We start from the raw sequence: 57,671 nt of genomic DNA on the forward strand, positions 1-57,671 counted from the left end.
GCAAGCACGTCCTCTATAAGCGGAATCAATTTGGCTAATGTTTTACTACTGCGAAAAATATCCCTGCACGCCAAACGGACTTCCCGGTCCGGCTCACCAGGGTTACGACGCGCTATCTCAAAAGCTTTCGGTACAACAGTGTCAAATTTAATGATGTCTGCAATATCGTAAACAAAGGAAAGAGGCTTTCCTGTATGCACAAACCCAATAGCTGGTGCATAACCAGCTGCAAGTATCGCTGCTTCAGTTACGCCGTATAAACAGGAAGTTGCAGCGCTAATGCATTGGTTGACCGTATCGCCCTTTTCCCAGTCTTTCGGATCGTAGCGACGTCCATTCCATGTCACGCCGTATTGCTTCGCCAGAAGTGCGTGGGTGCCCGCACGCGACTGCCTTCTATACCTCTGAGTTGCTCTACGGAGCGCCGGGCAGGCGCAGGTTCTCCAAACCGAAGTTCAAACATTTTACGTACGACCTTCAGACGCAAATCTTCATCCAGAGCAAGTTTTGCCTGATAGAGCAGCTTATCTGAACGCGCACCACCAGGCTGACCAGAAGCATAAACACGAATGCCCGCTTCCCCCACCCATACCAACAATGTTCCAACTTGCGCAGCCAAGCGAACAGCTGCATGCGAAACCCGTGTACCAGGTTCCAGCATGATGCAGGCAACCGAGCCAACAGGAATATGAGTGCGGATCCCTGTCTTGTCGATAAGTACAAACGCGCCATCTATTACATCGATCTGCCCATATTGCAGAAAGATCATGGAGACGCGATCTTTGAGTGGAATGGGGTTAAGGGGAAGCCAAGCCATTTTATTACACCTCAATCACAGTGGAGCCAAAGATAGCAAGCCACATCCCATCGATTTAGCTGGCCCAATACCTTGCTGTACAAGATCTATTAACGCTGGCGCGTCGTTGATGGTGAGCACACCTTCAAAGCAAACCGTTTGGATCTTTCCACTTTTACCATCACCAGAAAAATACTGTGGCCGTTCCGATATGGGATGCACATCTTCAACGCGCGCCGCATTGCCCAATTTACGTTGCAACCACGCGATTTGTTCTGCTTCTTTTATTAACGGAACCCGACAGCGTTTAATATTCCCTTTACTGTCCAGGCGCTTTTGATTGTCGAGAATAGTTTTGATCGGATTTGCCCGAAGCCGAAAATAGAGTGGAACACCAACCTGAAGTTGAAATTCAACCTGTTTAGTTTTAATGACTGTCGCAACGGCAGTTGAAACAGGCATTTGCGCTGACTGCAATAAAACATGACAGCCTTCTGGTGTGTTTCGCTTCTCAACATGAAAAAGAAAATCACGAGCAGCATCCGGTCTGTTTGGAAATAAATGCCATAATCCCTGGTGAAGTTGGTAAAGATCCCTGCTCCAGGCCCTGGCAATGATGACTTTACTGAGATACATCCATACCTCCTTTAATCACATACCATTCTCGGGAAGCAAATTGTCGAGGTAAGGTGATCATCGGTTCGTCGCGCGCCGTAAATTTTAAATGATGCCCTGTAACTGATTCCTCACTATATATATCGCCGCCAACGGGCTCATAATTTAATAGCGCCTTCTGAGGATCCGATGCCTGACATGTCCCCAAAAAAAGCGGGTGTGTTAGTGGGCAACTTCTCCGCCCCAGGTAGGGTGTATACCGAGGCTTTAATACTGCTTTTTCAAGTTCTGAGATAACCATCGTTGCATGGGGTGTTAACCAGAGAGCGACGGTAAAGGAGGCATCACATAAATATTCGCGCCATGTTTGAATCGTTTCATGACTTTTCAAACCACGGTAATCTTCTCGCGCTCCAAGGACTGTATGGTAATCACGCAACCCCGTTACAGACACACGACGATCGTCAAGAATGAGTTCATCGCAGCGCACTGCAAATTGCACACTCTCTGATAACGCCTGTAATGAAGAAGTATCATCACGTTGGATCCCAAGACAAGCCCCGAGTAGCCCTAATAACCCGCTTCGGGTCGGAAATCTTCCGGTAGGTCGCGTTCCTTCAAAGGTCGGCTGCCCCCAGGCTTGCATTGGCCCAGCAAGCCGCAAGATCAAATAAGATCTCATGTTCACGCCTCGCCATTATTACGAACCCAGGATTTTAACTGTTCTAAAGTAGGCATTTGTTTAACTTGAGCAGTAATTGGGTCTACATCAGATAAGCTGAATTGCGCAGCAGCTCCGTTCAGACCATATCCATTGGCAACGCGATCCCAATATTGATTAAACGCCTGTATAGACGGTTGCAAAAAGCCATCTTTCGCTTTAACCGCTTTTTCAAAAGCATTTGCCATAGAAAGTGGCATATCGGAGAAATTAACCATTACCATATCCGCAGGGTTAAAAGCGGCATAAGTACGCTGTTTTGCTCCAGGGACCTCTGTTGCCAGCATATGAACAACATGGGTTGCAATTTCCAGAGCCTGCTCCCTGGAGGCACCACCTAAATTTTCCTGAAGTTGAGCGAGGTTAATGTTGGCATAACGATAAAAAACACCCGATGAAAATTCCTGAGTTCCCAGATGTGCAGAACCTTGTTCCTGTAAATCATCTACAGCGGTGAACCAGTCAATATCAGAATCAACCTGATGAGTAGTGATCGCATGCGCAATGGACATTGCACCATCAACTTTTCCCAACTCACTCATCATGCCGCTGGTTGCCATTCTTCCACTAAGCGCAATATCAACACCCTGCTGTAAATTCACACGTATGGCGGCAATATCTTCCTTAAGAACTTTGAGCAGCTTTTTATCATCCAGATTATCAGCCTCTGCTTTTGCAACCTGCTCACAGAACCAGGCTATTTCTCCCACAACCCAGGGAGTAACCGCATCGGCAGAAATCTTTTCGGCTTCATCAACTGATTTACCGGAGAGCAGCGCTAATGTCTTATCGATGATTTTTTGGTCAAAACGTTCACCAAGTTTTTGCCGAAGAACATCACGTAATTGTGCAAGATGAATTGTTCTGAGACTGGATTCACCAATATTTTGTGCGTAATAATCACTTTTACGCATCGCACGTTTAAGGCTTTGACTTGAAATTCTTACTCGTCTTTTCCCGCCGAAAATAGCGTCTTTCTGCATGTTCATATCGTCGCGGTTCAGACATGAAGGGCTGTGAGAGATCAGAACATGAATATTGATAAAGTTAGACATAGAAAGGTTTCCTTACGCATTTTTGTTTGTGGTCAATACAAAATCTTCCAGAAGTTGCTGGCGTTCGCGCTTTCCCCACCAGGTCAACATCCTGGCCATTAATGGCCAGTCAAGTACGGGTTCGGCGTGAGTAAGTAATCGACGTAACTGGACCATATCGGCTGTTCTGTCAGCCCGAATTAATTGAAAGATACGGCGCTCGTTAATTCTTCCACTATTGGCTAAAGCTCTTCCCAACGAGATACCTGTTGTTTGCTCCGGTTTTTTGTCCTGATGTCGGATGACATTCTTTCCTGCGCTCAGGCAAAACACCATGCGCAAAAGAGCCTGCTGGTGACGTGGGTTTTCCCAACCAAAAGGTTGCACCAGCCTATAAAACGCAGGGATATCGCGTAATTCATCAGGTTCTGAAACACGTCTAATTTGCGCACATGCTCCATTATCCAGTTGTTGCCAGGCTCGATATAAAGCCATTGCATCAATTTCATCAGCCATTTGATGGCCCTCCTTGCGGTTTTAACTCCCGTAAATGTTTGTATAGCGTGGCGCGGGCAAGCGCTAATGTGTTTATTAATTTAGGATGATGTGCATAGGGAGCTACAGATTGATTAAATAGCATTTCACACAATTGATGAAGTTTGTCTCGTAAATCAGCTATTACCTCATCAGCCTGGGAAAAATTAATATTCGCCAGTACATCGGGAATTAATAATTCACTCTGTCGATAGAAATGCCTTTCTGCAGTCTCATGAACAGAAACTCCGGCCCCTTTGAAGTCTTTATTTTTAAACCCTTCTGCAAAGGTATATAACGCCTTGCGTAAGGCTGTTTTATATCCCAAACCAACAGTCACTATTTCGTTTATCACATTGCCGTATTGTTGCCACCCCTGATTAAACATCAACACATCATGACGCCGTTCAAGAATAGATGCTTGATTATTACGATATCCCCCCATAATCAATTCAAGAGGACTTTGCGGCGCAATATTTCTGAATTGATTCACAACCGCCGCCACGCGATTTCCATTTTCATTTTGAATAATCTTATCTACCACAACTCGGCTGATTTGTGTCCATGATGGTGCGGAGGTGGTGAAAGCAAGAAATTTTTCCTCAACCTCCCCTTTCTTGACTGTTACCAGACAAGGGGAATGCGGATGGGGCCATAGCCCATTAACTGTAAAGGTAAATTTTTCCTTAAGAAAACCGGTATAACGCAAATTGCTTTCCTGCCCACAGCAAGAACATTTTCCAATCCCAATGGGGTCGCATAATTCAATATGCGCTGGTTGCCAGAATAAGCCGCGGACAAAGCCAATTGACGAAGCTGGCACAGATTCATTGGGTTTGACAGGCTTAACCCAGGTAGGTTGGTTTTCCGTATGTGATTCATTGGGAAATTGTTTTTGAAGACGAGGTATTGTGAGGACATTGAGTAACACCGTCGAGCGAAGATCGATCCCACGTACGAAGGTGGTTATAGGTGTTCCTCCACGTAAACCACTTTTAAAGCCACCACCAAAACCAGGTGCCTGATTCGCCTGGTTGAATAACGCAATCGCAGTGCATCCACCACATAATGCTTCACCCTGACCCGGTTGATTGACAAAAGCACAATTCGTCGCGCCGCTTACCCCTGCCAACAGTTTTTCCATTGGAGTCACATCATTTGCTTTGACACCTTTGGTCTGCATAAAGGGATGTTCTGCGTGATTAAGGTAGAACATATCTATCCACGGCGCGATGAGTTGTTGAAACCCATCTTCAGTGAACGGATTCATTATGCGATGTCGAAATTCAACGTCATCTTTTGCCGGGTCGATAATTTGCCCAATGCAAACCAGCAGTGCTAAAGCGGCCAGTTCCATATCGTCACGGGGCAAACTTAATCGCCACTGATCTCTACTGCAGTATAGCGATTGCAGATTTATGATTTGGACTTTCCCCCCGTTTCGCGGGCGTACAGGGATCCAGTTATCAATAAGCAAATTCATTTGTTCTCCTTCATATGCTCCGACATTTCTCCTGCATTTCTATACGTCGGCACACTTCCGTTATCGGTAAAAACAAAGAAAAAATACGGCGTAATTAATTCAATAATCACATTCACTGCAAAAATATATTCATTGGTTTAATACAATTAACCTATACATATATTAAGATGTGTTGAATTGTTTAAAGACAATAATGCATGCATTTCAAATCTGCAAGTTATTCGTTTTATTATCAAAGAAACTTTTAGTTATAATAATTACCATAAATTTTATTACATAAAATATTCATACTGCGAATATAAAATCTCATACCGGGAAATTAAAAGAAGATGTACATTGTGCACCTTCCCTACTTAAGTAGGGATAAACCGTTATTGGTCTTGTTATCGTCATTGATACCAATCATTCCCGAAGTTATTTGGGATTTGCAGGGATGACTCTGGTCATCCCTTCATCCCGAGTGTAGGTAATAACAATACTGTTACCCTGCCAGATCCATCCATCCTGATTCTGCCTTCCTTCCAGCCAAAGTAACCCATCTTCATCGACTACTTCAGAAAAACTACGTTTCCAGGTAAATGGCACATTGACGCGATTAAGTGCTAAAGCCTCATACTGCTGTTCATGACTTAGGTCCTCGTAGACCTGGCCATCGAGCAGTTGTTTACCTGAAGACGTTTGTACATAAGGCAATAATGGCAGGCTCATTTCCCCATCCCTCGTTACCGCAAGAATGGTTTCATCGTTATCCTGCAAACTATATTCTTCAGCCCACTGCAGAACCTTGCGAGCCTTGAACCTCTTTTCACACTCAGCGCTTTCAAACTTATCCATGCCTTTGATGACCCATTCTGGCTCATCCATTTCAGCATCATCGTAAATGCTATCCAGCCATTGCCGGTAGGCATCAGGGAAAAATAAGGATGCTCCATTAAGTTCCTCAATATGTTGCTGCGTCCGCCACATGACTCTAACGTTGCTATAAATATGCTCATGTCGTCCGTAACCTTCGCCATCAGGCAGCAAAACGGTTGCCAGAGGAATCTCAAAACCGGCGGGACGATATTTACGATGATGGCGATGTAAACGGCCTAATCGTTGGAAAAGCAAATCAGCGGGACAATGCTGGGTAATTAACCAATCAAAATCTACATCGAGTGATTGTTCCACGACCTGGGTGGCGACAAGTATTCGTCCAACATTTCGCTCCCCATTTTTTCCGAAATTGCTAATGACACGATTCTCTTTTTCACGACGATCGTTCAGCGTAAAGCGCGCATGAAACAAATCTATATCTACTTGCGTGTCATTTAGTTCCTTTAGCCGTTGGAAGCATAGTTGTGCAACGTCAACCAAATTGCAAATGAGGCAGACTTGTGCACCCGCGTTTGCCGCTGCGATCATTCGCTCTAACATCGTAAGGTCAGGTAACATGTCAGCTAAATAAATAGGTTCTGGCTGAATCGAAAAGCGGGGCGGGAGTTGTTCTGGATGAGCTGGCAGATCAAAACGTTGCGCACCATTCACACCTCGCCAGTTAATAAGTGGATATGCGGAGTTATTTTCCACTGGATCTGTATGCAGACCATAAGTATCCAGAAGTTTCTGTTTTTGTTTCATTGGTAGGGTTGCGGAAAGAAGAATAACACTCCCTCCCACATCAGCCTGAGCCTTGAGCACTGCCTCCAGCAAGCCGTTCATATAGGTGTCGTAAGCATGAACTTCATCAACAATTAAAACACTTCGACCAATTCCCAAACCACGGATAAAGCGGTGTTTAACTGGCAATACCGATATCAACACCTGATCAATAGTGCAAACGCCGATTTGCCCAAGAAACACTTTCTTATTGCTTTGTGACAACCACTGACAACACTGAACCCACGCTTCTTCTTGCCCCTGCTCAGTAAATGCGCGTGATTTTATTGATTGAAAAAGGTGGTTAAAACGTGAATTACCATGAGCAAGAATAAGATTTGGGGAGGTAAATAAACGGCTCGCGTTCGCTTCCATTCTGCTGAGCATTGTATTTGCAGTAGCTTGTGTAGGGAGGGCAAAAATAACACTCTCCGCAAGTTGTTGGTCAATAAGTTTCCAGGCATAGGCCAGCGCTGTTTCGGTTTTACCTGATCCCGTAGGTGCCTCAATCACCGTCAGCCCGGGAGCTGTAGGAAGAGCATCGACCAACACCTGTAATTGTCTTGGTTGATAGCCATTGTCCAGTAAGGCATGTACACCGTCATAACGACGCTTATTTGATACAAGGCCACTCAGCGCCAGTACCCGACACGCATCCTGCTGTCTATCCTGAAAATATGTTCTTAGCGCTTGTATTCCTGAAGGTGCATCTTCTTTGAAAAGAAAGGTATCCGTTGTGGTCCAGGAACCTAACCAGTCAGCAAGCGAGCAAAAACCTGCTAACAGTGATGAACAATCAGGTGGTATATCGTTTATAGATAACCCGGCTGGCGTTAAAAATAATGCTTCGAGTACAGATATCCACTCCTCACGAGCCTGTTTATCTTGCGCAGCATAAGATGCCAGAGAAGCTGGCATTTCCCAACGCGACTTATCTTGATCCTGGGAATGTAATATAAAACCATGATGTCCTGTAACGGCCTCTACCCATGGAAACCAGGACTCATAAGGATGAGGAGCGGCATCAAAAAAACTGAAAAAATCCCCGGGAGATTGCTCTGAAAGTGAATCCTGGTTAAACCAATACAGACCGGCTGCACCATGATTAAATTTACGGCACATTTGTGTTGATGGACCATTAAGTGATGGCGTTGCAGGATTTAATTTCAGCCAACTTTCTGCTGATTTATATTGGAATCGTATATCAAACTTTCCAATATCATGAAGAGCAATGAAAAATAACAGCCAGGCCTTCACCCTCTGTTTTGATAGCATTTCATTTCGGCAAAAAGTATTTTGCAGTACGACTGATTGATCCCACCAGCAATCTGCAACAGCAGCAACATCAAGGCAATGATAAATTAACAGATGAATATCATTTCCTTTCGTCAGGCTTTTTGAGGATTTTCCCCAGTAATGGCATATATATTTAAAAGGTTCCATTAATAGCCTCCCTGTTTTTTTAGTATTATCGATGATATCAGCGGGCTATTTTTCGATGCTGCTCATAAATATCGAATTACAGTGATATACACATGTCTTGCCTCCCTGCAAAGAAGAGACTAACATCCGAATTGCTACGTTCGAACGCGAGCCTCAGGTTGATAGAAATATCGCCTGGGGCTTTTGTCCATCTGGAACCTCGCGAATGCTTAACGCCAGACAGCCTCAAGCACCCGACGCCATTCTATACCTGATAATTCTTCCAGCGGCGTTCACGTTTAAAATCAGGAATGCTGCTCGCAAAATAAAAACGCCCCCATCATTTCTGACAGAGGCGTTTAATTTATCCGGCAATATTTACCCTTCGTGTAACCCACATTCCCTTTTTAAGCCAAAGAAACGCGTTTCTTCTTCCGCCATGCCGGGTTCCCATTTACGGGTTGTATGGGTATCGCCCACCGATAAATATCCTTCGTCCCATAATGGGTGATATTTCAGGCCATGCTTTTGCAGATACTGATATATCGTTCGGTTATCCCAGTCGATAATCGGCAGCACTTTAAATACGCCACGCTGAATTGCCAGCACCGGTAAATTGGCGCGGCTGCCGGATTGTTCACGGCGCAGGCCAGCAAACCACGTTTGCGCGTTAAGTTCTTTCAGCGCCCGGTTCATCGGTTCGACTTTGTTGATGTCATTGTACTTTTCAATGCCTTCAACGCCCTGTTCCCACAGTTTTCCGTAGCGTGCTTCCTGCCAGGCTGCGCTTTCGGTAGCACGGTACACTTTCAGGTTGAGCTTGAGTTTGTCCGTTAACTCATCGATAAAGCGGTAGGTTTCCGGGAACAAGTAACCGGTATCGGTGAGGATCACTGGAATATCCGGGCGAATCTGATTCACCAGATGCAGGCTCACCGCCGCCTGAATGCCGAAGCTGGAAGAAAGCACATATTCACCGGGCAGATTATCCAGCGCCCAGGCTACGCGGCCTTCAGCGTCCAGTTTTTCCAGTTGGGCGTTAGTTTCCGCCAGCGCCAGAATGCGATCTACCTTCGGCAGTTCGTTCAGGGCGTTTAGATCGAGTTTGGACATAGATTCCTCACTGTTTGCCTTGCCTGATGCGACGCTCACGCGTCTTATCAGGCCTACAAGACCGGGCTGATGGTTAATCCCACAAATCGCGCGCCGGATCGAGCACCGGGCGAATGATGCCCGCACGCACCGTAAAGTCGCCGAAGCCTTCACCCGCTTCGCGCTCTTTCGCCCAGCGCCCTATCAGTTCATCAAGCGACGCCAGGATTTCCGGCTTGGTGATGTTTTCTTTATACATCCGTGGGATACGTGTCCCAATACGGTTGCCGCCAAGATGCAGGTTGTAGCGACCCGGCGCTTTACCCACCAGGCCCACTTCCGCCAGCATCGCGCGACCACAACCGTTCGGGCAGCCTGTTACACGCATCACGATATGCTCATCGCTGACACCATGTTTCGCCATTAAATTATCGATGTTGTCGATAAAAGACGGCAGGAAACGCTCCGCTTCCGCCATCGCCAGCGGGCAAGTCGGGAACGAGACGCAGGCCATTGAGTTTTCACGCTGCGGCGTGACGGCATTCATTAACCCGCTCTCTTTGGCGATCTTCTCGATCTTCGCTTTCTCGCTTTCCGGCACACCGGCGATGATCAGATTCTGGTTCGCCGTAATGCGGAAATCACCTTTGTGGATCTTCGCGATCTCCAGCAGGCCGGTTTTCAGCGGACGCCCCGGATAATCAAGGATGCGACCATTTTCGATAAACAGCGTCAGGTGCCAGTTATCATCAATGCCCTTAACCCAGCCAATACGATCTCCACGTCCGGTGAACTCATACGGACGGATCGGTTCAAATTTGATCCCCGCGCGACGCTCCACTTCCGCTTTAAACGTCTCAACTCCCACTCGCTCCAGCGTGTATTTGGTTTTGGCATTTTTACGATCGGTTCGGTTACCCCAGTCACGCTGAGTTGTCACGACGGCTTCCGCCACCGCTAGCGTATGCTCTAGCGGCAGATAGCCAAACTCACTCGCCGTGCGGGCGTAGGTTTTCTTGTTGCCGTGTTCGATAGAAAGCCCACCGCCCACCAACAGGTTAAAGCCCACCAGCTTGCCGTTTTCGGCGATCGCCACGAAGTTCATGTCGTTGGCGTGCAGATCGATATCGTTCTGTGGCGGGATCACTACCGTGGTTTTGAATTTACGCGGCAGGTAGGTCTGGCCGAGGATCGGTTCTTCATCAGTGGTGGCGACTTTTTCCTGATCGAGCCAGATCTCCGCATACGCGCGGGTACGAGGCAGCAGATGTTCAGAGATTTTCTTCGCCCACTCGTACGCTTCTGCGTGCAGCTGCGACTCGTAAGGGTTCGAGGTGCAGAGTACGTTACGGTTCATGTCGTTAGCGGTCGCCAGCGCATCAAGACCGACCGAGTGCAGCATCTGGTGCACCGGTTTGACGTTCTTTTTCAGAATGCCGTGGAACTGAAACGTCTGGCGGTTGGTCAGGCGAATGCTGCCATAGATGGTGTTTTCACCGGCAAATTTGTCGATCGCCTGCCACTGTTTAGTGGTAATCACTCCCCCCGGCAGACGACAGCGAAGCAGCATCGCGTGGCGCGGCTCCAGCTTCTGTTCAGCACGTTCGGCGCGGATGTCGCGGTCATCCTGCTGATACATGCCGTGGAAGCGGATCAGCAGGAAGTTATCGCCCTTAAAGCCGCCGGTCAGGCCGTCGTTTAAATCTTCCGCAATGGTGCCGCGCAGGTAGTTGCTTTCAAGCTTCATGCGCTCGGCGTCTGTCAGTTTTCCTTCAACCACTAAAGGCCCTGGATGTTTTTCGCTCATTAGTAGACATCTCGCTGATAACGGCGCTCTACGCGCAGCTCACTTAAAAATTCATCCGCCGCTTCGGTGTCCATGCCACCAAATTCGGCAATCACTTCCAGAAGTGCCTGCTCAACGTCTTTCGCCATGCGATTAGCGTCGCCGCAGACATAAATGTGGGCACCGTCATTGATCCAGCGCCACAGCTCCGCGCCCTGTTCGCGCAGTTTGTCTTGTACGTAAACTTTTTCTTTTTGATCGCGCGACCAGGCGAGATCGATCCGCGTCAGCACACCCTCTTTGACGTAGCGCTGCCACTCCACCTGGTAGAGGAAATCTTCCGTAAAATGCGGGTTGCCAAAGAACAGCCAGTTTTTACCCGGTGCTTCATCGGCAGCACGTTGCTGCATAAAGGCGCGGAACGGCGCGATACCGGTGCCTGGGCCAATCATAATCACCGGGGTTTCCGGGTTAGCGGGCAGGCGGAAGTTATCGTTATGTTCGATAAAGACGCGGACTTCACCCTCTTCTTCCACGCGGTCCGCGAGGAAGCTGGAGGCACCACCCGCACGGGCGCGGCCTTCAATGTCATAACGAACGACACCAACGGTGACGTGCACTTCACTTTCCACTTCAGCCTGCGATGAGGCGATGGAATAGAGGCGCGGCGTCAGCGGGCGCAGCAGGTTAATCAGCGCTTCAGCATCAAGCTGTGCCGGAGAGAAACGCACCATATCGACAATCGGCGTGGTCGCGGCGTAATGCTGCAACTTCGCTTTATCGCCCACCAGCGGCAGCAGCGTTTCACTGCGGGTAAGCGTGGCATAGTTCTCAACGATATTGGCGGTGTTAACCGTCAGTTCGAAGTGCCACTGTAGCGCTTCGCGCAGGGTCAGCGTTTTGCCGTCAACGGTGACAGTTTCATCGCCTTTCAGCCACAGCAGTTCGACAAGTTCTTTCACCAGTGCCGGATCGTTCTGATACCACACGCCCAGCGCGTCGCCCGGCTGATAGCGCAGGCCCGAGTCACCTAAGTCAATTTCGATATGGCGAACGTCTTTTTCAGAGTTACGCCCGGTAATTTTCTGGTTAACAGAGAGGCTAGCCACCAGCGGCGCGTCTTTGCTGTACGGGCTGGTGTGGATTTCATTTACCGCGCCAGTAGCGACGGATTGCGAAGGTGCCGCGACAGGCGCACGCGATTTAAGCGCATCAACCACGCGGGCGCGCCACTCGCTGGCAGCAGCCTGGTATTCAACGTCGGCGTCGACACGGTCGAGCAGGCGTTCACCGCCCAGTTCCGCCAGCTTGCTGTCGAAATCTTTCCCGGACTGGCAGAAAAATTCATAAGAACTATCGCCGAGGCTAAACACGGCAAAAGCGGTATTTTCCAGCTTCGGCGCTTTTTTGGAGAACAGGAACTTATGCAGCGCGACGGCTTCTTCCGGCGGTTCCCCTTCCCCTTGCGTTGACGTCACTACGATGAGCAGTTTTTCGCTGGCGATTTGTTTGAATTTATAGTCGCCCGCGTTCACCAGCTTAACGTTCAGTTTTTCTGCTAATAAATCATCGCGTAATGCTTCAGCAACCCGGCGCGCATTGCCGGTTTGCGAAGCAGAGATAATAGTTATACCCGGCATTTCTGCGGCTGGCGCTGGCGTCGCTGCAAGCGCAGCAGGCTGCTGATTGAGCACGCCCCAGAAATAGCCAGAAACCCAGGCAAGCTGGGTGGGAGTTAAATCGGTCGTGGCCGCCTGAAGGCGTGCCAGTTGCTCCGGGTTCAACGGAAGCAACGCGGAAGGTGGGACCTGTGTCGTCATGCGTCGTTATGTTCCAGTAAGCAAAGCTGTTTCTGCGCCCTGTCAGCGCCCATAAAACAGAAGAGAAGGTAAGGTTAACGGGGTGAACGGTGTGGATTAAAGACGGGATAGCGATAACTAATAACCAAATCGACTAACCTGTTTTAGCAATAGTCTTTAACAACAAAATAGATTAACCAACCTAATGAAAAACAAATGAATTTAGCCAATCATTAAGATAAATCAGCGATTTTGCGCAACAAAGTCGTTTTAGATAATGCGAAAAAACAGCCTTTCCGGTACTCTACGGCGGTTTTATCGTCCTGTAGAGAAATTATGATGTCCACCACGTTATTTAAAGATTTCACCTTCGAAGCCGCTCACCGCTTACCACACGTCCCGGAAGGGCATAAATGTGGTCGCCTGCACGGGCATTCCTTTATGGTGCGACTGGAAATTACCGGGGAAGTCGATCCGCATACGGGCTGGATTATCGATTTCGCTGAACTGAAAGCGGCGTTTAAGCCAACTTATGAGCGCCTCGATCACCATTATCTCAATGATATTCCAGGTCTGGAAAACCCGACCAGCGAAGTTTTAGCAAAATGGATTTGGGATCAGGTTAAACCCGTTGTGCCGCTGTTAAGTGCGGTGATGGTAAAAGAAACCTGCACCGCTGGTTGTATCTATCGCGGCGAATGATAAGAGTGTGTCGGCGGTCAATTTCCCTTAAGTAACGCTATGTTAGGGTGTTGTGTTCAGGATATCTGGGGCATGACATGGAAGACGACTGCGACATTATTATTATTGGTGCCGGTATTGCAGGCACCGCTTGCGCGTTACGCTGCGCGCGAGCGGGTTTATCCGTTTTGTTACTGGAACGCGCTGAAATCCCCGGCAGCAAAAATCTTTCCGGCGGGCGGTTATATACCCATGCACTCGCGGAACTCCTCCCTCAGTTTCATCTGACCGCGCCTCTTGAACGACGCATCACTCACGAAAGCCTTTCCCTGTTAACGCCGGATGGCGCAACGACGTTTTCCAGCTTACAGCCCGGCGGTGAATCCTGGAGTGTATTACGTGCACGGTTCGATCCGTGGCTGGTTGCCGAAGCCGAAAAAGAAGGTGTCGAATGTATCCCCGGAGCGACGGTGGATGCACTGTATGAAGAAAACGGCAGAGTGTGTGGTGTCATTTGTGGTGACGATATTCTCCGCGCCCGTTATGTGGTGCTGGCAGAAGGTGCCAACAGCGTCCTGGCTGAACGTCACGGATTAGTGACTCGTCCTGCTGGCGAAGCGATGGCGTTGGGGATCAAAGAAGTGCTGTCGCTGGAAACATCCGCTATTGAAGAACGTTTTCATCTGGAGAATAACGAAGGCGCAGCGTTGCTGTTCAGCGGCGGAATCTGTGATGACTTTCCCGGCGGCGCATTTCTTTATACTAATCAACAAACGCTCTCGTTAGGGATTGTTTGCCCGCTCTCTTCCCTTACGCAAAGTCGTGTTCCGGCAAGCGAGCTGCTGGCTCGCTTTAAAACGTATCCGGCAGTGCGCCCGCTTATCAAAAACACGGAATCACTGGAGTATGGTGCGCATCTGGTGCCAGAAGGTGGCTTGCACAGTATGCCAGTGCAATACGCCGGTAACGGCTGGCTGCTGGTGGGCGATGCGTTACGCAGTTGCGTCAATACCGGAATCTCCGTGCGCGGCATGGATATGGCGCTGACTGGCGCACAGGCGGCGGCACAAACGCTGATAAGCGCCTGCCAGCACTGCGAGCCGCAAAATCTGTTTCCGCTTTATCATCACAACGTCGAGCGCAGCCTGCTGTGGGATGTTCTACAGCGTTATCAGCATGTTCCGGCGCTTTTGCAACGCCCTGGCTGGTATTGGGCGTGGCCTGCGTTAATGCAGGATATTTCCCGCGATTTATGGGATCAGGGTGATAAACCTGTTCCACCGCTGCGCCAGTTATTCTGGCGTCATTTACGTCGTCACGGCCTGTGGCATCTGGCGGGCGACGTTATCAGGAGTCTGCGATGTCTGTAGCCCGTAATCTCTGGCGCGCTGCTGATGCGCCACATATTGTTCCGGCTGACTCCGTTGAGCGCCAGACGGCAGAACGGTTGATTAACGCCTGTCCGGCAGGTCTTTTTTCGCTCACACCGGAAGGTGACTTACGTATTGACTATCGCAGTTGCCTGGAGTGTGGCACCTGCCGTTTGCTGTGCGACGAATCAACACTACAACAGTGGCGCTATCCGCCTTCCGGATTCGGCATCACCTACCGTTTTGGATAAATAATAAGGATAATTTATGCCCCTCTTACACCTGCTCCGCCAGAATCCGGTGATTGCTGCCGTTAAAGATAATGCCAGCCTACAACTGGCAATCGACTCTGAATGCCAGTTTATTTCCGTGTTGTACGGCAATATCTGCACCATCAGTAATATCGTTAAAAAGATTAAGAACGCCGGGAAATATGCTTTTATTCATGTTGATTTGCTGGAAGGCGCGTCAAATAAAGAAGTCGTGATTCAGTTTTTGAAACTGGTGACCGAGGCGGACGGCATTATCAGTACCAAAGCCTCAATGTTGAAAGCGGCAAGAGCGGAAGGTTTTTTCTGTATTCATCGCCTGTTTATTGTTGATTCGATTTCGTTTCACAACATTGATAAGCAAGTTGCGCAATCGAATCCGGATTGTATTGAGATCCTGCCAGGCTGCATGCCCAAAGTGCTGGGCTGGGTGACGGAAAAAATCCGCCAACCGCTGATTGCTGGCGGGCTGGTATGCGATGAAGAAGATGCGCGTAATGCGATTAACGCGGGTGTCGTGGCGCTTTCCACCACGAATACCGGAGTCTGGACGTTAGCGAAAAAATTGCTTTGACGGGATAATCGTAACCAATTGAATTTGGTTTGATTTGTAGGCCGCACGCCACATCCGACATTCAGCGCCTGATGCGACGCTTAACGCGTCTTATCAGGCCTACAGGTCCCCAGTCCAGAACCGTAGGCAGGATCATCCGGCAACACGTTATTGGCAATCTGCGTCAATGTTTGTCACCAGTGCCTCCAGCACCACTTTCCAGTCATCAACCACGCCAACATCTGCCTGTGAAAATACCGCTGCGCTGGCGTCATGATTAATCGCCACCACAAACTTGCTATTGCGTACGCCCGCCATTAACGCTGCTGCGCCAGAAGCGCCAACAACAATACACACCTCAGGTGCCAGCAGATGTCCGGAAATACCAATCACTTTTTCAGCATCAACGCCACCGTTCATCACTCGCGCCCGACTGTAGCCCACTTCGGCTCCCAGCTTTTCTGCCAGCATAGCGATTTCCTGGTTATCTGCCTCTCCGCCCTGCCCCACCACCAACACCCGTCTGGCCTCAGCTAATGGGTCGCGGGTAACATTTTTCAGGTTCTCTATGCTAACCAGCCAGTCCGGAAGCGCACCCGGGACAATGTTCAGTTGTTGCATTCCAGAGGGCAACGTGGCGTTTTTCGCTGCTCCCGCCTGACGCGCCAGGGAAAGGCATAGCGGGCGTTTTTCTGTTTGCAGCGTCGCCGTTAGCGCATTTCCCCAGTGGGATTTGCGCACGCTTACGGTTGGAATCTCTAACGAAGTCACCTGGCAGATGCTTGCACCATGTAAACGCCAGGCCAGCCGGGTCGACAGTTCATCGCCAAACGTTCCCGGCGGAAAGAGAACAACGTTCGCAGGCGTTCGCTGCCACTGTTCCACCAGCGCATCCAGCACCTGTTCCGCCACTACGGGCTGAGGTTCAATCTGCCAGTGCGCCAGGGTACAACCGCTGAAATCCTGCGCCGCCAGCCAGCTTGCTATTGCGGCATTCTCCTGATTTATTGTCACAATTGCGATATTCATGGCTGCATCCTTTGGCGTAAATAGTCCTGCCATAGCTTTTGCGCTTTTTCTGCTACCGTTTGCCCATCAATCAGCGTCGCTCCGCGTCGTTGCTCTGCTCTTGCCAGTTGCAGACACTGCATCGCTGGCAATTCGGCAGCAACAGTTTTACGGATAATTTCCGCTTTCCCCGCAGCCATTCGCTGGCGCATTCCCGGTACTGGCAAGGCCACTTCACCGCACTGGCGCACGGCAATCACCGCAGGCAAGCGAACCCGGCAACAGCGCAGCCCATGTTCAGTACGCTGTTCGAGGGTGATAAACAGCGCGTCGAGAGTGAAACGCTCCACCTGGGTGAAGCAGGGCCAGCCCAGCGTTTCCGCCAGCAAAAATGGCGTTTGCCCATTCTGCCCTTCGCTGCTTTGGCAGCCGGTAATTATCAGATCCAGCGGATTCTGACGCTGCCATTCGGCAATATGGCGAGCGACAAATTCCGACGCAAAGCGCAGATCTGCCGCCGTCTCCAGCAATACAGCTTCCTCAAACCCAAGAGCCATGAGATAGCGCAGCCAGTGTAACGCCCGTTCATCCCCCATGCTCAACGCGGTTAAAGACATCGGCGTACCGTTTTTTCTCTGCGCCAACAGCAGCGCGGCGGCAGCCTGTTCATCAGCACCGAGTAAACTTCGCAGTAGCGAAACATCCGGTCCGCTATTACCCTGAGCCGCCGCCTGCCACTCTTTTTCCGCCAGCATTCCGGCATCCGGTTCGGCTTTAAACGCTAACAGAATGTTCATTCGCACCTCCTACATTTCCCGCCGCCACCAGCGGGAGTGCTTTGGTTTCTGGTGCCCATAGCCAGGTCACAACAAAACCAACCAACAACACTGCCGCCAGGATCAATAAGGTAACTTGCATTCCCCACTGCGCCAGCACCCACGGCAGCAGGCCAGTACTTACCGCCGCGCCCAACCGGCTCATGGCGGTGGCAAAACCGACGCCCAGCGAGCGAATGTCAGTAGGAAAACTTTCCGCAGGCAAAATGCCCACCAGATTACTGACTGCCGAAATGGTGGTGCTGAAGAGAACAAAAAGCAGCAGCGTTAATGAACTGCCGGAAGGCAAACAGGCCACTACTACCAGCGTTGCCGCCAGCAGCAAAAAACTTCCCAGCAAAAATTTGCGATGTGCCAGCAGGTGCGTCAGAACTAATCCCAGCAGCGCGCCCACAATTAACAACGCATTAAGCATCAGGCTGGCAGTCAGCGCATCTTCTAGACCAATAGTCTGGGCGATAGTTGGCAGCCAGGTATAAATCACAAACCATGGGATTACGAGGCAGACAAAGAAGACGCTGTTAAACGCCGTGCGCCGCCAGTAGCGCGAAGAGAACAAGGTTTTGATGTGTTTATGGGTCGCCGTTGCCACTTCATCGCCCAGTAAAACATGGGGACCAAAATAGCGATGCACGATAGCGTGAGCTTCTGCAAAACGCCCCTGGCGCAGTAGCCAGCGTGGCGATTCTGGCGTTCCCCAGCGTAATAACGTAATCAACAACGCGGGCATAGCTGCCGATGCCAGCAGCCAGCGCCAGGCCTCCGGGCTTTCGCTAATAAAGTGATGTCCGGCAATACTTGCTAACACATAGCCTACGGTCCACACCACGCTGAATGCGCCCAGCAAAACACCGCGATGGCGGCGCGGGGAAAATTCAGCCAGCAAGGTGTGACCTACTGAGTAATCGCCTCCCAGACCAATGCCGATCAAAATGCGCAGTCCAATAAGATGCTCTGGCGTGGTGGCAAAAAATTGCAGGAACGAAGCGAGCGTAATCAGCAAAAAGCTGAAGGTGAAGATTTTTTGCCGACCAATATGGTCGGAGATCCACCCAAGAACCAGGCTGCCAAGAAACAAACCAAGGAGCGCCGAGCCGCCGATCATTCCCGCCATAAACGGCGTCAGTTGCATGGCGGGCGTAAGTTGAATAATGGCGTAACCAATGACGCCGAGAACATAACCGTCGGTCAGGTGTGCGCCGAAAGTGAGCGCAGCAATTCGACAGTGAAAACGGTTAAGCGGTAAATCATCCATTCGCACCGGTGAAGTGTTCATCTTTACCCCTTCATTGTCCGGTAATAAGAACGGCTTCTCGCCTGAGAAGCCGAAAAGGCAACGCCCCATCATCGCGGAACGCTGCCTGACACATTATTTTTCAATCGGATAGATAGTACCCGTATTCATAATGCCGTTAGGATCGAATTGCTTTTTCAGCCCTTCCAGCAACGCCCACGCGCTGCCGTGTTCCAGCTTGCTCCAGTGAACGCGATGTTTACCAATGCCGTGGTGGTGCACCATCGAACCGCCGAGGCGAATGGTTTCTTCGCAGATGATTTTGTTGAGCGGATTGTGGTACTTGTCGATTTCCTCTTCCGGCTTACAGTTGACAACGTTGTAGTCGTAGACGAAGTACATGTTGGTGCCGTTCTGATAGCTATGAGAGGAGTGACCACCCAGCATAGTGATGTCGTCGGCGTGCGGGAACTCGATACGAATACGGTTAATAACGCTTTCGTAGATTTCGTGGATGCAGCTCCAGCAGCCGGACACTTCAGTGGTAAAGCCCATGTTGCCGGTTTTGAGGATTTGCACACGTTCGGCAGCCACTTTATCCGGTCCCCAGTTCAGGTTGTTAAACCAGGTTTCGATCAGTTTGCTGTCCACGCGCTGGCACTGCGGGTAGCGGGCAACGATTTCCGCAATCCCTTCGCCCGTCGCCTTCGCAATGCGAGGGTTACCTTCAGCCATAAAGATCAGCACACATTTTCCGTCGGCAAAATGGGTGAAGTGTTGGGTGCCATCTTCAGCGTCATACAAACGAGCGATCGACGGACGATACCCTTCCACCATGATTTCACGCAGGATGTTGAAGCCGGTTTTCATGTCTTCCAGGATATAGCCGTAGAAGAGGTTGTTTTCCGGGGTGAATTTAAAGATTTTCACTGTTACTTCAGTGATATAGCACAATGCACCTTCGTTGCCGATGATGATGTGACGAATGTCCGGGCCAGCCGCGCGGCGTGGCACGTTTTTAATGCGTGTGACGGTGCCATCAGCCAATACTGCTTCCAGACCAACGACCATATCTTCGATTGCGCCGTAGAGTGTGGAGAACTGCCCGATACTGCGGGTTGCTACCAGGCCGCCCATCTGCGCCAGCGGCTTTGACTGCGGAGAATGCCCCGTGGTGTAACCTTTTTCACGCAACGCGTTTTCCAGCACTTCCAGGGGAACGCCACATTGCGCCGTCGCCTGCATATTCTCAATATCAATATTAATGATTTGATTCATGGCGGAGCCGTCGAGCACCACCGAGTTTTCTACAACAGTTTCCAGCCCACCTTCGGTGGCGGAAGCACCGGTACGCGGCACACCGTTAATTTTGTGCGCATTCATAAAATTCAGCACACGGGAGACTTGTTCTGTGGAACCGAGTTTTACGACCGCTGCCGGAATCGGCAAAGTATAAATGCCATGAATATCCGGAAATTTACGAAAACGGTCAATACTGTTCTTCTTTAATACTGTTTCATCGGTAATTACGCGATCTGCACCAACAATTTCCTTTAGCTGGTCGACAATCGCTGCGCGAGATAAAGACATAGTAATTCCTTCCTGATAATAAAAATGGAATAATCATTAATAAGAGAAAACAGAAACCACCGTTATGGGTTAGCGCACTAAATAACCGCCATCGACCACTAATAAATGCCCGTTGACATAATTCGATGCCTGACTTGCGAGAAACACGGCTGCGCCCATTAAATCCTGAGTATCGCCCCAACGGTTTGCCGGAATATGATCAAGAACGCGCTGATTGGTTTCTGGATTACTGCGTGTCGCCAGCGTAATATCTGTTGCATAATAGCCAGGGGCGATACCATTTACCTGAATATTATATTGACCTAGTTCATCACAATAAGCTTTGGTGAATCCGGCAAGAGCATGTTTAGTGGCAGAATATGCAGGTGACCATTGTCCACCTAAGTAAGAGAACAATGAACAGATATTAATAATTTTACCGCTTTTCTGCGGGATCATAATTTTTGCCGCTTCGTAGCTTAACTCGAATGCGGCGGTCAGGTTCACATCAATCATCGGGTCCCAGTCGGCTCGACCAAAGTCCAGCACCTTATTCAGCTTACAAATACCGGCATTGTTAACCAGAATATCAACTGTTCCGAAACGCTCACAGCAAGCAGCGATAATCTTCTGCGGCGCGCCTTCTGCGGTGATATCCACCTGCATAAAATCAACTTCAACACCCTGTTTTTCAATCATTTCCTTTGTTTCGCCGTTATCTTTGACGAAGCTAGGAATAAAGACATTTGCGCCTGCTTTGGCCAACGCCATGGCAAATGCCTGGCCTAAACCGCTATTCCCGCCGGTAACAATTGCGGTTTTACCTTTCAGGGAGAAAAAATCCATTGAGAACGCATTGAGAGATTCGATTGACATAGTTAGCTCCAATTTCCGTAAGGCAAAAAAAAAGAAAGGTAACTTCCCCCGCGAGAGGGAAGTTACCTTTCTCATTATCTCTGGTAACTGGAGATAATTTTTAGCATAAGGGCATAACTGCTAATGTGATCGTAATCACAGTGTGATATTCGCATTATCAAATAGTTTTAAAAAGCAGAAGCGTGATTACTCTCACACAACACCTCTGCTTTCCATGTTATTTATTATTTCAATTACTAGAGACCTGAGAAAAGTAATCCACCTGAAAGGGCGGCTTACTTTTCTCTTTTTTTTGTCTATTACAAATGGGAATACGATATGCAACACAACTCATATCGCCGTTGGATAACCCTCGCGATAATTAGTTTTAGCGGCGGCGTTAGTTTCGACCTGGCTTATTTACGTTATATTTATCAAATTCCCATGGCGAAATTTATGGGATTCAGCAATACCGAGATAGGTTTAATAATGAGTACCTTTGGTATTGCAGCTATTATTCTTTATGCCCCCAGCGGCGTTATTGCTGATAAATTCTCACATCGCAAAATGATTACTTCCGCGATGATCATTACCGGATTACTGGGTCTGTTAATGGCAACGTATCCACCGCTGTGGGTAATGCTCTGTATTCAGGTCGCCTTTGCGATAACGACGATTTTAATGCTGTGGTCGGTGTCGATTAAAGCCGCATCGTTGCTTGGCGATCATAGCGAGCAAGGGAAAATTATGGGCTGGATGGAAGGGCTGCGCGGCGTCGGTGTAATGTCGCTGGCGGTGTTTACCATGTGGGTCTTTTCTCGCTTTGCACCGGATGACAGCGCCAGCCTGAAAACGGTCATTATCATCTACAGTGTGGTTTACATCTTGTTGGGGCTTCTGTGCTGGTTTTTTGTTAGCGATAACAACAACCTGCGCAGTGCCAATAACGAAGAAAAACAGTCATTCCAGCTTAGCGATATCCTGGCCGTTTTGCGTATCAGTACCACCTGGTATTGCAGCATGGTGATTTTTGGTGTCTTCACCATCTACGCCATTCTGAGTTACTCCACCAACTATCTGACCGAAATGTACGGCATGTCGCTGGTGGCGGCGAGCTACATGGGGATTGTGATCAACAAAATCTTCCGCGCGCTGTGCGGCCCACTTGGCGGCATAATCACCACCTACAGCAAAGTGAAATCCCCTACCCGCGTGATCCAAATCCTTTCCGTACTCGGCCTGCTGGCGTTAACTGCCCTGCTCGTCACGAACTCTAACCCGCAATCGGTCGCGATGGGGATTGGCCTGATTTTACTGCTGGGATTCACCTGTTACGCCTCACGCGGGCTGTACTGGGCCTGCCCTGGCGAAGCGAGAACACCGTCTTACATTATGGGCACCACGGTAGGTATTTGCTCGGTGATTGGATTCCTGCCGGATGTCTTCGTTTACCCAATTATCGGCCACTGGCAAGACACCCTGCCCGCAGCAGAAGCCTACCGCAATATGTGGCTGATGGGCATGGCGGCGCTTGCCATGGTGATTGTCTTTACCTTTTTGCTGTTCCAAAAAATTCGTACTGCTGATAGCGCCCCCGCAATGGCTAGCAGCAAGTAAGCCAGGAAAATTACAGGAGAAAAATCATGTCGAAGAAATACATCATAGGGATTGATGGCGGAAGTCAGAGCACAAAAGTGGTGATGTACGATCTGGAAGGTAACGTGGTTTGCGAAGGCAAAGGTTTATTGCAGCCGATGCACACGCCAGATGCCGATACCGCAGAACATCCTGACGACGATTTATGGGCATCATTATGTTTTGCCGGTCACGATTTGATGAGTCAGTTTGCCGGGAATAAAGAAGATATTGTCGGTATTGGTCTGGGATCCATCCGTTGCTGCCGTGCGTTATTGAAAGCCGATGGCACGCCAGCTGCGCCATTGATTAGCTGGCAGGATGCACGCGTAACGCGTCCCTACGAACACACTAATCCTGACGTGGCCTATGTCACCTCTTTTTCGGGTTATCTGACGCATCGCTTAACCGGCGAGTTTAAAGACAATATCGCCAACTATTTTGGTCAGTGGCCGGTGGATTATAAGACCTGGGCATGGAGTGAAGATGCTGCGGTAATGGATAAGTTTAATATCCCCCGTCATATGCTGTTTGATGTGCAAATGCCTGGCACCGTCCTTGGACAGATCACACCACAAGCCGCACTGGCGACACATTTCCCGGCAGGACTGCCGGTTGTTTGTACCACCAGTGATAAACCGGTAGAAGCTCTGGGGGCCGGATTACTGGATGATGAAACTGCGGTAATTTCTCTTGGCACTTACATCGCATTGATGATGAACGGCAAAGCCTTGCCGAAAGATCCGGTGGCGTACTGGCCGATTATGTCTTCTATTCCGCAAACATTGCTGTATGAAGGTTACGGTATTCGCAAAGGCATGTGGACGGTGAGCTGGCTGCGCGACATGTTAGGCGAGTCGTTAATTCAGGATGCCAGGGCGCAGGATCTTTCACCGGAAGATTTACTCAACAAGAAAGCCTCTAGTGTGCCACCTGGCTGTAATGGGCTGATGACGGTGCTGGACTGGCTGACCAATCCGTGGGAACCGTACAAACGCGGGATTATGATCGGCTTTGATTCCAGCATGGATTACGCATGGATATATCGTTCGATACTGGAAAGCGTGGCGCTGACGCTGAAGAACAATTACGACAATATGTGTAATGAAATGAATCACTTTGCGAAGCATGTAATCATTACTGGCGGCGGTTCGAACAGCGATCTGTTTATGCAGATTTTTGCCGACGTGTTCAACCTTCCGGCACGACGTAACGCCATTAACGGTTGTGCAAGCCTGGGGGCAGCGATTAATACAGCGGTAGGTCTGGGGCTATACCCGGATTACGCAACGGCTGTCGATAAAATGGTTCGCGTGAAAGATATCTTTATACCGATTGAGAGCAATGCCAAACGCTACGACGCGATGAATAAAGGCATTTTCAAAGACCTAACCAAACATACTGATGTGATTCTGAAAAAATCGTATGAAGTGATGCATGGGGAATTGGGAAATGCGGATTCGATCCAGAGCTGGTCGAATGCGTAAGTGAGGAAGGCCGGGCGGGAAACAGCCCGGCCTGAACATACCTGAATGGTTATCCCCGCTGACGCGGGGAACATAAGTTCGACAACTTAAAAAATGATAACAAGTCCGGTTTATCCCCGCTGATGCAGGGAACATAATAAAAACTTTAACTAGTTCGGTTTATCCCTGTTTTTACAAGGAATATTAACTACACTCGATGTCTTTAGAATAAAAGACAATACGAATCGCACTTTATCAATTTACACTTAAAGTATGAACTGGATATCTTTATTCATAAGAACCATTCATCAACAGCGTATAGAGGCGGTTATGTAAAACCACTCATTAGCCTCAAAACAAAGACAAATTTCCAGATTTATTACTTAATCAATGAATAACAAGCTTAAAAAACACACTGTTATTCTAAAGAAAAAATTAACAGGCATTAATTAATATTAAAAAAAATAATACATTAAAATTTCTTAACGGTTTAAGGATTATACAAATAACACTTTGATTAAATTTGATTTTTTGTATCGATAATTGTGAACTTATCTGGCATGGGGAACTATTTTGAACATGAGGTGTTACGTGGATATGTTGCTTATTACGAGTACTGCTAATATAAAAACTTGAGAAAGAGATAACGGGTTATATGGTGGTTTATCCCCACTGGCGCGGGGAACTTGAGCCCTGCCAGAATGGGGCCTCTTTTGTACCCGGTTTATCCCCGCTGCCGCGGGGAACTCCAGATGACCCGCGTTGTTACGAACAAACTCAACGGTTTATCCCCGCTGGCGCGGGGAACTCTGGTGATCCCGCAATCCACGACAAAATACTGGCGGTTTATCCCCGCTGGCGCGGGGAACTCGGGGCCGCCGTGTTCACATTTGCCTAATTTCCCGGTTTATCCCCGCTGGCGCGGGGAACTCGATCGCCTGCTCCAGCGTCACTCCCTGCCCCTCGGTTTATCCCCGCTGGCGCGGGGAACTCTAATCCGATATCAGTGGGCGCCGCTTTACTGACGGTTTATCCCCGCTGGCGCGGGGAACTCACACCGCAAGGCCTGACGAGAAATCGCCAGGCCGGTTTATCCCCGCTGGCGCGGGGAACTCTCTAAACATAACCTATTATTAATTAATGATTTTTTAAGCCAGTCACAATCTACCAACTTTACAGTATCACACAAACAACACATCCATTATGTTAAAGAGCACTTAACCAATTGATTAAAAAGGTAAATATTTAAAATAACTCTATACAAACTAAAATCTACCAAACTTTACCGCAATAATTTTCACTCCAGCGAAAAATTAACGCCACAGAATTTGTAGAGAATGATAATGATTAGTTCAGGATGGGCAAAATGGAGGTTTTTCAGAGACGACAAAGAATATAAATGAGTAGAAGTCTTTACAGGTTCCACCCATTTATAACGCTTATAAATGTTTAATCAGGCAATATTTAAATATTTATGGGTTTGCATCGACAAACGCCAATTACGCGCAATGCAGGTTTCAATGCACAAACGTGTGGCATCATCCTTTTGGCTAATCGGCTGCAGTGCAATGACTCGCGGTTTATCATCGGTCAGCGTCGCCAAAAGTTCATCCAGTGCTTCAATATCACGTACGCGCCCCACTGGATGCTTGATTTCGTTGGCTCGCTCCAGTGCCTGTGACAACACTTCATAGCCGCCGCGCATGTTCAGCTTTGGCGATACGGTAACCCAGGTATTCGGTGTGCAGCGTACCTCATGAGTACCACTGGTTTCGATCTGGCAGCTAAAACCGTTCTTTTCGAGCAGGTCAGTCAGTGGCAGCAAATCATGAATGCAAGGCTCACCACCCGTAATCACCACATGCCGCGCGGTATATCCCTGGCGACCAATGACAGCCAGCAAGTCTTCACTGCTCGCCGCCCCCCACTTATCACTCTCTTTGGTCTTCGCCAGAATGCTGAAAAGGGAGACTTCCCGATCCTCAAGCTTTTCCCAGGTGTGTTTGGTGTCGCACCAGGCACAGCCAACCGGGCATCCCTGTAAACGAATAAAAATGGCGGGGACGCCGGTAAAGTAACCCTCACCTTGCAGGGTCTGGAACATCTCGTTAATCGGGTACTGCATAGCATTCTCTGTGAAGTGGATAATTGTTAATTATTGCAGATCCTGCCACAACAATCATGTCTTATTAACATTCTGTTACAGGCAGGTTTATGGCAAAAAGTGGATTAGATCATAAAGAATAAAATGAAGCAGAGTATTATGTTTTAAGGAATTAATTAAAAGGGATTTAAACATGCTCAGAATATTCATCGTAATTATATTTATTTTCAATTTATCAGGCTGTGGATATAACGATATTCAAACCTATGATGAGCAGGTTAACGCCTCCTGGTCTGAGGTATTGAATCAATATCAACGTCGCGCCGATCTTATTCCTAATCTTGTCGCCAGCATTAAAGGTTATTCCAGCCATGAACGAGATGTACTGGAAGCCGTAACATTGGCTCGTAGCCAGGCTAATCGCGCCAGTAGCGATCTTCAGCAAACTCCGGGAGATGAACAAAAATTACAAGCCTGGCAACAGGCTCAAGCGCAGGTGACTCGCACTCTCGGTCAGTTAACGATAATTAGTGAGCGTTACCCTGAGTTAAAATCTCAGGAACTCTATCAAAACTTAATGGTACAGCTCGAAGGAAGTGAAAATAGAATTGCCGTTGCGCGAGGAAGATATATTAAAGCCATTGAACAATATAATGTCACTATCCGCAAATTCCCCGCTGTATTAACCGCAAAGGTCATGGATTACACGCCAAAGAAAAATTATTTACCGGATGATGTCGCCGCAGTAAGTAAAGCCCCAACAATAGATTTTAGCCAGAATGCTAATGCTCATTAAGCGGGGAAGTTCTGTGCGAAATTTTATCTTCCTTATGGCTTTCTTCTGTTCATCTGTGTTTGCCACACAAATTCCAGTACCTGAATCCCCCAAGTATGTGAATGACTTAACCGGCACATTAACAAACAGCGAAGTAAACACCCTGACCAACCAGATTAAAGCCCTGACGCAAAAAAACCACGCACAGTTGGTCGTGTTAGTGGTTGATACAACAGGCGATGAAACCATCGAGCAGTACGCAACGCGGGTATTCGATAGCTGGAAACCGGGTGATAAAGACAGCGATGATGGCGTTCTACTGTTAGTCGCCTGGCAGGATCATACCGTGCGTATTGAAATCGGTTACGGACTGGAAGGTATTATTACGGATGCGCAGTCCGGGCAAATTATTCGCAACAGTATTATTCCGGCATTTAAAAATGGTGATCTTGCTGGCGGCTTGCAAAAGGGACTCAGCGATATTGAAAACCGTTTGGCAGGGAATAATTTAGCGACGATAGCACCGGCCGATCACCCTTTACCTTTTAGCGGTTGGTGGGCCTTGTTAGCCTGGGCGATAGTACTGACGTTTATTTCTGCCAGAGGATATATCAAAACGCTGGGAGTAATTTGCTTCGCAGCTATTGTACTGGCCTTTGTTTTACCTATAGCAGGTTTCAGCGGAAGCTGGGGAGTACTCACAACATTACTCTGCTTCGCCACACCGTTCCTGGCTGTCGCCATCGCTTTTACCCCCTTCGGCAAAAAAGTTCGGGATTTGATGCGTGATGCCAACCAGCCATCACGCCATACAAGAAGCAATTCTTTCTCCCACTATTCATCATCGTCATCCTCTTCATTCGACAATGACAATTTTAGCGGTGGTGGCGGTTCATCTGGTGGCGGTGGCGCTTCCGGGCGCTGGTAACAAAAGGAATTGATATGCGTATTTTTCTCTTACTTCTGATGCTATGCGGTTTTCAGGTATTCGCTGAACGATTGCCTTCAGTGACTGACTTAACCGGGACATTAACGACAGAAGAACAAACTGCTTTAACTCAACAATTACAGACTCTCGAGCAGCAAAACCACTTCCAGGTGGCCGTGTTGGTTACGCCGACCACAGGGGGCAAAAACATTAAACTTGCAGCCTCGCAGAGATACGGGGTATATCACTGGAAACCCGTTGGAGAGAAGCGATATGGCGAAGGTATCTTAATTCTCGTCGTATGGCCGGAAGGGCTGGCGTCAATGAAGATTGGACATGGACTGGAACAGATGTTGCCGCCGGAACAAGCTGCGCAAATTGTTCGTTACCATATGCAGCCAGAATTCGAAAAAAACAATCTCTTTGCTGGATTAACGGGCGGAATTGAAAGCATCGCACAGTTTACCCATATCAAAGCGAACCTTAGCCCTTTGGATGCTTTAGCCAATCATCTGTTTGCTAATCCGCAACGTTCGCTGCCATGTCTTGCCTGGACACTGCTGATGATCGTTGCCATCGTTGTCCTCTGGCGATTTGCCAGCCGCCCACGGCGTGGCATATGGATGATATCGATGATTACCCCTATGGTCTGGTTTTTCTCCTTTCAGGACGATGTCATCATTCGGCGGGTGTCGATCGTTTGTTTTAGTTTATTGTTAGCAACAACCTGCAAGCAGCGTCTCGCGGTAGTTTTTAATTTGTGCCGCGTATTTCCTATGATGCTGGCCCCAAAAAATAAAAACGCTAAAGTGAAAAAACAAAAGAAGACTCCGCAGGTTCGTGAATCAGGACGAAATTCATTGTTTGTCGTGATGCTGATAATTATTGTGGGATGGTGCCTGGTGTTCGCCAGTATTAAAGATATTGCATTCATCTCAACAATTATTGGGTTAATTGATCATTTTATCGGTCCAATAACCATTGCTGGCATCGTTCTGCTGATCATTGTGGCCAAATTTACTGGCAATCTTAAGCTGGGATCAGGAGAAAAAAGCAACAGGAAAACGGGGAATCGTAATGCTCACTCTCGCTCTTCGTCGAGAAATTCTTTCCGCGGTGGTGGCGGTTCTTCAGGAGGCGGCGGTTCATCCGGCCGTTGGTGATCGTAATGCGCTTAATCTTTATTCTATTCACTTTGTGGTGTCTTCCTGGGCTTGCCCAGCAAATTGCTGTGCCGGAACTGCGCCAACAGGTGACCGATATTACTGGTACGTTAAGCACTTCTGAACAACAATCACTGACACAGCAACTGCAGGATATTACACATAAAACACGGGCGCAGGTCGCTGTATTAGTAGTGCCGTCCACCGGAGACGATTCCATTGAACAATATGCTACAAGGGTTTTTGATAGCTGGAAACTGGGAGATAAGCAGAGAAACGATGGTATTTTACTTCTGGTTGCCTGGGAGGATCATGCTGTTCGTATTGAGGTTGGCTACGGGCTGGAAGGGGTGGTTACCGACCTGCAAGCGGCGAAGATTATCAGGGATATATTGATCCCTGCCTTCAAAAGTGATGACCTGATGGGTGGATTAACACTGGCAAGCGAAAATATCGGCGCGCTTCTGTTAAATGGTGAATTACCGGAAGACAGGGGGGATTATTACAGTATCAATCCCCCTATTCCATTATCGCTTGCTGTAATTATATTGCTGGCGGTACTTTCATATTTTATTGTTTTTACCGATCCGTCGAATTTACCCTGGATCACTCTCACTGGCGCCATTTACGGGATGGTATTCCTCTATGTTGCCGAGCCAGGACCATGGACCAATTTAATCGTTGCCTGCGGTATGTTAACGCCTTTTGCGATCGTACCACTGGTTATTTTTTGGCTTATCGTCAATAAAAAGCTACGCGCCAAATACAAAAAACTCAGTAAAGAAAGAGCTTCAAGAAAAGGTTCTTCTTCATCCTCTTCCGGTGGAGGCTCAAGTGGCGGCGGATTTAGCGGCGGGGGCGGTTCTTCTGGAGGTGGCGGCGCATCCGGCCGCTGGTAACTCAACCATAAAAAATGCCAGCCCGGAGGCTGGCATTTTTAAATCAGATAAAGTCAGTCTTATGCCTGGCCTTTGATCTCTTTACGACCGTTGTACGGTGCTTTTTCGCCCAGAGCTTCTTCGATACGAATCAGCTGGTTGTATTTAGCAACACGGTCAGAACGGCTCATAGAACCAGTTTTGATCTGGCCTGCAGCAGTACCAACAGCCAGGTCAGCGATGGTAGCGTCTTCAGTTTCGCCAGAACGGTGAGAGATAACTGCAGTGTAGCCAGCATCTTTCGCCATCTTGATTGCAGCCAGAGTTTCGGTCAGAGAACCGATCTGGTTGAATTTGATCAGGATGGAGTTAGCGATACCTTTTTCGATACCTTCTTTCAGGATCTTGGTGTTGGTTACGAACAGGTCGTCACCAACCAGCTGGATTTTGTCGCCCAGAACTTTGGTCTGGTATGCGAAACCGTCCCAGTCAGATTCGTCCAGACCGTCTTCGATAGAAACGATCGGGTACTGTTTGGTCAGTTCTTCCAGGAAGTGAGTGAATTCTTCAGAGGTGAACGCTTTGTTGCCTTCGCCAGCCAGAACGTATTTACCGTCTTTGTAGAATTCAGAAGCTGCGCAGTCCATCGCCAGAGTGATGTCTTTGCCCAGTTCATAACCAGCAGCTTTAACAGCTTCAGCGATAACAGCCAGAGCTTCAGCGTTGGAACCCAGGTTCGGCGCATAGCCACCTTCGTCACCAACAGCAGTGTTCATGCCTTTCGCTTTCAGAACTTTTGCCAGGTGATGGAAAACTTCAGAACCCATGCGGATGGCTTCTTTCACAGTTTTCGCGCCAACCGGCTGAATCATGAATTCCTGGATATCAACGTTGTTGTCAGCGTGCTCACCACCGTTGATGATGTTCATCATCGGAACCGGCATGGAGTATTTGCCCGGAGTGCCGTTCAGTTCAGCGATGTGCTCGTACAGCGGCATACCTTTAGCAGCTGCAGCAGCTTTGGCGTTAGCCAGAGATACAGCCAGGATTGCGTTCGCGCCGAATTTGGATTTGTTTTCGGTGCCGTCCAGGTCGATCATGATCTTGTCAATGCCAGCCTGATCTTTAGCATCTTTGCCAATCAGCGCCTGAGCGATCGGGCCGTTTACCGCAGCAACAGCTTTGGTTACGCCTTTACCCAGGAAACGGGATTTGTCGCCATCGCGCAGTTCCAGAGCTTCACGGGAACCAGTAGAAGCACCTGACGGAGCAGCTGCCATACCGACGAAACCACCCTCCAGATGTACTTCGGCTTCAACAGTCGGGTTACCACGGGAGTCGATGATTTCACGACCGATGATTTTTACGATTTTGGACATTAGGTTTTCCTCAAGTCACTAGTTAAACTGAAACTCCAGACAAACAACGCGTACCCAGGGTACGCGTTGCCGTTCTAACTTTTTTACTTACTTCGCCTGACGTTTCTGGAACTCGCTGGCGGCTTTCACAAAGCCTGCAAACAGCGGGTGACCATCACGTGGAGTAGAAGTAAACTCCGGATGGAACTGGCAAGCCACGAACCACGGGTGATTCGGAACTTCGATGATCTCGACCAACTGATCATCCCCGGAACGGCCCGCAACGCGCAGACCTGCATCTTCAATCTGTTTCAACAGCATGTTGTTGACTTCGTAACGGTGACGATGACGCTCAACAATTGTCGGCGCATTGTACAACTGGCGAACCAGGCTATCGTCAACCAACTGGCACTGCTGTGCGCCGAGACGCATGGTACCGCCGAGATCGCTCTTCTCGCTACGAACTTCAACGTTGCCGTTTTCATCGCGCCACTCGGTAATCAGCGCCACAACCGGGTACTTACAGTCTGGCACAAATTCCGTAGAGTTGGCGTTCTCCATGTTGGCAACATGGCGAGCGTAATCAATTAACGCCACCTGCATACCCAGGCAAATGCCCAGATAAGGAATATTGTTCTCACGCGCAAAACGCGCGGTCGTAATCATGCCTTCTACGCCACGATAGCCGAAACCGCCAGGTACGAGGATTGCGTCCAGACCTTTAAGGATTTCAACGCCGCGCGTTTCAACATCTTGTGAATCGATCAGTTTGATGTTGACGCTGACACGATTCTTCAGCCCACCGTGTTTCAGTGCTTCGATCACGGATTTATAAGCATCCGGCAGTTCAATGTACTTGCCGACCATACCGATGGTGACTTCACTTACCGGATTCGCTTCTTCGAAGATAACCTGTTCCCATTCGGACAGATTCGCTTCCGGGCAGTTTAAGCTGAATCGTTTACAAATATAATCGTCCAGCCCCTGAGATTTCAACAGGCCCGGAATTTTATAGATGGAATCGACGTCTTTCAGAGAAATAACCGCTTTTTCCGGAACATTACAGAACAATGCAATCTTCGCACGTTCGTTCGCCGGAACGGCGCGATCTGAACGACAAATCAGGATATCAGGCTGGATACCGATGGAGAGCAGCTCTTTTACAGAGTGCTGAGTCGGTTTGGTTTTGACTTCACCAGACGCCGCCATGTACGGCACCAGCGTCAGGTGCATAAACAGGGTGTGCTCACGGCCAATTTCAACAGCCATCTGGCGAATCGCTTCGAGGAACGGCAGGGATTCGATATCACCTACAGTACCGCCGATTTCGACCAGTACTACGTCATGACCTTCGCCGCCTTCCAGCACACGCTCTTTGATAGCGTTTGTGATGTGCGGAATAACCTGTACGGTTGCGCCGAGGTAGTCGCCGCGGCGTTCTTTACGCAGAACGTCAGAGTAGATACGACCCGTGGTGAAGTTGTTGCGGCGGCTCATTTTGGTACGAATGAAACGCTCGTAGTGCCCCAGGTCCAGGTCGGTTTCAGCGCCGTCTTCAGTAACGAACACTTCCCCGTGTTGGATTGGGCTCATAGTACCTGGATCGACGTTGATGTACGGATCCAGTTTCATGATGGTCACATTGAGGCCACGGGCTTCAAGAATGGCTGCGAGGGAGGCTGCGGCAATGCCTTTACCCAGAGAGGATACGACCCCGCCGGTCACAAAAATATAGTTCGTTGTCATGCTGAACCTGAGAAGTTAGGTTGAAAAGACGATGGAATAACCAGGACGGGAAAGCAGTATACCCGAACATGACCTGTGCCACAAACTTTCATTATCCCTCCTCTTCGCCAGCGCACTATTGAAATCAGGAGTGAGAAAATAGCCCCTTTGGGGTAAATGTTTTTGACGCAAATCAAGCGCTTGTCATTTAAAAAATGACACAAATGGCGCTTGACCGCGTAATTCCCTTAGAGATCAATTTCCTGCCGTTTTACCTGTTGCCAGACTTCTTCCATTGTTTCGAGGTCAACACCTGTCATTTCCAATCCACGCGCGGCAACAATACGCTCCACTTCGCGAAAACGACGCTCGAATTTTTCGTTCGCTTTTTGCAATGCGATTTCCGCTTTTGTCCCTAAATGACGAGCCAGATTGACCGTGGCAAACAGCAGGTCACCCATTTCCTCCTCCAGTTTAGCCTGGTCGATAACAGCCTGCCGTGCCTCGTACATCACCTCGTCGATCTCTTCGTAGACTTTATCAACCACTGGGCCAAGCGTCGTCCAGTCGAAGCCAACGTTGGCGCAACGTTTCTGGATTTTTTGCGCACGCATTAAAGCCGGTAAACTACGAGGAATATCGTCCAGCGCCGAATGCTGCGCTTTCTGCGCGCGCTCTTCGGTTTTGATTTGCTCCCAACGGGCAAGCACTTCACTACTGTTTTCGGCAGAACTATCAGCAAAAACATGCGGATGGCGACGCTCTAATTTATCGCTAATAGCAGCGCAAATATCATTAAAGTCAAAGCGCCCTTCTTCCTGAGCCATTTGCGCGTAAAACACCACCTGGAATAGCAGATCGCCCAGTTCACCGCGAAGATCGTCAAAATCTTCACGGGCGATGGCGTCCAGCACTTCGTAGGTTTCTTCAAGGGTGTAAGGCGCAATGGTGGCAAATGTCTGCTCTTTATCCCACGGGCAGCCGTTTTCCGGATCGCGCAGGCGCTGCATAATAGTGAGCAAACGGTCGATTTGATTCATTGAATTGTCCTGAAAATTGCGGGTCTGTCAGGTGGAAACCTGTGACCAGAATAGAAGTGAGTTAGTAACACTACCCAATCAGTACGTTAATTTTGGCTTTAATGAGTTGTAATTCCTCTGGGGCAACTGTTCCTTTCTTCGTTGCTCCTCTTGCCCGCCAGGCGATACTTTTTACCTGATCAGCTAACGCTACGCCATCACGTTCCTGACCGGATAAAACAACTTCGAACGGATATCCTTTTGATTGCGTTGTATAAGGAACACACAGACACATACCTGTTTTGTTGTTGTACATGAAAGGACTCAGGACAACAGCTGGACGATGTCCAGCTTGCTCGCTACCTTTTGTCGGGTCAAAATCAACCCAAATCAGATCGCCCATATCGGGTACGTATCGGCTTACCATTACCAGACTTCCTTATCTTTCGGCTCTCCCCAGTCGATATTCTCGTGGAGGTTTTCCGGCGTGATGTCGTTGACCAGTTCAGCAAGCGTAAATACGGGCTCTTTACGCACTGGCTCAATAATTAATTTGCCATCCACCAGGTCAATCTTCACTTCATCATCAATATTCAGATTGAGCGCCTGCATTAACGTAACCGGGATCCGCACCGCCGGTGAATTTCCCCAACGCTTTACGCTACTGTGGATCATAACCCTTTCCTCAAACCGCTATCATATGTAGATACAGTATATATCAATCTACATTGTAGATACGAGCAAATTTCGGCCTAACTCCCGTGCAACCGACGCGCGTCGATAACATCCGGCACCTGGTTGAGTTTACCCAGCACGCGCCCCAGCACTTGCAGGTTGTAAATCTCAATGGTCATGTCGATGGTCGCCAGTTGCTGTTTGGTGTCGCTACGGCTGGCAACGCCAAGCACGTTCACCTTCTCGTTGGCGAGAATGGTCGTGATATCACGTAACAACCCACTACGATCATTAGCCACCACGCGGACCACCAGCGAATATCCGGCGGAGTAGCTCTCACCCCATACCGCGTCAACAATGCGTTCTGGCGCATGGGAGCGCAGTTCCGCCAGTTGTTCGCAATCGGCGCGGTGTACTGAAATACCGCGCCCCTGGGTAATGAAGCCGACAATCTCATCTCCAGGAATCGGCTGGCAGCAGCGCGCGATGTGGTGCATCAGGTTGCCAACACCTTCGACCACCACGCGACCGTTATCTTTACTGCGGTTTTGCGGCGTGTAGCTTTTTTGCTGAAGTTGCTTCAGCGCGGCGGCGTCCTGCTCTTCGGCACTCGGCTTATTAAATTGCGATTGCAGGAAGTTCACCATCTGATTGAGACGGATATCCCCGCCACCAATCGCCGCCAGCAACTCGTCGACATCATTAAAGTTGTAACGCGGCAGCAGATGTTTTTCTGCTTCTTTCAGGCTGATCCCCAGATGTTCCAGCTCGTCGTCAAGGATTTGCCGCCCAGCCAGAATGTTTTTGTCACGGTCCTGTTTACGGAACCAGGCGTGAATTTTCGAACGCCCACGGCTGGTTGTGACGTAACCGAGGTTTGGGTTTAACCAGTCACGGCTGGGGTTCGGCTGTTTCTGGGTGATAATTTCAATCTGGTCGCCCATCTGCAGCTGGTAGGTGAACGGCACAATGCGCCCGCCAATTTTTGCCCCGATGCAGCGGTGTCCGACATCACTGTGGATGTGGTAAGCGAAGTCCAGCGGCGTTGATCCCGCAGGCAAATCAACGACATCACCTTTCGGCGTAAAGACATACACCCGGTCGTCAAAGACCTGGCTGCGTACTTCGTCGAGCATTTCGCCGGAATCAGCCATCTCTTCCTGCCACGCAATCAGTTTACGCAGCCAGGCAATCCGGTCTTCATGTCCCGAACGTGCGCCGCCAGCTGCCGCGCCCTCTTTATATTTCCAGTGCGCAGCAACACCCAACTCTGCATCTTCATGCATCTGTTTGGTGCGGATTTGGATCTCAACGGTTTTGCCACCTGGCCCCAGAACCACGGTATGAATAGACTGATAACCGTTTGGTTTCGGGTTAGCGACATAATCGTCAAACTCATCCGGCAGGTGGCGATAGTGAGTGTGCACTATCCCCAGTGCGGCATAACAATCCTGTAAACGCTCGGCGACAATACGTACCGCACGCACATCAAACAGCTCATCGAAGGCGAGGTTCTTTTTCTGCATTTTGCGCCAGATACTGTAGATGTGTTTCGGACGACCATACACTTCAGCTTTAACGCCTTCAGCTTTCATCTCAGCGCGCAGATGGCCGACAAACTCTTCGATATAGTGTTCGCGGTCGAGACGGCGTTCATGCAGCAGTTTTGCGATGCGTTTGTATTCGGTCGGGTGGAGATAACGGAAGCAGTAATCTTCCAGCTCCCATTTCAGTTGCCCAATCCCAAGACGGTTCGCCAACGGCGCGTAGATATTGGTGCACTCTTTTGCCGCCAGTACGCGTTCATCTTCCGGCGCATCTTTTACTTCGCGCAGATGAGCAATACGCTCCGCCAGTTTGATGACCACGCAGCGAAAATCATCGACCATCGCCAATAACATCCGGCGAACGTTATCGACCTGTTCGGAGGAAACAGAATCAGTGTGCGTCGCTTTCAGCTGGCGGATCGCCGCCATATCACGCACGCCGTGAATAAGGTTAACGACCGACTTACCGACGCTCTCACGCAGCACATCTTCGCTGACTACGTTGGCATCAGCCAGAGGGAACAGCAGCGCCGCCCGCAGCGTGTCAATGTCCATACTTAATGTCGAGAGGATCTCCACCATCTCAACACCACGCCACAATAACAGACTGGCATCCGGATGCCCCTGCGTCTGTTGCAGACAATACGCCCAGGTTTCGGCTAAGCACTCACACGACTTCTGGCTGGTAATACCCAGACTTGCGATCCATTTTTCCGGATCAAATTCACCAGCCTTATTGATATGTGCACTTCTTACCGCAACCATCGTCCTCTCCTTTAGGGACCAGACCTGCCGAAATCGGCAAATCGCAACTATTTAACGCGCGAGAAAAGTACCATCGATTCCAGATGTCCCGTGTGTGGGAACATATCCAGCATCGCCAGTCGCGCAATGGTATATCCTGCTTTTAATAACGCTTCGCTATCCCGAGCCAGCGTTGCAGGGTTACAGGATACATAAACTATACGAATAGGTTCCAGTTTTATAATTTGCTGCATAACACCTGCGGCACCTGCTCGCGCCGGGTCCAGCAACACTTTATCGAAGCCGTTTTTCGCCCACGGCTGCTTTGTGACATCTTCTTCAAGATTTTCATGATAAAACGTCACATTCTGTAAGCCATTAAGACGCGCATTCTGCTGGCCTTTTTCCACCAGCGCCGGAACACCTTCTACACCCACCACACTGGCTGCTTGTGTCGCCAATGGCAGTGTAAAGTTGCCCATACCGCAGAACAGATCCAGTACGCGATCTTCAGGTTGCACATCCAGCCATTCCAACGCACGCGCTACCATTTTTTGGTTCACACCCGCATTGACCTGAATAAAATCGCGCGGGCTAAAAGTTAAGCGCAACCCGTTTGAGTCATACCAGGGCATCTCACCAGAGACGGTTTCGAGTATCTCACTATCGGGGGCGAGATACAGATCCAGGCCTTCAGAATGCGAAAAGCGTTCCAGTTTTTCGCGATCTGCCGAACTTAGCGGTGCGGTATGGCGCAAAATCATCAGCGTGCCGCTGGTTGCCTGTACTAGTTCAACATGACCAAGATGGCGCATAGCTTGTAAGCTGCCCAGGCATGCCCTGACTTTGGGCAGCAATGCTTCAAGTTGGGGCACTAAAATGGGGCATTGTTTAACGTCGACAATGTCACTGGAGCCCGCTTTGCGAAACCCCATCTGAAGTTGCTGTGTTTTCGGTAAGTAGTTCAGACTTAAACGCGCGCGACGGCGATAGCCCCAGGGAACATCGGCGATCACTTCAGAGACTTCGTGTTTCATTAATCGGGCGAGTGCCGCACTTTTGCTTCGCTGCTGTAAATCCACGCTGGCGTGTTGTTGCTGACAGCCGCCGCATACGCCAAAATGAGGACAGCGTGGCGTTTCGCGTTCCGGGCTATCGCTTAACCGGCGTACGACTTTAGCGCGGGAATACTGTTTTTTATCTTCAGTAACAGTAACTTCCGCGTTTTCCTGCGGCAATAATCCGGGGATAAATAGCGTTTTGCCGTTATGTCGCGCCACGCCCTGACCAAAAGAGTCGAGGTCGTTGACTGAAACGGTTATGATCTGACGCGTCGTCGTGCGTCGTTTTGCAGAGTAGAATTGCGCCATTGGCGAGACTTTCTCAATTTAACAGTGTGACCTTAATTGTCCCATAACGGAACTCCATGACCAACTACAGCCTGCGCGCACGCATGATGATTCTGATCCTGGCACCGACCGTCCTTATTGGTTTATTGCTGAGTATCTTTTTCGTCGTGCATCGCTATAACGACTTGCAGCGTCAACTGGAAGATGCCGGTGCCAGCATTATTGAGCCGCTTGCAGTTTCTACTGAATATGGCATGAGCCTGCAAAATCGCGAATCTATCGGTCAGTTAATAAGCGTACTGCATCGTCGCCATTCCGATATTGTTCGCGCGATTTCGGTTTATGATGAAAATAACCGACTCTTTGTCACCTCCAATTTTCATCTTGATCCCTCATCAATGCAGCTCGGCAGCAACGTGCCGTTTCCTCGCCAGCTCACTGTCACTCGTGACGGCGATATTATGATCCTCCGCACGCCGATTATTTCTGAGAGTTACTCCCCCGACGAATCGCCCAGTAGCGATGCCAAAAATAGTCAAAATATGTTGGGATATATTGCGCTTGAGCTGGATCTTAAATCGGTTCGCTTGCAGCAATATAAAGAGATCTTTATTTCCAGCGTGATGATGCTGTTTTGTATCGGTATTGCGCTTATTTTTGGCTGGCGCTTAATGCGCGATGTAACCGGTCCGATTCGCAACATGGTGAATACCGTCGACCGCATCCGTCGCGGGCAACTCGACAGCCGGGTGGAAGGATTTATGCTCGGCGAGCTGGATATGCTGAAAAACGGTATCAACTCGATGGCAATGTCGCTGGCTGCTTATCACGAAGAGATGCAGCACAATATCGACCAGGCGACGTCCGATCTGCGTGAAACGCTGGAGCAGATGGAAATTCAGAACGTTGAGTTGGATCTGGCGAAAAAGCGCGCCCAGGAAGCGGCACGTATTAAATCCGAGTTTCTGGCAAATATGTCACACGAGCTGCGTACACCACTGAATGGTGTTATTGGCTTTACCCGCCTGACGCTGAAAACAGAATTAACACCAACGCAGCGCGATCACCTGAATACGATTGAACGTTCGGCAAATAATTTGCTGGCAATTATTAATGATGTTCTCGACTTCTCGAAACTGGAAGCAGGTAAGCTGATTCTGGAAAGTATTCCATTCCCACTACGCAGCACGCTGGATGAAGTCGTTACTCTGCTGGCACATTCTTCTCACGATAAAGGGTTGGAACTGACGCTCAATATTAAAAGCGACGTGCCTGATAACGTGATCGGCGACCCACTGCGATTACAGCAAATCATCACTAACCTGGTGGGGAATGCAATTAAATTCACCGAGAATGGCAACATTGATATTCTGGTAGAAAAACGTGCGCTGAGTAATACCAAAGTGCAGATTGAAGTGCAGATTCGGGATACCGGCATTGGTATTCCTGAACGCGATCAATCGCGCTTATTCCAGGCCTTCCGACAGGCTGATGCCAGTATTTCCCGCCGTCATGGTGGCACCGGGCTGGGGCTGGTGATTACACAAAAACTGGTTAATGAAATGGGCGGCGATATTTCGTTCCATAGCCAGCCGAATCGCGGTTCAACTTTCTGGTTCCACATTAATCTCGATCTGAACCCGAACATTATTATTGAAGGGCCATCCACCCAGTGCCTCGCCGGTAAACGCCTGGCCTATGTCGAACCAAACTCCGCAGCAGCGCAATGCACGCTGGATATTTTAAGTGAAACGCCGCTGGAAGTGGTTTATAGCCCAACGTTCTCCGCGCTGCCTCCCGCGCATTACGACATGATGTTGTTAGGCATCGCGGTGACCTTCCGCGAGCCGCTAACAATGCAACATGAGCGATTAGCGAAAGCGGTATCGATGACCGATTTCCTGATGCTGGCACTTCCTTGCCATGCACAAGTCAATGCTGAAAAACTCAAGCAAGATGGTATCGGCGCGTGTCTGCTGAAACCCCTGACGCCTACACGTCTGTTGCCTGTACTGACCGAGTTTTGTCATCAAACACAAAATACGCTGTTGCCTGTCACCGATGAAAGTAAGCTGGCAATGACGGTTATGGCTGTTGATGATAACCCAGCAAACCTGAAACTTATCGGCGCATTGCTGGAAGATATGGTGCAACATGTGGAACTTTGCGATAGCGGGCATCAGGCGGTTGAACGGGCGAAACAGATGCCGTTCGATTTGATCTTAATGGATATTCAAATGCCGGACATGGACGGCATTCGGGCCTGCGAACTCATCCACCAGCTCCCCCATCAGCAACAAACGCCGGTTATCGCGGTAACGGCGCATGCAATGGCCGGGCAAAAAGAGAAGCTGCTTGGCGCAGGGATGAGCGATTATCTGGCGAAACCGATTGAAGAAGAGCGATTGCATAATTTGCTGTTGCGCTACAAGCCTGGCAGCGGTATTTCGTCTCGCGTCGTGACGCCCGAAGTCAACGAAATTGTGGTGAACCCGAATGCGACCCTCGACTGGCAACTGGCACTACGCCAGGCAGCAGGAAAAACCGATTTAGCGCGCGATATGCTGCAAATGTTACTCGATTTCCTGCCTGAAGTTCGCAACAAAGTTGAGGAACAGCTGGTTGGAGAAAACCCGGAAGGCCTGGTTGATTTGATTCATAAACTGCATGGCAGTTGCGGCTATAGCGGTGTGCCGCGTATGAAGAATCTCTGCCAACTGATCGAACAACAGCTACGTAGCGGTACTAAAGAAGAAGATTTGGAGCCGGAGCTGCTGGAACTGTTGGACGAGATGGATAATGTCGCGCGCGAAGCCAGCAAAATTCTCGGGTAACGGACGTCTTGTCGAGTAGCAATCGGCTTTTTATGACGCTGGTTTCAGATTGGTGACAAAGTGCCTGTGTTTATGCCGGATGCGGCGTTAACGCCTTATCCGGCCTACAAAACCAATTAAATTCAATGAATTAAAAAATGATGTAGACCTGATACATAGCACAACAGGCTATTTTGCGTTTAGCATCAGTCTCAAGCCGGCTCCAGATAGAGCCGGTTTTGGTTTTCTGTCTTAACGCACCATGCACGGGCGCTTGTTATCGAACGTCCAGCCAGGAATCAGATACTGCATTCCCATCGCATCGTCACGCGCGCCAAGCCCGTGTTTCTGATACAGCTCATGGGCTTTCATCACTTGATCCATATCGATTTCTACACCCAGCCCCGGTTTTTCTGGCACCTGTACCAGCCCGCCTTTGATCTCAAACGGTTCTTTGGTCAGGCGCTGATTACCTTCCTGCCAGATCCAGTGCGTATCAATAGCAGTAATTTTACCCGGTGCAGCGGCGGCAACATGGGTAAACATCGCCAGGGAAATATCGAAGTGGTTGTTTGAGTGTGAACCCCAGGTCAGGCCAAATTCATGGCACATTTGCGCCACACGTACCGAACCTTGCATCGTCCAGAAATGCGGATCCGCCAGCGGGATATCAACGGATTGCAGGGAGAGCGTATGGCCCATCTGCCGCCAGTCGGTGGCGATCATATTGGTTGCGGTCGGCAGGCCAGTTGCGCGACGGAACTCAGCCATCACTTCACGCCCGGAGAAACCTTGCTCCGCACCACACGGATCTTCTGCATAAGCCAGCGACCCTTTCAGGTATTTACCAATTTTAATCGCTTCGTTCAGCGACCAGGCACCGTTAGGATCGAGCGTAATACGCGCCTGCGGGAAGCGTTGCGCCAGTGCCACAATAGACTCGGCCTCTTCTTCCCCGGCCAGTACACCGCCTTTCAGTTTGAAATCGTTGAAGCCATATTTTTCATACGCCGCTTCCGCCAGGCGCACCACCGCATCCGGCGTCATCGCTTCTTCATGACGCAGGCGATACCAGTCGCATGAGTCATCCGGCTGGCTTTGATACGGCAGCGGTGTGGCTTTGCGATCACCGACGAAGAACAGATAACCGAGCATTTCGACTTCGCTACGCTGTTGACCATCGCCCAGCAGCGATGCCACGTTTACCCCCAGATGCTGCCCCAGCAGATCCAGCATTGCCGCTTCTATCCCGGTAACTACATGAATAGTGGTACGCAAATCAAATGTCTGCAAACCGCGCCCACCAGCATCACGATCGGCAAAAGTATTACGCACCAGCGTCAGAACGTTTTTGTATTCACCCAGCGTTTTACCTACCACCAGCGGAATCGCATCTTCCAGCGTTTTACGGATTTTCTCGCCGCCGGGAATTTCCCCTACGCCAGTGTGACCAGAATTATCTTTGATAATCACAATATTACGCGTAAAGAACGGTGCGTGTGCACCACTCAGATTCATCAGCATACTGTCATGACCCGCCACCGGGATGACCTGCATTTCAGTAACAACAGGCGTCGTAAATTGAGAACTCATATTTATGTCCTTTTTCAGAATCAATGACGGCCGAAAACGGGACGTTTACGGTCAAAGGTCCAGCCGGGGATCAGGTACTGCATCGGACCTGCGTCGTTACGCGCACCGCCAGGCAGACGTTTATAGGCCTCATGTGCCTTTTGTACCTGTTCCCAGTCCAGTTCCACGCCCAGACCGGGCGCATCAGGAACGGCAATTTTTCCGTTTTTAATCTCCAGCGGATTTTTGGTCAGGCGACAATCGCCCTCCTGCCAAATCCAGTGGGTATCGATAGCGGTAGGATTACCCGGTGCCGCCGCGCCCACATGGGTAAACATCGCCAGAGAGATATCGAAATGGTTATTAGAATGGCAGCCCCAGGTCAGCCCCCAGTCGTCGCAAAGCTGCGCCACACGGACTGCACCGGAAAGCGTCCAGAAGTGCGGATCGGCAAGTGGAATATCTACCGCATTGAGCATCACCGCATGACCCATTTCGCGCCAGTTGGTGGCGATCATGTTAGTCGCGACGGGCAAGCCGGTCGCCCGCCGAAACTCCGCCATCACTTCACGACCGGAGAAACCCTGTTCTGCGCCGCATGGATCTTCGGCATAGGTAAGAACATCATTCAGCCCTTTGCATAGAGAAATGGCTTCATCAAGTAGCCAGGCACCGTTGGGATCAACGGTAATCCGCGCATCAGGGAAGCGTTTCTTCAATGCCCGAACAGTGTCGATTTCTTGCTCGCCAGGTAACACCCCGCCCTTAAGTTTGAAATCTTTAAAGCCATAGCGATCCTGTGAGGCTTCCGCCAGACGCACAACGGCTTCGCTGTTCATCGCTTTCTGATGGCGCAACTGATACCACTCATGGTTGCCCGGCGTATTTTCCAGATAAGGAAGATCGGTTTTGGTCCGATCACCGATATAAAACAGATAACCGAGGACGGTAATAGTCTCGCGTTGCTTGCCTGGCCCCAACAGTTCGCAGACCGGAACATTCAGCGCCTTACCTAGCAGGTCAAGCAAGGCGGCTTCCAGCGCCGCCACGGCATTAACGCGCAATTCAAAAGTCCAGGCACCTTTGCCGAAGGTATCAAAATCGGCCGCCTGATTACCTATATGCACCTGCTGAACCACTTTATTCAGGCGCGCAACTTCCTGGCCCAGCACCATCGGAATAGCATCGACAAGCGTCTGATAAATCACCTCTCCGCCCGGCGCTTCACCAATACCGGTATGCCCGGCATTATCGGTGAGTACCACAATATTGCGGGTGAAATATGCGCTATGTGCACCACCAATATTAAGCAACATGCTATCGTGCCCGGCGACCGGAATGACTTTCATATCAGTAATAACAGGACTGGATTGTGTCGTCATCTTATTGCCCCGCGACAGGTTTCAGCTCGATACGCTTGATATCGCCCACCAGCACCAGGTAGCTCAGTACCGCGATTAAGGCATGAACACCAACATAAATCAGCGCCCCATTAAAGGAGCCAGTCGTGCCAACGATATAACCAATTGCGATTGGCGTGACGATGCCAGAAATGTTACCGAACATGTTGAACAGGCCACCGGAAAGACCGCTGATCTCTTTTGGCGCGGTATCTGCCATTACTGCCCAACCCAGCGCCCCGATGCCCTTACCGAAGAAGGCCAGCGCCATAAAGCCGATGATCATCCACTCAACGTTGACGTAGTTGCAGAACACCATCACCATCGACAGCAACATGCCCATTACGATCGGTGTTTTACGCGCAATGTTCAGCGATCCCGTGCGGCGCATCAGCCAGTCGGAAATAATCCCACCCAGCACACCGCCGATAAAACCGCAAACCGCCGGAACGGAAGCCACAAAGCCCGCTTTCAGAATCGACATCCCGCGTGCCTGCACCAGATAAACCGGGAACCAGGTAATAAAGAAGTAAGTCAGGGCGTTGATACAGTACTGACCGATATAAACGCCGATCATCATCCGTGACCCGAGCAGCTGTTTGATCTGCCCCCACTTCACGCTGAACGGCACTTTAACTTTGGTGTTTTGCTGATCCATATTGATCAGCGCGCCACCCGCGGCGATATACTCCAGCTCTTTCTGATTTACCCCCGGATGTTGATTTGGCTCGTGGATGACTTTCAACCAGATAAAGCTGATGACAATCCCCAGACCGCCCATAAAGAAGAAGACGTGTGACCAGCCCACTTCATGCGTCAGCCAGCCCATAATCGGCGCGAAGATCACCGTTGCGAAGTATTGAGCGGAGTTAAAAATCGACACCGCCGTTCCCCTTTCCTGCGCCGGAAACCAGGCCGCAACAATGCGACTGTTGCCGGGGAAAGATGGCGCTTCAGCAAGCCCGACCAGGAAGCGCAGAGTAAACAGGGCAACGATAATGCCGAATCCACTAAAGATATCGACGAAGCCTTGCAGCAAGGTAAACATCGACCAGATAAAGATCGACCAGAAGTAGACGCGTTTTGAACCAAAACGGTCCAGCAACCAGCCACCAGGGATCTGCCCGATAACATAAGCCCATGAGAAGGCAGAGAACACATAGCCCATTCCCACGGGATCAAGGCCGATATCTTTGGCCATTTCCGAACCGGCAATAGAAAGCGTAGCGCGGTCGCCGTAGTTGAAGGATGTGACGATAAACAACATCACCACTATCCAGTAACGAGCATTCGTGCGTTTTTCCACACTGCTCGCAGCCTGACTTAAAGAACTCATTGTTGCACTCCTGAAAATTCGCGTTAGCCACGCTCACTCTGGACTGCGACATAGCCAGGAAATCAGAGGTGACGTAGGGTGTTTTTTGCCGTTTTTATAGGTCGTTCGCCGAATACGGCGCGTGTTTATATCTGGCAATAGCAGTATAAAAAGCGCGCCATAGCGGCTCACCGTGCAACAACACAACATTAATGCGTTCAATGAGGCCCGATTTTGGCATTAGCCCTGGACGGTGGAATCCACTTCACGGAAATGAAAACAAGAACAAGAAAGGAAGGGTTAAAACGAAGAAATAAAGAAGAGTATGAAATGGATCGCTTGACTCCAGGCAAACGCCAGTAAAAATCCGCGCTATGAAGCAGTTTTTACTGGCATTTGCCTGAAAATATTCGATTCAGCACCGCTAAAACGACATTTACCGCTCGCTGAACATATCAGGACAACAGCGTGCCCCACTGTTCGACCCACGGATTTGATTCCGTTTCCGGTTCCGGGTTCTCACTGGCGTCAATCAACAGCATTTCGCCAACCCGCTGAGCGCTCTGTTCCTGCAACAAGGCATCGAACTGTTTGCCGCCATTGCAGAAATTTACATAACTGCTGTCGCCGAGCGCAATCACGCCATAACGCAGATTCGGCTGGAAGCCCAGACTATCTTTGATTCCCTGAAAGAGCGGCACAATGCTATCAGGAAGGTCGCCCTGCCCGGTCGTGGACGTAACCACCAGAACATACTTATCCTGATAGGGCAGCCAGTCGCTTAATTCAGGATCTTCAAATACCGTTGCTTTGTGGCCCTGTGCGGTCAGAATTGCTTCTGCTTCTTCCGCCACTAACAGCGAATTTCCGTACATGGTGCCGACAAAAATACCAATTTCCGCCATACCGTTTTCTCCCTGGATTAGGAACTTATCTCTCCATCCTGACCCGATGGCGCACTGAACTCAACCCTTTCATTTTCAGGAAGCAGACCGCGCCAGCCAAATTGTGATAACGCCTGCATCCAGGTGTCGTCCAGGCCCGCGTGAATAGTCAGCGGCTCGCCAGTAAAAGGATGCGTCAATGACAACTGACTGGCATGTAGCATTAACCGCTGGAGGCCAAAATGCTCAGCACCGCTGCGATTCTGGCGTAAATCGCCATGTTTGCTATCGCCAATAATCGGATGACGCAAATGGGCAAGATGTCGGCGAAGCTGATGTTTGCGTCCGGTTTTCGGCTCCAGTTCCACCAGGCCGTAGCGCGTGGTCGGGTAACGTCCGGTCGCTACCGGCATTTCTACGGTCGCCAGACCGCGATAATGCGTCACTGCTGGCTGCGAGCCTTTATCTTCGCGGGCAAATTTATCAGCGATTTTGTCCAGTTCTTCCACCAGTGGATAATCCAGAACTGCTTCTTCCATCAACCAGCCGCGCACAATCGCATGGTAACGTTTCTGGATTTGGTGCTGTTCAAACTGTTGTGCCAGCAGCCGTCCGGCCTCGCTGGATAATCCCATCAACAACACACCAGAAGTGGGTCGGTCCAGACGATGAGCGGTAAAAACGTGCTGGCCAATCTGATCACGCACGGTTTGCATGACCACTACTTTCTCGTCGCGATCCAGCCAGCTGCGGTGAACCAGCCAGCCGGAGGGTTTATTTACCGCAACCAGCCATTCATCCTGATAGAGTATTTCCAGCATTAGCTCGCATCATCCGCAAAAAGAGCATCCAGTTTTTCCAGCTCAGCCAGAATAAGCGCGCGTTGCGGATGGTCCGTCGCCAGCGCCATTTCATAATAGGGTGCAACGGCAAAAGCGCCCGGTAACGGCTGTTTGTTATCTAACAAATCGTGCATTCGCGGGATCAGCACCCACTGCAACCACTCCAGTGGTTCCATGGTGTCCATAAAGAACGGTTGGGTACTATTAAATTGATGCGGCTGGGGTTCATCGTTTCGCCAGTGCTGATGTTCACGCAGTAACGCTTCAAGCGCCTGCAACTGGAGACGAACGCGGTCATGAGTGGTCATAAAGCAACCTCAATAAGAAAAACTGCCGCGAAGGATAGCAGGAATAAAAAAAGGGAGCACTGTATTCACAGCGCTCCCGGTTCGTTTCGCAGCATTCCAGCTACTTTTGTTGCTCCCTGCTCATCCTTGACAACTTTTCCTCTGGCCTTGCGGCCAATCGTTCATCCTGAACTATTGCTTCCTGCTCACACCACCCCGATGTGATACTTCATCCTGAAGTGTCCCTGGCCTTCCTGACCCACCGAATCATCCTGACCGGTTCTCATTCTCCATCCTGGAGGTGTCCTTTAACGCGTCCTGCGTCATCCTCTTCGCTTCATCCAGAAGCCTTTCCCTGAAACACCATCCTGGTGTGTCCTGCAGAAGTGTCATCATCCTGATGTTCACTTCGTTGTCTGACTCCCTGTCGACGAAGATAGAATCGTCTTTTTCGCGAAGTCTTACAAGGCGCTTACAGACAATGCCTTAAGGAAAATTTCATATGAAAGTTAAGAATTAACAATCAACATTTTGATTTTAAATGAAAATAACGATTCTTATCTTTTTAAGTATTCGCTTATTTCCTGGCGATCTCCTACAGAGTCTGTAAGAGATCTCTCACAACCAGATGGGGTATTTGGATTACAGAAGAGGCTTAAGTTGATTAAGGAATTCCGCAAGATTTGAGGCTAAATGCGTCCGTTTACGTGTTCCCAGCGTCTCTTTGCACACTTCACCGGAGAGATTACACACCGAGATGACCTCTAACTCTTCTTCCAGCGTCGCGATAAATAGCGTGGGCGGCAGTTTTAGCCTTTTCTGAGTCACCAGATGACCAATCAGATTTTCCTGCACCCGACGGAAGTCGTCTTCACTCCAGGTTTGCAGCAATGTCAGTTTGATATCGCCAAACTGCGCGTGCATATCCCCGGCAAACTGAGTCGTATAAAAGGTATGAATTGTGGGTTGTATCACAATATCAAAAGCGCGTTCAACCGCGTTTACATTTTGTTCCCCGGTAAACGGCTGGGGTTGCCAGTATACGGCATCTTCGGTAGTTGAAATAATGCACGGTGAAGGAACACCGTACAGTTCCTCACTTAACGGCCAGCTTTTATGCTCTTCATGCCACGCATCGCAGTAGCGTGCAGTAAAATCTTTCAGGGCTTGTGCGGTCAAATCGTCCACTAATTTCTCTCTTCACTTAAACCAGATACACTTGTCGTTTAGTTTATCTGGTTTATGACGGTGAAACATGTCTTCTTATGCAAACCATCAGGCACTTGCGGGCCTGACTCTTGGAAAATCAACCGATTACCGGGATACCTATGACGCCAGCCTACTGCAAGGCGTTCCACGCAGCCTGAATCGCGACCCGCTGGGTCTGAAAGCGGATAACCTGCCTTTTCACGGTACGGATATCTGGACGCTGTATGAACTTTCCTGGCTGAATGCGAAAGGTTTGCCGCAGGTCGCTGTCGGTCATGTTGAACTTGATTACACCAGCGTAAATCTGATTGAGTCGAAGAGTTTTAAGCTCTATCTCAACAGTTTTAACCAGACGCGTTTTAATAACTGGGATGAGGTGCGCCAGACGCTGGAGCGCGACTTAAGCACTTGCGCCCAGGGTAAGGTTAGCGTGGCGTTATATCGTCTTGATGAACTGGAAGGCCAGCCGATAGGTCATTTCAATGGCACCTGCATTGATGACCAGGATATCACTATCGATAACTATGAATTCACTACTGACTATCTGGAGAATGCCACCAGCGGTGAAAAAGTAGTGGAAGAGACGCTTGTCAGCCACCTGCTGAAATCAAACTGCCTGATCACCCATCAACCAGATTGGGGTTCGATCCAAATTCAGTATCGTGGACGCCAAATTGACAGAGAAAAACTGCTGCGTTACCTGGTCTCATTCCGTCATCACAACGAGTTCCACGAACAGTGCGTGGAACGCATCTTTAATGACCTGTTACGCTTCTGCCAGCCAGAGAAATTAAGCGTTTACGCACGTTATACCCGTCGTGGCGGTCTGGACATTAACCCGTGGCGCAGTAATAGCGATTTTGTCCCATCGACCACAAGACTGGTTCGGCAATAAATTTTTTCTCAATTTTGCGTGCTGGATTCACGCAGAAGGTTGTGAAAGGTCATCAGGCAGGGCTATTGTAATCAAAGGGAATGACGATATTCGTCCCATAAGGAGTTTTTCTTGATTACACATATTAGCCCGCTTGGCTCCATGGATATGTTGTCGCAGCTGGAAGTGGATATGCTTAAACGCACCGCCAGCAGCGACCTCTATCAACTGTTTCGCAACTGTTCACTTGCCGTACTGAACTCCGGTAGTTTGACCGATAACAGCAAAGAATTGCTGTCTCGTTTTGAAAATTTCGATATTAACGTCCTGCGCCGTGAACGCGGCGTAAAGCTGGAACTGATTAATCCCCCGGAAGAGGCTTTTGTCGATGGGCGAATTATTCGCGCTTTGCAGGCCAACTTGTTCGCGGTTCTGCGAGACATTCTCTTCGTTTACGGGCAAATCCATAATACCGTTCGTTTTCCCAACCTGAATCTCGACAACTCCGTCCACATCACTAACCTGGTCTTTTCCATCTTGCGTAACGCTCGCGCGCTGCATGTGGGTGAAGCGCCAAATATGGTGGTCTGCTGGGGCGGTCACTCAATTAACGAAAATGAGTATTTGTATGCCCGTCGCGTCGGAAACCAGCTGGGCCTGCGTGAGCTGAATATCTGCACCGGCTGTGGTCCGGGAGCGATGGAAGCGCCGATGAAAGGTGCTGCGGTCGGACACGCGCAGCAGCGTTACAAAGACAGTCGTTTTATTGGTATGACAGAGCCGTCGATTATCGCCGCTGAACCGCCTAACCCGCTGGTCAACGAATTGATCATCATGCCGGATATCGAAAAACGTCTGGAAGCGTTTGTCCGTATCGCTCACGGCATCATTATCTTCCCTGGAGGTGTGGGTACGGCAGAAGAGTTGCTGTATTTGCTGGGAATTTTAATGAACCCGGCCAACAAAGATCAGGTTTTACCATTGATCCTCACCGGCCCGAAAGAGAGCGCCGACTACTTCCGCGTACTGGACGAGTTTGTCGTACATACGCTGGGCGAAAACGCGCGCCGCCATTACCGCATCATCATTGATGACGCCGCTGAAGTCGCTCGTCAGATGAAAAAATCGATGCCGCTGGTGAAAGAAAATCGCCGCGACACTGGTGACGCTTACAGCTTTAACTGGTCAATGCGCATTGCACCAGATTTGCAAATGCCGTTTGAGCCGTCTCACGAGAATATGGCTAATCTGAAGCTTTACCCGGATCAACCTGTTGAAGTGCTGGCTGCCGACCTGCGCCGTGCGTTCTCCGGTATTGTGGCGGGTAACGTAAAAGAAGTCGGTATTCGCGCCATTGAAGAGTTTGGTCCTTACAAAATCAACGGCGATAAAGAGATTATGCGTCGTATGGACGACCTGCTACAGGGTTTTGTTGCCCAGCATCGTATGAAGTTGCCAGGCTCAGCCTACATCCCTTGCTACGAAATCTGCACGTAATCTCCGCTCCCCCGGTGACGTTTGTTGCCGGGTTTTCTCGTTTTTGGTCACTTACTCATCAACTCATTTCATTTGTTATATGAATGTTTCTTACCACCCTCACGCGACAAATATCATCACAGTTAATATGTCATACAATTTATGTTGCAACGCAAACGTTTCCCTATTTTCATAAACCGTATTTTATCGCTATGAAAAAGAAATTATCGCCATGATTAACTAAAAGTATTGATTTTTTCAGTTCAACCTACATATATTGCGCGCCCCGGAAGAAGTCAGATGTCGTTTAATGGGCAAATATTGCCCTTAAATTCTCTTTTACTTTTGATTTACAGAGTAAAGCGTTGGGATAATCTATCTTCCAAGTAGATTATTGTATTTGAGATCAAGATCACTGATAGATACATAACTTGTGTGTATCTTTCCGCCCTCAAATTATTACGGCGGTAAATGATTAAGCCATCGCCGATAGACAGATTTCATTTTTACGGTCAGGCACCTTCCCGGGCTGAACTGGCTAAAAGCTGAATTATTTGCATTCCTCCAGGAGAAATAGATGGAAACGACTCAAACCAGCACGATTGCGTCGAAAGACTCTCGTAGTGCCTGGCGCAAGACAGACACCATGTGGATGCTGGGCCTTTACGGCACGGCAATCGGCGCGGGCGTGCTGTTCCTGCCAATCAACGCCGGTGTTGGCGGTATGATCCCGCTGATCATCATGGCTATCCTTGCGTTCCCGATGACGTTTTTTGCTCACCGCGGCCTGACTCGCTTCGTACTGTCTGGTAAAAACCCGGGCGAAGACATCACCGAGGTTGTAGAAGAACACTTTGGTATTGGCGCAGGTAAACTGATTACCCTGCTCTACTTCTTCGCTATCTACCCGATCCTGCTGGTTTATAGCGTGGCAATCACCAATACAGTTGAAAGCTTCATGTCTCACCAGCTGGGTATGACGCCACCGCCGCGTGCGATTCTGTCGCTGATCCTGATCGTGGGTATGATGACCATCGTTCGCTTCGGTGAGCAGATGATCGTTAAAGCGATGAGTATTCTGGTATTCCCGTTTGTTGGCGTACTGATGCTGCTGGCTCTGTACCTCATCCCGCAGTGGAACGGCGCAGCACTGGAAACGCTGTCTCTGGACACTGCATCTGCAACCGGAAACGGTCTGTGGATGACCCTGTGGCTGGCAATTCCGGTAATGGTGTTCTCGTTCAACCACTCTCCGATCATCTCTTCTTTCGCCGTTGCGAAGCGTGAAGAGTACGGCGATATGGCAGAACAGAAATGCTCGAAGATCCTGGCATTCGCACACATCATGATGGTGCTGACCGTAATGTTCTTCGTCTTCAGCTGCGTACTGAGCCTGACTCCGGCAGACCTGGCTGCGGCTAAAGAGCAGAACATCTCGATTCTGTCTTACCTGGCTAACCACTTTAACGCACCGGTTATCGCGTGGATGGCTCCGATTATCGCGATTATCGCTATCACCAAATCCTTCCTCGGCCACTACCTGGGCGCACGTGAAGGCTTCAACGGTATGGTGATTAAATCTCTGCGTGGTAAAGGTAAGTCTATCGAAATCAACAAGCTGAACCGTATCACTGCGCTGTTCATGCTGGTAACGACCTGGATTGTTGCCACCCTGAACCCGAGCATCCTGGGTATGATTGAAACCCTGGGCGGCCCAATCATCGCGATGATCCTGTTCCTGATGCCGATGTACGCAATTCAGAAAGTACCGGCAATGCGTAAGTACAGCGGTCACATCAGCAACGTATTCGTTGTCGTGATGGGTCTGATTGCAATCTCCGCAATCTTCTACTCTCTGTTCAGCTAAGTCCTTTCGCGCCGCTTTCGGGCGGCGCTTCCTCCGTTTTAACGCGATGTATTTCCTATGATTAGCGTATTCGATATTTTCAAAATCGGCATTGGCCCTTCCAGTTCTCATACCGTTGGACCAATGAAAGCGGGTAAACAATTTACCGACGATCTGATTGCCCGTAATCTGCTTAAAGACGTGACCCGCGTGGTGGTTGACGTGTACGGCTCGCTCTCTCTGACCGGTAAAGGCCACCACACTGATATCGCCATTATTATGGGCCTGGCGGGTAACCTGCCGGATACCGTGGATATCGATTCCATCCCTGGTTTTATTCAGGATGTGAATACTCATGGTCGCCTGATGCTGGCAAACGGTCAGCATGAAGTGGAGTTCCCGGTTGATCAGTGCATGAACTTCCATGCAGACAACCTTTCTCTGCATGAAAACGGTATGCGCATTACCGCGCTGGCGGGCGATAAAGTCGTTTACAGCCAGACTTACTACTCTATTGGCGGTGGCTTTATCGTTGATGAAGAGCATTTTGGCCAGCAGAATAGCGCACCGGTTGAAGTTCCTTATCCGTACAGTTCAGCAGCCGATCTGCAAAAACATTGTCAGGAAACCGGGCTGTCACTCTCTGGCCTGATGATGAAAAACGAGCTGGCGCTGCACAGCAAAGAAGAGCTGGAACAGCACCTGGCGAACGTCTGGGAAGTCATGCGCGGCGGTATTGAGCGCGGTATTTCTACCGAAGGCGTGTTGCCTGGCAAACTGCGCGTACCACGCCGTGCTGCGGCACTACGCCGGATGCTGGTCAGCCAGGATAAAACCACCACTGACCCGATGGCGGTTGTTGACTGGATCAACATGTTTGCACTGGCAGTGAACGAAGAGAACGCCGCTGGCGGTCGCGTGGTGACTGCGCCGACTAACGGTGCGTGCGGGATTATCCCGGCTGTGCTGGCGTACTACGATAAGTTTATCCGCGAAGTGAACGCTAACTCACTGGCTCGTTACCTGCTGGTAGCCAGTGCCATTGGTTCTCTTTATAAGATGAACGCGTCAATTTCTGGTGCTGAAGTCGGCTGCCAGGGTGAAGTTGGTGTGGCGTGCTCAATGGCGGCGGCTGGTCTGGCAGAACTGTTAGGTGCAAGCCCGGCGCAGGTGTGCATCGCGGCGGAAATCGCCATGGAGCACAACCTCGGTCTGACGTGTGACCCGGTCGCCGGACAGGTCCAGGTGCCATGCATCGAGCGTAACGCCATTGCGGCAGTAAAAGCGGTGAACGCCGCACGTATGGCGCTACGCCGTACCAGCGAGCCGCGCGTCTGCCTCGATAAAGTTATCGAAACCATGTACGAAACAGGTAAAGATATGAACGCCAAGTACCGCGAAACCTCTCGCGGCGGCCTGGCAATGAAGATCGTTGCCTGCGATTAATCGCTCTCCAGAGGCCTCGTTTTGCGAGGCCTCTTCCCGATTTCTCATCCAGCCGTAGCCTGTTCCGGCATCGAATGTTACCCTTATCGCCTGATCTTTAAGGGGGTTATCGTGGCTGTTCATTTGCTTATTGTCGATGCACTGAATCTTATTCGTCGCATTCATGCCGTTCAGGGATCGCCCTGTGTCGAAACCTGCCAGCATGCGCTCGATCAGCTCATTATGCACAGCCAGCCAACCCACGCGGTCGCCGTTTTTGATGATGAAAACCGCAGTAGCGGCTGGCGTCATCAGCGTTTACCAGATTACAAAGCGGGTCGACCGCCAATGCCGGAAGAGTTGCACGACGAGATGCCTGCATTACGCGCCGCCTTTGAGCAACGCGGCGTCCCGTGCTGGTCAACCAGCGGCAACGAAGCCGATGACTTAGCCGCCACGCTGGCGGTCAAAGTGACACAGGCCGGGCATCAGGCAACGATTGTTTCGACAGATAAAGGCTACTGTCAGTTACTTTCACCGACATTACGTATTCGTGATTACTTCCAGAAACGTTGGCTGGATGCGCCATTTATCGATAAAGAATTTGGCGTTCAACCGCAGCAGTTGCCCGATTACTGGGGACTTGCGGGGATCAGCAGTTCAAAGGTACCGGGTGTTGCGGGAATCGGACCAAAAAGCGCCACGCAGCTGCTGGTCGAGTTTCAGAGTCTGGAAGGAATATATGAGAATCTGGATGCGGTTGCCGAAAAGTGGCGCAAAAAATTAGAAACCCATAAAGAGATGGCGTTTCTGTGCCGCGATATTGCCCGCTTACAAACCGATTTGCATATCGACGGCAATTTACAGCAATTGCGGTTGGTACGGTAACGGCGAGCCGGATACGCCGCAAACGTCGTATCCGGCATTATCACATCAGCGCATTTACCAGGCGGTATGGTAAAGCTCTACAATATCCTCAAGCGTTGCTTCACGCGGGTTGCCACCGGTACAAACATCATCCAGTGCCGCCTGCGCCAGTGCCGGAATGTCTTCCTTGCGTACACCAACATCACGCAAATGTGGCGGAATACCGACATCACGGTTGAGAGCAAACACCGCTTCAACAGCGGCATTACGCGCCTCTTCCAGGCTCATACCTTCCACTTTCACGCCCATAACGCGCGCGATATCGCGGTACTTCTCACCGGTAAAGTCAGCGTTATAGCGCATGACATGCGGTAACAGGATGGCGTTCGCAACACCGTGTGGAGTGTTGTAAAACGCGCCCAGTGGATGCGCCATACCATGCACCAACCCTAACCCAACATTCGAGAAGCCCATACCCGCAACATACTGCCCGAGCGCCATTTCTTCTCCGGCATCCTTATCACCAGCAACCGATCCTCGCAGCGCCCCAGCAATGATTTCAATCGCTTTAATGTGCAGTGCATCGGTTAGCGCCCACGCGCCACGGGTAATATACCCCTCAATAGCATGAGTGAGCGCATCGACACCCGTCGCAGCTTTCAGCGCTGGAGGCATACCATCCATCATGTCAGCGTCAATAAACGCCACCTGCGGGATATCATGCGGATCAACGCAAACAAACTTGCGCCGTTTTTCTTCGTCAGTGATCACGTAGTTAATGGTCACTTCTGCCGCAGTGCCTGCTGTGGTGGGGATTGCCAGAATCGGTACACTAGGTTTATTGGTCGGGGAAAGTCCTTCCAGGCTACGCACATCGGCAAACTCCGGGTTGTTGCTGATAATGCCAATCGCTTTACAGGTATCCTGTGGAGAACCACCACCAATAGCGATCAGGTAATCCGCGCCGCTATTCTGGAATACACCGAGCCCTTCTTTGACGACAGTAATTGTTGGGTTGGGCACTACGCCGTCGTAAATCGCCCATGCCAGCCCTGCAGCATCCATCTTATCGGTCACTTTCGCCACCACGCCGCATTGCACCAGCGTTTTATCGGTGACGATCAGCGCCTTCTGATAACCACGGCGTTTCACCTCATCGGTTAAAGCCCCAACAGCACCCCGACCAAACCATGCCGTTTCGTTCAGAATCATTCTGTTAGCCATCATCCTTCTCCTTGTTGCTTTACGAAATTACTCTTCAATCCGTAACCCATAGGTTTTGAATTTCTCCAGCACTACGGCAATCTCTTCATCGCTCAGCACTGGCACCGGGTCCGTAATCGCCAGGGTCGTCAGGTAAAGTTGCGCCAGCACTTCAACTTCATGCGCCAGCCATAACGCTTTTTCCAGATTCACCTCACAAGCGATAAGCCCATGATGTTGTAACAAAGTTGCCTTACGATTTTTGAGAGCCTGCGCAACATGTTCAGAAAGTTCACGTGTTCCAAAGGTCGCATAAGGCGCGCAAGGAATAGAATTACCGCCAGCCGCCGCAATCATGTAGTGAATAGCGGGGATCGATCGGTTAAGAATGGAAACTGCCGTGCAATGAACGGCATGATTGTGAACAACCGCGTTGGCATCCGGTCTGCTTTGATAGGCCGCCATATGGAAACGCCATTCGCTTGAGGGGAGCTTTCCTTCCTCATGTTTACCGTTGCCATCAATAAAGACAATATGCGACTCCGTCAGTTTTTCATATGGAATGCCTGTAGGCGTAATCAGCATCCCATCCTGATAACGTACACTGACGTTCCCCGCTGTCCCCTGGTTCAGTCCCAGGCGGGTCATTTCCAGGCAAGTGTCAATAATCTGACGAGCAAGTTTATTTCGTTCCATTAGCTACCTCTCTCTGATTCAAAACAGGGCAATAATGTTGTTCCTTTCACACTATTGAATTAGCCGTTTAATTACCCACCATCTTCTTCCTGATTAACCAGAAAGAAATTCACAAGCTTATATTTTGTGACCTGGTTCAACTAATCACAGTAAATAACTGCAAGTTCTCTTTTTATAACCCCATTAAAAATGACCGCTCTTAAAAATATTTATCAAAACGGTCATTTTTCTATTCACTCAAGCCAGGAATGCCCGTTTTCGGCATAAACAATTAATACGGTCATCTGGTTTGTGTTTTTTA

Annotated in this window: 46 protein-coding genes, 2 pseudogenes and 1 CRISPR repeat array (1 of these 49 only partly in view); of the genes and pseudogenes, 16 read left to right on the forward strand and 32 right to left on the reverse strand. The window is 49.7% G+C overall.

The features are described from left to right. The 10 genes and pseudogenes from cas1e to cysJ form a co-directional block, all read right to left on the reverse strand. Positions 1-817: pseudogene (cas1e, locus tag ACJHW7_RS12025) on the reverse strand (type I-E CRISPR-associated endonuclease Cas1e) (it extends 100 nt beyond the left edge of the window). A gap of 15 nt (positions 818-832) precedes the next feature. Continuing rightward, positions 833-1,432: a type I-E CRISPR-associated protein Cas6/Cse3/CasE gene (cas6e, locus tag ACJHW7_RS12030; protein ID WP_000281400.1), complete on the reverse strand. Its 600-nt coding sequence runs from the start codon at positions 1,430-1,432 to the stop codon at positions 833-835. Next, positions 1,419-2,093, reverse strand: coding sequence for a type I-E CRISPR-associated protein Cas5/CasD (gene cas5e / locus ACJHW7_RS12035; protein WP_001334996.1), 675 nt, complete (start codon positions 2,091-2,093; stop codon positions 1,419-1,421). Before cas5e ends, cas6e begins: the two co-directional genes overlap by 14 nt. Before the next feature lie 2 nt (positions 2,094-2,095). Beyond that, positions 2,096-3,187 (reverse strand): type I-E CRISPR-associated protein Cas7/Cse4/CasC, encoded by a 1,092-nt coding sequence (gene cas7e / locus ACJHW7_RS12040; protein WP_021557136.1) that lies wholly within the window; start codon positions 3,185-3,187, stop codon positions 2,096-2,098. A gap of 12 nt (positions 3,188-3,199) precedes the next feature. Continuing rightward, complete coding sequence (gene casB / locus ACJHW7_RS12045) at positions 3,200-3,682, reverse strand: type I-E CRISPR-associated protein Cse2/CasB (RefSeq protein WP_000752798.1); 483 nt, start codon at positions 3,680-3,682, stop codon at positions 3,200-3,202. Then, complete coding sequence (casA, locus tag ACJHW7_RS12050; protein WP_021557137.1) at positions 3,675-5,183, reverse strand: type I-E CRISPR-associated protein Cse1/CasA; 1,509 nt, start codon at positions 5,181-5,183, stop codon at positions 3,675-3,677. Before casA ends, casB begins: the two co-directional genes overlap by 8 nt. A 414-nt stretch (positions 5,184-5,597) precedes the next feature. Further along, the gene (gene cas3 / locus ACJHW7_RS12055; protein ID WP_040234897.1) at positions 5,598-8,264 is read right to left on the reverse strand and encodes a CRISPR-associated helicase/endonuclease Cas3; all 2,667 of its coding nucleotides are present in this window, start codon (positions 8,262-8,264) and stop codon (positions 5,598-5,600) included. A gap of 357 nt (positions 8,265-8,621) precedes the next feature. Beyond that, on the reverse strand, positions 8,622-9,356 hold the full coding sequence (cysH, locus tag ACJHW7_RS12060) for a phosphoadenosine phosphosulfate reductase (RefSeq protein ID WP_000039862.1): 735 nt from the start codon (positions 9,354-9,356) through the stop codon (positions 8,622-8,624). Positions 9,357-9,429: 73 nt separating this feature from the next. Then, entirely contained in the window at positions 9,430-11,142 is a 1,713-nt protein-coding gene (cysI, locus tag ACJHW7_RS12065) for an assimilatory sulfite reductase (NADPH) hemoprotein subunit (RefSeq protein WP_021557139.1), read from the reverse strand. Then, a complete protein-coding gene (gene cysJ, locus ACJHW7_RS12070) occupies positions 11,142-12,941 on the reverse strand; it encodes an NADPH-dependent assimilatory sulfite reductase flavoprotein subunit (protein WP_021557140.1) in 1,800 nt (599 codons plus the stop codon). The genes cysI and cysJ overlap by 1 nt, the downstream gene beginning before the upstream one ends. 318 nt (positions 12,942-13,259) lie before the next feature. Between cysJ and queD the strand changes: the two genes are divergently transcribed. From queD to ACJHW7_RS12090, 4 genes are all read left to right on the forward strand, one after another. Continuing rightward, positions 13,260-13,622: a 6-carboxytetrahydropterin synthase QueD gene (gene queD, locus ACJHW7_RS12075; RefSeq protein ID WP_000108294.1), complete on the forward strand. Its 363-nt coding sequence runs from the start codon at positions 13,260-13,262 to the stop codon at positions 13,620-13,622. A gap of 77 nt (positions 13,623-13,699) precedes the next feature. Beyond that, positions 13,700-14,971 (forward strand): FAD-dependent oxidoreductase, encoded by a 1,272-nt coding sequence (locus ACJHW7_RS12080; RefSeq protein WP_001307970.1) that lies wholly within the window; start codon positions 13,700-13,702, stop codon positions 14,969-14,971. Then, on the forward strand, positions 14,962-15,222 hold the full coding sequence (locus tag ACJHW7_RS12085; protein ID WP_021557141.1) for a ferredoxin family protein: 261 nt from the start codon (positions 14,962-14,964) through the stop codon (positions 15,220-15,222). The genes ACJHW7_RS12080 and ACJHW7_RS12085 overlap by 10 nt, the downstream gene beginning before the upstream one ends. A gap of 16 nt (positions 15,223-15,238) precedes the next feature. After that, complete coding sequence (locus ACJHW7_RS12090) at positions 15,239-15,814, forward strand: glycerol-3-phosphate responsive antiterminator (RefSeq protein ID WP_001130266.1); 576 nt, start codon at positions 15,239-15,241, stop codon at positions 15,812-15,814. Positions 15,815-15,961: 147 nt separating this feature from the next. Here ACJHW7_RS12090 and ACJHW7_RS12095 read toward each other — a convergent pair whose 3' ends face one another. The 5 genes from ACJHW7_RS12095 to ACJHW7_RS12115 all read right to left on the reverse strand — a co-directional run bounded on the left by ACJHW7_RS12095 (position 15,962) and on the right by ACJHW7_RS12115 (position 21,316). Then, entirely contained in the window at positions 15,962-16,822 is an 861-nt protein-coding gene (locus ACJHW7_RS12095; protein WP_021557142.1) for an electron transfer flavoprotein subunit alpha/FixB family protein, read from the reverse strand. Beyond that, positions 16,819-17,598 (reverse strand): electron transfer flavoprotein subunit beta/FixA family protein, encoded by a 780-nt coding sequence (locus ACJHW7_RS12100; protein ID WP_021557143.1) that lies wholly within the window; start codon positions 17,596-17,598, stop codon positions 16,819-16,821. The genes ACJHW7_RS12095 and ACJHW7_RS12100 overlap by 4 nt, the downstream gene beginning before the upstream one ends. Then, the gene (locus ACJHW7_RS12105; RefSeq protein WP_021557144.1) at positions 17,576-18,985 is read right to left on the reverse strand and encodes an MFS transporter; all 1,410 of its coding nucleotides are present in this window, start codon (positions 18,983-18,985) and stop codon (positions 17,576-17,578) included. The genes ACJHW7_RS12100 and ACJHW7_RS12105 overlap by 23 nt, the downstream gene beginning before the upstream one ends. A gap of 21 nt (positions 18,986-19,006) precedes the next feature. After that, the gene (locus tag ACJHW7_RS12110) at positions 19,007-20,461 is read right to left on the reverse strand and encodes an FAD-binding oxidoreductase (protein WP_021557145.1); all 1,455 of its coding nucleotides are present in this window, start codon (positions 20,459-20,461) and stop codon (positions 19,007-19,009) included. 69 nt (positions 20,462-20,530) lie between these two features. Further along, entirely contained in the window at positions 20,531-21,316 is a 786-nt protein-coding gene (locus ACJHW7_RS12115; RefSeq protein ID WP_001618810.1) for an SDR family oxidoreductase, read from the reverse strand. A gap of 318 nt (positions 21,317-21,634) precedes the next feature. Here ACJHW7_RS12115 and ACJHW7_RS12120 point away from each other — a divergent pair, with 318 nt between their 5' ends. Together ACJHW7_RS12120 and ACJHW7_RS12125 are read left to right on the forward strand one after the other, a co-directional pair. Beyond that, on the forward strand, positions 21,635-22,912 hold the full coding sequence (locus ACJHW7_RS12120) for an MFS transporter (RefSeq protein ID WP_021557146.1): 1,278 nt from the start codon (positions 21,635-21,637) through the stop codon (positions 22,910-22,912). 26 nt (positions 22,913-22,938) lie between these two features. Continuing rightward, complete coding sequence (locus tag ACJHW7_RS12125; RefSeq protein ID WP_021557147.1) at positions 22,939-24,417, forward strand: FGGY-family carbohydrate kinase; 1,479 nt, start codon at positions 22,939-22,941, stop codon at positions 24,415-24,417. Positions 24,418-25,055: 638 nt separating this feature from the next. Then, positions 25,056-25,511: a CRISPR direct-repeat array (repeat unit 29 nt; unit sequence CGGTTTATCCCCGCTGGCGCGGGGAACTC). Between the two features lie 338 nt (positions 25,512-25,849). Here the strand turns inward: ACJHW7_RS12125 and queE are convergent. Then, a complete protein-coding gene (gene queE, locus ACJHW7_RS12130; protein WP_001199973.1) occupies positions 25,850-26,521 on the reverse strand; it encodes a 7-carboxy-7-deazaguanine synthase QueE in 672 nt (223 codons plus the stop codon). 172 nt (positions 26,522-26,693) lie between these two features. Between queE and ACJHW7_RS12135 the strand changes: the two genes are divergently transcribed. From ACJHW7_RS12135 to ACJHW7_RS12150, 4 genes and pseudogenes are all read left to right on the forward strand, one after another. After that, on the forward strand, positions 26,694-27,296 hold the full coding sequence (locus ACJHW7_RS12135) for a LemA family protein (RefSeq protein ID WP_000944226.1): 603 nt from the start codon (positions 26,694-26,696) through the stop codon (positions 27,294-27,296). Between the two features lie 13 nt (positions 27,297-27,309). After that, positions 27,310-27,981: pseudogene (locus ACJHW7_RS12140) on the forward strand (TPM domain-containing protein); the annotation flags it as partial. 236 nt (positions 27,982-28,217) lie between these two features. Continuing rightward, a complete protein-coding gene (locus tag ACJHW7_RS12145; RefSeq protein ID WP_021557149.1) occupies positions 28,218-29,366 on the forward strand; it encodes a TPM domain-containing protein in 1,149 nt (382 codons plus the stop codon). Next, positions 29,363-30,265: a TPM domain-containing protein gene (locus ACJHW7_RS12150; protein ID WP_001362297.1), complete on the forward strand. Its 903-nt coding sequence runs from the start codon at positions 29,363-29,365 to the stop codon at positions 30,263-30,265. Before ACJHW7_RS12145 ends, ACJHW7_RS12150 begins: the two co-directional genes overlap by 4 nt. Before the next feature lie 59 nt (positions 30,266-30,324). Here ACJHW7_RS12150 and eno read toward each other — a convergent pair whose 3' ends face one another. From eno to rlmD, 7 genes are all read right to left on the reverse strand, one after another. Beyond that, positions 30,325-31,623 (reverse strand): phosphopyruvate hydratase, encoded by a 1,299-nt coding sequence (eno, locus tag ACJHW7_RS12155; RefSeq protein ID WP_000036723.1) that lies wholly within the window; start codon positions 31,621-31,623, stop codon positions 30,325-30,327. Positions 31,624-31,710: 87 nt separating this feature from the next. Then, positions 31,711-33,348, reverse strand: a complete 1,638-nt coding sequence (gene pyrG / locus ACJHW7_RS12160; RefSeq protein WP_000210878.1) for a glutamine hydrolyzing CTP synthase — start codon at positions 33,346-33,348, stop codon at positions 31,711-31,713. A 227-nt stretch (positions 33,349-33,575) separates the two neighbouring features. Next, entirely contained in the window at positions 33,576-34,367 is a 792-nt protein-coding gene (mazG, locus tag ACJHW7_RS12165) for a nucleoside triphosphate pyrophosphohydrolase (protein ID WP_001071643.1), read from the reverse strand. A 70-nt stretch (positions 34,368-34,437) separates the two neighbouring features. Then, complete coding sequence (gene mazF, locus ACJHW7_RS12170; RefSeq protein ID WP_000254745.1) at positions 34,438-34,773, reverse strand: endoribonuclease MazF; 336 nt, start codon at positions 34,771-34,773, stop codon at positions 34,438-34,440. Continuing rightward, positions 34,773-35,021 carry a type II toxin-antitoxin system antitoxin MazE gene (mazE, locus tag ACJHW7_RS12175; RefSeq protein WP_021557150.1) on the reverse strand — a complete coding sequence of 83 codons (249 nt, stop codon included), beginning with the start codon at positions 35,019-35,021 and terminating at the stop codon, positions 34,773-34,775. Before mazE ends, mazF begins: the two co-directional genes overlap by 1 nt. Before the next feature lie 77 nt (positions 35,022-35,098). Next, on the reverse strand, positions 35,099-37,333 hold the full coding sequence (gene relA / locus ACJHW7_RS12180; protein WP_000226815.1) for a GTP diphosphokinase: 2,235 nt from the start codon (positions 37,331-37,333) through the stop codon (positions 35,099-35,101). Between the two features lie 47 nt (positions 37,334-37,380). After that, a complete protein-coding gene (gene rlmD, locus ACJHW7_RS12185; RefSeq protein WP_021557151.1) occupies positions 37,381-38,682 on the reverse strand; it encodes a 23S rRNA (uracil(1939)-C(5))-methyltransferase RlmD in 1,302 nt (433 codons plus the stop codon). A 56-nt stretch (positions 38,683-38,738) separates the two neighbouring features. Between rlmD and barA the strand changes: the two genes are divergently transcribed. After that, complete coding sequence (gene barA / locus ACJHW7_RS12190; RefSeq protein ID WP_021557152.1) at positions 38,739-41,495, forward strand: two-component sensor histidine kinase BarA; 2,757 nt, start codon at positions 38,739-38,741, stop codon at positions 41,493-41,495. 231 nt (positions 41,496-41,726) lie between these two features. Here the strand turns inward: barA and gudD are convergent, their stop codons facing one another. The 7 genes from gudD to syd form a co-directional block, all read right to left on the reverse strand. Next, positions 41,727-43,067 carry a glucarate dehydratase gene (gene gudD / locus ACJHW7_RS12195; RefSeq protein ID WP_000098237.1) on the reverse strand — a complete coding sequence of 447 codons (1,341 nt, stop codon included), beginning with the start codon at positions 43,065-43,067 and terminating at the stop codon, positions 41,727-41,729. 20 nt (positions 43,068-43,087) lie between these two features. Beyond that, positions 43,088-44,428: an enolase C-terminal domain-like protein gene (locus tag ACJHW7_RS12200; RefSeq protein ID WP_000211815.1), complete on the reverse strand. Its 1,341-nt coding sequence runs from the start codon at positions 44,426-44,428 to the stop codon at positions 43,088-43,090. 1 nt (position 44,429) lies between these two features. Beyond that, entirely contained in the window at positions 44,430-45,782 is a 1,353-nt protein-coding gene (gudP, locus tag ACJHW7_RS12205; protein ID WP_000097082.1) for a galactarate/glucarate/glycerate transporter GudP, read from the reverse strand. A 434-nt stretch (positions 45,783-46,216) separates the two neighbouring features. Beyond that, entirely contained in the window at positions 46,217-46,666 is a 450-nt protein-coding gene (locus ACJHW7_RS12210) for a flavodoxin (RefSeq protein ID WP_000807753.1), read from the reverse strand. A gap of 17 nt (positions 46,667-46,683) precedes the next feature. Next, positions 46,684-47,466: a tRNA pseudouridine(65) synthase TruC gene (gene truC, locus ACJHW7_RS12215; RefSeq protein WP_000890008.1), complete on the reverse strand. Its 783-nt coding sequence runs from the start codon at positions 47,464-47,466 to the stop codon at positions 46,684-46,686. Next, on the reverse strand, positions 47,466-47,795 hold the full coding sequence (locus ACJHW7_RS12220; protein WP_000206990.1) for a YqcC family protein: 330 nt from the start codon (positions 47,793-47,795) through the stop codon (positions 47,466-47,468). The genes truC and ACJHW7_RS12220 overlap by 1 nt, the downstream gene beginning before the upstream one ends. Before the next feature lie 621 nt (positions 47,796-48,416). Continuing rightward, on the reverse strand, positions 48,417-48,962 hold the full coding sequence (gene syd / locus ACJHW7_RS12225) for a SecY-interacting protein (protein ID WP_000342431.1): 546 nt from the start codon (positions 48,960-48,962) through the stop codon (positions 48,417-48,419). Positions 48,963-49,029: 67 nt separating this feature from the next. On the opposite strand from syd, the gene queF reads away from it, so the two are divergent. The 5 genes from queF to xni all read left to right on the forward strand — a co-directional run bounded on the left by queF (position 49,030) and on the right by xni (position 55,492). Continuing rightward, a complete protein-coding gene (gene queF, locus ACJHW7_RS12230) occupies positions 49,030-49,878 on the forward strand; it encodes an NADPH-dependent 7-cyano-7-deazaguanine reductase QueF (protein WP_000100430.1) in 849 nt (282 codons plus the stop codon). A gap of 111 nt (positions 49,879-49,989) precedes the next feature. Further along, positions 49,990-51,354, forward strand: a complete 1,365-nt coding sequence (gene ppnN, locus ACJHW7_RS12235) for a nucleotide 5'-monophosphate nucleosidase PpnN (RefSeq protein WP_000627995.1) — start codon at positions 49,990-49,992, stop codon at positions 51,352-51,354. Positions 51,355-51,910: 556 nt separating this feature from the next. After that, a complete protein-coding gene (sdaC, locus tag ACJHW7_RS12240) occupies positions 51,911-53,200 on the forward strand; it encodes an HAAAP family serine/threonine permease SdaC (protein WP_000450476.1) in 1,290 nt (429 codons plus the stop codon). Between the two features lie 57 nt (positions 53,201-53,257). Next, positions 53,258-54,625, forward strand: coding sequence for an L-serine ammonia-lyase II (sdaB, locus tag ACJHW7_RS12245; protein WP_000626410.1), 1,368 nt, complete (start codon positions 53,258-53,260; stop codon positions 54,623-54,625). Positions 54,626-54,736: 111 nt separating this feature from the next. Continuing rightward, complete coding sequence (gene xni, locus ACJHW7_RS12250) at positions 54,737-55,492, forward strand: flap endonuclease Xni (protein ID WP_000268232.1); 756 nt, start codon at positions 54,737-54,739, stop codon at positions 55,490-55,492. A 54-nt stretch (positions 55,493-55,546) separates the two neighbouring features. On the opposite strand, the gene fucO is transcribed toward xni, so the two are convergent. Together fucO and fucA are read right to left on the reverse strand one after the other, a co-directional pair. Continuing rightward, a complete protein-coding gene (gene fucO, locus ACJHW7_RS12255; RefSeq protein WP_000013588.1) occupies positions 55,547-56,695 on the reverse strand; it encodes a lactaldehyde reductase in 1,149 nt (382 codons plus the stop codon). A 27-nt stretch (positions 56,696-56,722) separates the two neighbouring features. Next, positions 56,723-57,370, reverse strand: a complete 648-nt coding sequence (fucA, locus tag ACJHW7_RS12260; RefSeq protein ID WP_000440782.1) for an L-fuculose-phosphate aldolase — start codon at positions 57,368-57,370, stop codon at positions 56,723-56,725. Positions 57,371-57,671 lie beyond the last annotated feature (301 nt).

Origin of the sequence: Escherichia sp. WS1152 (assembly GCF_046487665.1) — a bacterium.
Lineage (GTDB): Bacteria > Pseudomonadota > Gammaproteobacteria > Enterobacterales > Enterobacteriaceae > Escherichia > Escherichia coli.

What these genes read in the sequence shown, in the direction of transcription:
- cas6e (WP_000281400.1), bottom strand. Translation starts at nt 1,432, where the DNA reads ATGTATCTCAGTAAAGTCATCATTGCCAGGGCCTGGAGCAGGGATCTT.
- cas5e (WP_001334996.1), bottom strand. Translation starts at nt 2,093, where the DNA reads ATGAGATCTTATTTGATCTTGCGGCTTGCTGGGCCAATGCAAGCCTGG.
- cas7e (WP_021557136.1), bottom strand. Translation starts at nt 3,187, where the DNA reads ATGTCTAACTTTATCAATATTCATGTTCTGATCTCTCACAGCCCTTCA.
- casB (WP_000752798.1), bottom strand. Translation starts at nt 3,682, where the DNA reads ATGGCTGATGAAATTGATGCAATGGCTTTATATCGAGCCTGGCAACAA.
- casA (WP_021557137.1), bottom strand. Translation starts at nt 5,183, where the DNA reads ATGAATTTGCTTATTGATAACTGGATCCCTGTACGCCCGCGAAACGGG.
- cas3 (WP_040234897.1), bottom strand. Translation starts at nt 8,264, where the DNA reads ATGGAACCTTTTAAATATATATGCCATTACTGGGGAAAATCCTCAAAA.
- cysH (WP_000039862.1), bottom strand. Translation starts at nt 9,356, where the DNA reads ATGTCCAAACTCGATCTAAACGCCCTGAACGAACTGCCGAAGGTAGAT.
- cysI (WP_021557139.1), bottom strand. Translation starts at nt 11,142, where the DNA reads ATGAGCGAAAAACATCCAGGGCCTTTAGTGGTTGAAGGAAAACTGACA.
- cysJ (WP_021557140.1), bottom strand. Translation starts at nt 12,941, where the DNA reads ATGACGACACAGGTCCCACCTTCCGCGTTGCTTCCGTTGAACCCGGAG.
- queD (WP_000108294.1), top strand. Translation starts at nt 13,260, where the DNA reads ATGTCCACCACGTTATTTAAAGATTTCACCTTCGAAGCCGCTCACCGC.
- ACJHW7_RS12080 (WP_001307970.1), top strand. Translation starts at nt 13,700, where the DNA reads ATGGAAGACGACTGCGACATTATTATTATTGGTGCCGGTATTGCAGGC.
- ACJHW7_RS12085 (WP_021557141.1), top strand. Translation starts at nt 14,962, where the DNA reads ATGTCTGTAGCCCGTAATCTCTGGCGCGCTGCTGATGCGCCACATATT.
- ACJHW7_RS12090 (WP_001130266.1), top strand. Translation starts at nt 15,239, where the DNA reads ATGCCCCTCTTACACCTGCTCCGCCAGAATCCGGTGATTGCTGCCGTT.
- ACJHW7_RS12095 (WP_021557142.1), bottom strand. Translation starts at nt 16,822, where the DNA reads ATGAATATCGCAATTGTGACAATAAATCAGGAGAATGCCGCAATAGCA.
- ACJHW7_RS12100 (WP_021557143.1), bottom strand. Translation starts at nt 17,598, where the DNA reads ATGAACATTCTGTTAGCGTTTAAAGCCGAACCGGATGCCGGAATGCTG.
- ACJHW7_RS12105 (WP_021557144.1), bottom strand. Translation starts at nt 18,985, where the DNA reads ATGATGGGGCGTTGCCTTTTCGGCTTCTCAGGCGAGAAGCCGTTCTTA.
- ACJHW7_RS12110 (WP_021557145.1), bottom strand. Translation starts at nt 20,461, where the DNA reads ATGTCTTTATCTCGCGCAGCGATTGTCGACCAGCTAAAGGAAATTGTT.
- ACJHW7_RS12115 (WP_001618810.1), bottom strand. Translation starts at nt 21,316, where the DNA reads ATGTCAATCGAATCTCTCAATGCGTTCTCAATGGATTTTTTCTCCCTG.
- ACJHW7_RS12120 (WP_021557146.1), top strand. Translation starts at nt 21,635, where the DNA reads ATGCAACACAACTCATATCGCCGTTGGATAACCCTCGCGATAATTAGT.
- ACJHW7_RS12125 (WP_021557147.1), top strand. Translation starts at nt 22,939, where the DNA reads ATGTCGAAGAAATACATCATAGGGATTGATGGCGGAAGTCAGAGCACA.
- queE (WP_001199973.1), bottom strand. Translation starts at nt 26,521, where the DNA reads ATGCAGTACCCGATTAACGAGATGTTCCAGACCCTGCAAGGTGAGGGT.
- ACJHW7_RS12135 (WP_000944226.1), top strand. Translation starts at nt 26,694, where the DNA reads ATGCTCAGAATATTCATCGTAATTATATTTATTTTCAATTTATCAGGC.
- ACJHW7_RS12145 (WP_021557149.1), top strand. Translation starts at nt 28,218, where the DNA reads ATGCGTATTTTTCTCTTACTTCTGATGCTATGCGGTTTTCAGGTATTC.
- eno (WP_000036723.1), bottom strand. Translation starts at nt 31,623, where the DNA reads ATGTCCAAAATCGTAAAAATCATCGGTCGTGAAATCATCGACTCCCGT.
- pyrG (WP_000210878.1), bottom strand. Translation starts at nt 33,348, where the DNA reads ATGACAACGAACTATATTTTTGTGACCGGCGGGGTCGTATCCTCTCTG.
- mazG (WP_001071643.1), bottom strand. Translation starts at nt 34,367, where the DNA reads ATGAATCAAATCGACCGTTTGCTCACTATTATGCAGCGCCTGCGCGAT.
- mazF (WP_000254745.1), bottom strand. Translation starts at nt 34,773, where the DNA reads ATGGTAAGCCGATACGTACCCGATATGGGCGATCTGATTTGGGTTGAT.
- mazE (WP_021557150.1), bottom strand. Translation starts at nt 35,021, where the DNA reads ATGATCCACAGTAGCGTAAAGCGTTGGGGAAATTCACCGGCGGTGCGG.
- relA (WP_000226815.1), bottom strand. Translation starts at nt 37,333, where the DNA reads ATGGTTGCGGTAAGAAGTGCACATATCAATAAGGCTGGTGAATTTGAT.
- rlmD (WP_021557151.1), bottom strand. Translation starts at nt 38,682, where the DNA reads ATGGCGCAATTCTACTCTGCAAAACGACGCACGACGACGCGTCAGATC.
- barA (WP_021557152.1), top strand. Translation starts at nt 38,739, where the DNA reads ATGACCAACTACAGCCTGCGCGCACGCATGATGATTCTGATCCTGGCA.
- gudD (WP_000098237.1), bottom strand. Translation starts at nt 43,067, where the DNA reads ATGAGTTCTCAATTTACGACGCCTGTTGTTACTGAAATGCAGGTCATC.
- ACJHW7_RS12200 (WP_000211815.1), bottom strand. Translation starts at nt 44,428, where the DNA reads ATGACGACACAATCCAGTCCTGTTATTACTGATATGAAAGTCATTCCG.
- gudP (WP_000097082.1), bottom strand. Translation starts at nt 45,782, where the DNA reads ATGAGTTCTTTAAGTCAGGCTGCGAGCAGTGTGGAAAAACGCACGAAT.
- ACJHW7_RS12210 (WP_000807753.1), bottom strand. Translation starts at nt 46,666, where the DNA reads ATGGCGGAAATTGGTATTTTTGTCGGCACCATGTACGGAAATTCGCTG.
- truC (WP_000890008.1), bottom strand. Translation starts at nt 47,466, where the DNA reads ATGCTGGAAATACTCTATCAGGATGAATGGCTGGTTGCGGTAAATAAA.
- ACJHW7_RS12220 (WP_000206990.1), bottom strand. Translation starts at nt 47,795, where the DNA reads ATGACCACTCATGACCGCGTTCGTCTCCAGTTGCAGGCGCTTGAAGCG.
- queF (WP_000100430.1), top strand. Translation starts at nt 49,030, where the DNA reads ATGTCTTCTTATGCAAACCATCAGGCACTTGCGGGCCTGACTCTTGGA.
- sdaC (WP_000450476.1), top strand. Translation starts at nt 51,911, where the DNA reads ATGGAAACGACTCAAACCAGCACGATTGCGTCGAAAGACTCTCGTAGT.
- sdaB (WP_000626410.1), top strand. Translation starts at nt 53,258, where the DNA reads ATGATTAGCGTATTCGATATTTTCAAAATCGGCATTGGCCCTTCCAGT.
- fucO (WP_000013588.1), bottom strand. Translation starts at nt 56,695, where the DNA reads ATGGCTAACAGAATGATTCTGAACGAAACGGCATGGTTTGGTCGGGGT.
- fucA (WP_000440782.1), bottom strand. Translation starts at nt 57,370, where the DNA reads ATGGAACGAAATAAACTTGCTCGTCAGATTATTGACACTTGCCTGGAA.